Raw genomic sequence first — 57209 nt, forward strand, 5'->3', positions numbered from 1 at the left:
TCCAGCTTTGTCACCAGCGGCTTGCTGAGTTCGGCAGCGGCACGTGCTATCCCTTGTTCAGCGGCAATGCGTTGTGCATCGCTGGTCGGAAACAGTGCGGAGCGATAACGTGAACGCACCACGCCGTCTTTGATGTTTTCCTGCGTGGCATCATGTGTCGCGAAGTGGATGTCGAGCAAATCGTCGTAACTGACGAGATCGGGATCGAACTCGATTTTCACCGCCTCGGCGTGACCGGTGGTGTCGCTGTAAACTTGATCGTAAGTGGGTGACGAGACATGGCCGCCGATATAACCACTTTCCACGCTCAATACACCATGGATGGATTGGAAAATCGCTTCAGTACACCAAAAGCAGCCGCCGGCAAAAATGGCTTGTTCACGCATCAGTCTAAGTTCCGGATAAAAAAAGTGACGTTACCTTACACGGCGGTGAAAAGTAACGCCACTGCATTGGCGCATCCTGAATGCCTGTCAGCGCGCGAAGCCGCACTCAGCCTTCTATTGCTGCGTAATCGCCTGTGCCTTCAGGCCATGGCGTAAGCAAATCGAAGCCGGTCTTGGTCACAGCAAGAGTGTGTTCCCACTGCGCCGACAGCGAGCGATCTTTTGTCACCACCGTCCAGCCATCAGATAAAACACTGGTGCCTGCTTTGCCGGCATTGATCATTGGCTCGATGGTAAAGATCATGCCTGCCTGCAGCTCAATCCCTGTGCCCGGCGTACCGTAGTGCAGAATCTGAGGCTCGTCGTGATAAATCTCACCAACACCGTGACCGCAATATTCACGCACCACTGAAAATCCGGCTTTCTCCGCCACCTGTTGGATCGCGGCGCCGATATCACCCAATGTCGCACCGGGTTTGACGACTTTAATGCCCGCCACCATCGATTCGTAGGTGATATCGACCAGACGTTTAGCGCGCACCGATGGCTCACCCACGTAATACATGCGGCTGGTGTCACCGTACCAGCCATCTTTGATGATGCCGACGTCGATGTTGACGATATCGCCATTCTTGAGCTTCTTCTCACCTGGAATGCCATGGCACACCACGTGATTTACCGAGGTACAGGTGGTGCGTGTATAGCCGTGATAACCAATATTCGCGGGAACAACCTTCAGTTCATTGACAATATAGTCATGGCAAATGGCGTCCAGTTCATCTGTGGTCACGCCGGGTTTGACGTAAGGGGTGATGATTTCCAGCACTTTTGCCGCGGCGTGTCCGGCAGCGCGTGCCAGTTCGATTTCTTCAGCGGAATGTAGTTTGATGGTCATTGCGCGATTCCCTGCGAGGTTAATGTAGGCTGGTCAAGCAGCTGCGCTAAATCTGCGCCGCCGTCACGTTCGACACGCATCAACAGGCGCGTCAGTTCCTGAAGGTTGAGGTCAGGATAAAGCTCAGCCAGCATGCCAATCTTCATCCAGTGTTCTGCCTGCGCATTGATGGAACGGCTTAACGCCGTGCTCGCGATACGCAGATTCTCATGCATCAGATCAGAAATTTTTACGATACCCATTATGCGATCCGTATATGAAACGTAGTCGTTTTGCATATAGATTACGCTGCGTCCGGATAAGATGGAAGGGGAAATGTTGGGAAGTTTGCCGTGACCCTGTACAGCATCTCCACCTCTTAGCCGTTTAAGCCTGCTACAGCGTGACAGGGTGGCGTGATGTGTTGAGGAAAAGATAGACTAAAGAAAAAATACCCTGCGAAGCGGCTTAATAATCGTTGCAGAGTAATATTTCTGGATTTCCCCAGAGCAGGGTGTTGAAAGTTCGGCATTTGAAAGCTCAGCTAAAATAAAATAATCCCTCGATTGAGAGATGAAGCTAATAAGCGAAACGCATCATCAAGAGAAAACCTGGACCGACTTAGCGATATGACAGGAATATATATGCCGTGATGCATCGCTTATTTGATTGTTTTCTGTGCTTGTTGAATTACGGACAACAGACTGAATTTTATGAGGTAATCATTAAATCCTATTAATGTGTGCGCTACTGATAAGATCTCTGGGCAGCCGTAATCCTTGTTATCAATTTACGCTTCGCTTGAATGGGGTGAAGGATCCCTTTACTCAGTTTTCATGTAAGCTTTTTGTAAAGATATTTCAGCATGACAAACCGTGATGGCGGGCATAATATGGTGATATTCACCGGTTAATAATGAGCAAAATAGACGCAAAATGGCGGATATTCTCCTTAATGATAATGAAGTTATTCTTTTGAGTTCAGCATTGCTATCCGTGCCAATGGAATGGGCGAGTGCAAATGAGCATAACTAACGAATTGAAGCCAGGCTGCATCACGCTCCAGGCACTTCGGAATCCGGATATCTGCCGTGACGATGTACTGAGCAAATTCACTGATTTGGTCAGTAAAACGCTGGATGTTCCCAGCAGTTTCATCTCTGTCCTTGACGATGATTTCCAATACATCAAAGCTGCGCACAACTTTAACGTCGGTGAAACGTTGCGTGCCGATTCATTGTGTCAGTACGTGGTCGAGGGGGATCAACCGCTTGTGGTGCCCGATACCCAACTGGACGCCTGTTTTTCCGTCAATCCTTTTGTTATAGGTGAACCTTTTGTTCGCTTTTATGCGGGCGTGCCACTAAAGAGCCAGGAAGGGCTGGTCTTAGGCACGCTGTGCGTGGTGGATAGCAAACCACATACCTTTAGCGCTGAAAAGCTGGCGACGATGACGTTGCTATCACAGCTGGTAATTTCCTTTCTTGAAGCCTGGCATTCTGTCGGTTTTACCGATTTGGTTACAGGATTGCCTAACCGACAGCAACTGATTAGAGACCTGCAAGCCTTGCGTAATGCGGGTGATAACACGCGGTATCGACTGGTGTTGATCGACTGCATCGATATGCCGCGAGCCTATGAGCTGGCGCGTTCGTTGGGCATGGCACCTGTCGAAGGGCTCCTCAAAGATATGGCAACGTTACTGCCGCTACGTCTGCGTCCCGGCAAAAATGAACTGCTCTATACCGTGGCAACCGGGCGGTTTGCGCTATTAACTCAACAAGAAAGTCCATTGTGCGCCGAGTGGGTTGCGCGACGCATGGAAGGCGTACGCGCCGAGATTGGCGAAGGTTTATCGGTCGATTTAGCGACACATACCGGTGAAACCCTCTTTTCGCCGTCAGAAATTTCCGCTCAGGAAGCGCTGCGTCGAGCCGTTAGTGCCTTGCATGAAGCCATTTGTCGCGGGATCCCATGTATGAACTTCAGTGAGGAAAACGATGAGCGGCGTACGGATGACTTTACTCTCGTCAACGACCTGGCCACTGCTGTACGGCACAATCATGGCTTGTATCTGGTGTTCCAGCCGAAAATCTGTCTGAGCAGCGGTTTACCGATTGGGCTCGAAGCGCTGATCCGATGGCGCCATCCCACCCGAGGTGAACTTTCTCCTTCAGTTTTCATCCCGCTCGCGGAACAAACCACGTTGCTGCAAGAGATCACCGAATGGGTCATTGATAAAACCATTGAGCGATTGAAACGGCTCAACGGGCAAGGTATCCAGTTGCCTGTCACGGTGAACGTTAGCGTGCGCGACTTTAGCCAGGAAAGTTTTGCTTACAGGCTCGAGAATAAGATGATCAAGGCACGTCTGCCGACGAATCTGCTCGGCATTGAGTGCCTGGAAACTGAGCGCATCATCGAAAGCGCGGCGGCCATTAAGGGACTGGAAATGTTGAAACTGCGCGGTTTTGGTATTGCGCTGGATGATTTCGGCACCGGTTACAGCAATATCAGTTATCTGCGAAAAATGCCTCTGGATGTGGTCAAACTCGACCGTTCGATTGTCGGCGGACTTGCCACAGATACCGCGTCACGCATCATCACCCGCAGCATTATCGCTATGCTCAAAGAACTGGATTATGTGGTGTTAGCGGAAGGCGTGGAAAATATTGAGACGCTCGAAGCGTTAAAAGAGTTCGGTTGCGATCAGGCGCAGGGGTTCTTTCATTCCCGCCCATTACCTGAAAGCGAACTGGATAATTGGTTACGCTGGAAGTTAGGGTGATGCGTCTGTCCTGACTTCATCGGTTCCTGCCTCACCCATTGCCAGAGCACTGGCGCTGGCGGGATCAAATAGTGACAGACTCTCGATTTGTTCCACCATAATCACTTTACGAAACGCTAAAGCTGTTTTGGGTTTCGACATGAAATCAATCCGGTGCTGATGATACCAACGGCTGTAATTGTGCTCAACGGCGAGATTTAGCGTACGTGAATCGCGATAACCGCTGAGCATCGGTATTAATACAATATTAGCCGTGCTGGCATATTCGAAGGTGGCGGCATGAATCATGCCGATGTAGATGCGTCGGGATTTTAGCGTTATCCAGGCTAACTCACCTTCTTCCATACACTGCAACAAAATCTGTTCAATACCGTTCGAACGTGACAATCGCTGATAGAGGTCGCGGCGGCTGCTGGCGGTTAATCGCGCGCTGCCAGCCCAGTTTGAGCGATACACACAAAACAGCACGGCAAAGGCGAGCATAATCACGACCGGTGCCTGAATACCCAGGAAGCTCCAGGTCATAAAATCCACATGCCAACGAGCATGCACCAGGCGGGTAAGTGCAAAAGTATTATTGATCGCGGAAGCGGCGAGTAATATCAGCCAGACAATCCCGGTGGCAAACACGCCCTGTAAGACAAAAATACAACCATAAAGGGCAATTAAAAAGTAAACATCCCAGCCAAAGGAACGCTTTATTTTTAAGCGACTCGACATGTCCCGGCTGGTGTACCAATAGCCACACACCATCAGCACCATAAATATTGCCGTTCCCATTTAGATATCCTTCAAGGTTTTGACATGATGGGCAAAATCGCGCTGAACTTTGGGACTTAACGGATTAACCGAAGCGTTGCCGTCTTCATCAATAATGATCCTGTCACCCTCCTGAATGGAATCTTTCATATCTTGCTGGCTCATCACTTGTAGCAATGACTCAGGGCTCTTGAAGAGGGCGATAACAAAGTGAAACATGTTATTTTCCAATTAATTTGGGTAGTGAGAGTATGGCACACTATCCGATGTGAATTTGGGTTAGTGACTTGAATAAGAGGCGTGTTTTCGAACTTACGGATTAATCTGTCTAAAAAGCTGAAGTAAGCGAAACCGTAGGTGAACGGAAAAATTTACCAGTTTTAATAATGAATGGCTTAGGGGTTCAGTATTCATTTCCTGTCGTTAAAATTAGACTACAATAAGAAAGACATTAAATATGAGGTTAATTATGAAAGAACATCATACGAATGAACAACGTAATAAAGAAGGGGATGTGCATAAGGGACTTCCCGAAGTCGCCCCCAATGTCGGCAATGCGTATGAAGAGGATGACCATCCAGCAAAAGACAACCCTGAAGATCATGGAGAGATTCCGCGCACGCGCGATGATAGTAAAGATCACAAGCAGGATCCTTATCAGGATAAATAGCCTCGCTGACAATTAATCGCACCCGACATTTAAAAACATCTCTCTAATTATAGAGTGTGTTAATCAATTGAAATTTTTGATTAATTACCCTGTAATTTCGAAATAAACGAAGCATGTAGTTTATAAAGTAAGATTTTCTAGTGGTTAAAATATTTTATAAAATATCCTACGCTTGATTCACAAAATCGCGTATTTTCTACACCGTATCAATCATCACCCCACTAAACTACTTATACCCAATCAGGGTGAATGGAGGTATATATGTCAGAACGTCCAGATCCAGATGATGTTAAGCCGCTGCCTGGCGACGATTTACCCTTACCCGATGAAGAGGGTGATGAGACTGACGATCGTGATCTACCTGATGATCAAAAACCAATGATCTGATTCTCAATTCAGAGCCGCGTAAGCGGCTCTTTTGCGTAATTTGCAAGGGTATTATTGCGGTACAGCATTTCAATCATTGGATGATGCATCATCTTTAATGTATTGCCGTATCGCTTCATGCATGGCTCGGTTACGGTCAACTTCCAGTCCGCGCTCTTCATACTCTTTAGCCATATTAATAATGACTTCATCATATTTCCCTTTGAAGGTGATGTTATTCACCGCGACCTGTTTAATCATCAGTTCACGTAACACCTCAGTTTCGATTTTTAAACGCTGAACCGTTTCTTCAAGTTCCTTTATTCTCTCTTCGGTGGACATTATCACTCCCTATTAAGTTATGTAGATTAAGCAAGCCACATTATTGAAAAGAATATGGCATTGAAAAGCCTATAACTCAAGCCTCACCATTCGCATCATATTAAGCGAGCCGTAAAGCACAGATAGGAGAGCGATAACCTAACATTTGGTTTATATTGACGGCGCAAATTAACGAGCCGCAATGATTGATGCGGATGAATAACGCGGCAGCGCTGGAACCCTCTTATGATGAACATCTTCGCCCTGATACTGGCCATTGCTGTGGTTTTTAGCGGCCTGAGTTGGACATACAGGCTTTGGGCTTTGACGCGCATCACCGTTGAGAAAAACCAGGCAGAATCTTCGCTCATACAGCAGGGTAAAACTCAGCGCCTCCCGAGTTGGCTGGATACGCCCGCATCGCTCTTTCCGTTACTGGTCATCGTGTTACTGGTTCGGGCCTTTGGCTGGGAGCCTTTTCGCATTCCTTCTGGATCCATGATGCCAACTCTACTCACCGGCGACTGGGTGCTGGCAGATAAATATTCATACGGGCTGCGAAATCCATTCAACCAGAAAACGTTGCTTGCCACCGGACACCCTAAACGTGGTGATATTGCGATATTTACGTTTCCTCAGGACGAAACGCAGTTGTTCATTAAAAGAGTGATCGGTTTGCCCGGTGACAAAGTCATCTTCAATCCAGCCTCACAACAGCTCACTGTTTTCTCTTTTTGCCAGGACCATCAATCTTGTGCACCAGCGCTAGCCATTCATTACAGTGCGCTCAAAGCGGGCGAGTTCGTCGAGACTGCCGGAATGCATCCGGGCTTTTATGCCAGACCAATTGGCGAGGAAAAGCCTTCTGAACAGCGTCTACTGATGGGCACTGAAACGCTAGCGGGGGTGACGCATCGCATTTTGCAGAAGCCTGAATTGACTGTTTCATCATCGGCGTTTTTCCATCAACCAGGTCAGCAGACTGGAGAGTGGGTGGTGCCGGCGGATAGCTATTTTATGATGGGGGATAATCGTAACAACAGCTATGACAGCCGCTATTGGGGTTTTGTCCCTGAGCGTAATCTGGTAGGCAAAGCGGTGGCGATTGGATTTAGTATGGAAAAACAGGAAGGGCAGTGGCCGACAGGGCTGAGGCCAGGTCGCATCGGGCGGATCAATTAAGAGAAGATGCCAGTCCCTGGCAGAACAAATCCTAAAGCGCTTTACTCAGACTTTGTTGGAGGACGGCGACTTATCTTGCCTCCTTTCCGACCCGCTTCAACGGCGCGTTCAGGATCGTTTCTGAAGTTGCCTCCACTGGCTTTGCCTCCCGCTTTACCAGCTTCTCTTGCGCGTGCCGGATCGTTAGCAAAATTCCCTGCACCGCCTCTGTAGCTCTGTTGTTTCATAGGAAGACCTCATATCAATGTTCCGTGAGAGATAAGGACTAGCTAGTCACTCCATAATTTTAGTGCGCGATTGCGGCTTCGCCAGCACGGGATAATTAATATTTTGTAGTCTTTATCGCACAAAAAAAGAAATGTTGTCCGATTTAAAATAGCCACTAATCACGATTAAATGGTTTTTTAATTGTTTAAGTAATAAACATGAAAATATTAAATGTTGAAGCCAATTTATGGGCCGCACTTGGCTTAGAAAAGCTATTAATATCTGCAGGTTATCAATTCTTATCCTGCTCATCTTTAAGTGATGCAAAAAAAATATTAATCGATCAATCTATCGAAGTAATGATTATTGAGTTAAAAACCGAAGCGGATGATATTGAATCTTCCTATGCGTTTTTACGCCTGTTGCAGGCACTTTATCCTAGTATCCGCGTGTTGGTACTGACCGACATTAATGATGCTGCGCTGCTTAATTTTCTTGCCCATGAATTTCACTCGGTTTTATTTCTGACAAAAAAATCCTCATTAGCCAGCATTGTTCAAAACGTCAATACACTTGCTGAGAAGAGACCGCATACATCAACACGCAGCCGTGTTCCCTCGCTCTCGCTGCAAGAATTTCACATGCTGAAATGGCTTGCCCGATACAGCAGTCAGCAGGACATAGCCTTGCGTGTCAGACTGAATAACAAAACCATCAGTCACTATAAGCGATCGATTTACGCGAAACTGAATTGTGAGAATAATGTTCAGTTTCATCATCGGCTTACGCAATACGGGTTTAATCGAACCCATGTCGATTAATACCTACACTGACTGTATCCCTCGCTCATAACTCCCTGTTATGCCCGGTTAGTAAAGGGTGTCTTTTGCCTGAGGCTTGAGAATTCCGGCCCGCAGGAGGAAGATATTCCCCTTTGCCAGGGTCGGGAATAGCCATGCTGATCACCTCCGAAAACACGCGCACTTTTAATACGGATACCCGACTCGCCTGCACGCTGGCGGCTGTGGCGGGCGCGCTGAACACAGCTGCATTTGAAACCGTCGGTTTTTTCTCTGCCAACATGACGGGCAACGTCTCGTCACTTTCCGATCATCTGGCGAAAGCAAATCTGCATGTCGGATTGTTCTTCCTGCTCATCGTGCTGCTCTTTATAGCGGGTTCTTCTGTCTCGACCCTGATTATCAACTCCGGACGCAGGCGACAAATTCGCGGGATTTATGCCATCAACATCCTGCTGGAAGGCGTGGCATTATTCGCGCTGGGCGTCATTGAGAGTTGGTTCAGCTTTAGTGAATCGGGCGTATTGCTGGTGCTCAGTTTGAGTTTTTTGATGGGATTACAAAACGCCGTGGTGACCCGGATTTCCAACGCACGCGTGCGCACCACCCATGTCTCCGGTACCGCTACCGACATTGGCATTGAGTTGGCCATGTTGTTTGATGTGCTACGCCGTAAAGAATCCCCGAAAGATGCGCCGCTCTATATCGAGCGTTTAAAACTGCACTTCTTCACGGTGATGGCATTCCTGTTCGGCGGCGTGCTGGGTATTCTGCTGCTGAACGCGCTGAGCTATAAACTGTTAATTTTGATTGGTGTGATGCTATCTGCACTCGCTTTGTCAGCATTACAACGTGCCGGGCATGCGCTGCACTCCTGAACAATAATTGATGCGCTTCACACATTTCAGCGCGATTTTTGAAAACTGCTTGCTACTTTTTGGCAATGCTCAGCAAGATAACCGTCATTAAGGATTGTTACTGTTCGGCAGGCAAAACCTGAGGCGCGCCCTTTCTCGATAGCAGAGGGCGCGCCTCAGGTTTTTTTTTGCGCGAAATTCGAGGCGTTTTGCAGGAGAAAGGAAGATGCAATATCAGGAACTGGCAGATGACATTGTGGCTGGCGTGGGGGGAAAAGATAACATCATCAGCGTGATGCACTGCGCAACGCGCCTGCGCTTCAAGTTAAAAGAGAGCCAAAAAGCGCATACCGCCGAGTTGAAAAATAATCCTGGCGTGATCATGGTGGTGGAGAGCGGGGGACAGTATCAGGTGGTGATAGGCAACCAGGTTGCGGAGGTCTACCGCGCGTTAACGGCACGCTATGCCCTCGACCATGCCGATAACGTGGAGGACACTACGCCACAAAACCTGTTTGCCCGTTTTATCGATCTGGTTTCCGGCATTTTTACACCCTTTATTGGTGTGATGATTGCGACAGGCATCATCAAGGGACTGCTGGCGTTGGCACTGGTGCTCGGTGTGATGGACGCGAGCAGCGGCAGCTACAAAGTGCTGTTTGTTGCCAGTGATGGACTCTTTTACTTCTTGCCGATTCTGCTCGGCTACAGCGCCGGGAAAAAATTTGGCGGTAACCCCTTTGTCAGCATGGCGATTGCCGCAGCGCTGGTGCATCCGTTGATACTTGAAGCGATGCAACAGCAGCAGGCAGGAAAGCCACTGACCTTTGTCGGTATCCCGCTGGAAATACTCAATTACAGCTCCTCGGTGATCCCAATTATCTTTGCTGCGTGGGTCTCAAGCCTGATTGAGCGTTGGGTACATCCGCGTTCACCCGGTGCGGTGCGTAACTTCACTACGCCGCTGGTGTGCTTGCTAATCACCGTGCCGCTCACTTTTCTGGCGATTGGCCCGGCAGCCACCTGGCTCAGCCGCTTGCTGGCGGAAGGCTATCTGTGGATTTACAGCCTCAGCCCCATGGTTGCAGGAGCGGTGATGGGCGCGATCTGGCAAATCTGTGTGATATTCGGTCTGCACTGGGGTCTGGTGCCGATCATGCTCAATAATCTGGCCAACTTCGGTCACGACACCCTACTGCCATTACTGATGCCGGCGGTATTAGGACAGGCGGGCGCGACATTGGGGATCTTCCTGCGCACGCGTGATATCAAACTCAAAGCGATGGCGGGATCGGCATTCACTGCCAGCATTTTTGGTATCACTGAACCCGCAGTGTATGGCGTTACGCTGCCGCGTCGTCGTCCGTTTATCTTCGGCTGTATCGGTGGCGCGCTGGGTGCCGCCATTCTGGGCTTCTGGCACACCACCATTTACTCCTTTGGCTTCCCCAGTATTTTCACGTTTATTCAGGTCGTGCCCAGCACGGGTATTGATGCCAGCGTGCTGGCGTCCTTTGCCGGTGCAGCGGTCGCGCTAGTTTTCGCCTGTGCCATGACCTATGTGTTTGGTTTACGAGAGTCTGCGGCACAACCCGTTGTGGCTGAACCCGTCGCCGATCCCGCGCCTGCGACATTAACGCGCCGTGAAAGCGTGGTGAGCCCGATTGCGGGTGACGTATTGCCGCTGGAGAAAGTCAAAGATGAAACTTTCGCCAGCGGTTTACTCGGCAAGGGCGCGGCTATTCTGCCGCACGTGGGCCGCGTAGTATCGCCGGTCAATGGCGTAGTTTCCTCCATGTTCCGCACCGGACATGCGATTGGCCTGACGTCAGATCAAGGCGCGGAAGTACTGATCCATGTTGGACTCGATACCGTCAAACTCGACGGGCAATATTTCTGTCCTCAGGTACAAAACGATCAGCCAGTGAAAGTGGGCGATGTGCTATTGGAGTTTGATATTGAGGCGATCAAACACGCTGGATTCGACCTCACCACACCGGTGCTGGTGAGCAACAGCGATGAATTTATTGATGTATTAACCCTGAACAACAGCGCAGTGAGTGAAGGCTCGCCGCTGCTGGCCGTGCTGAAATAACCAAGGAGCAAGTAAATGACTACACGTTTCCCGGATGCATTTTTATGGGGTGGCGCCGTTGCCGCCAATCAGGTGGAAGGTGCCTGGCAGGAGGGCGGTAAAGGGCTATCGACCTCGGATCTGCAACCCAAAGGTATTTTTGGCGCGCGCGTTGAACGCAGCGGCAATGATTTTGGCATCAAAGACACGGCGATTGATTTCTATCATCGCTTCCCGGAAGACATCAAGCTGTTCGCAGAGATGGGCTTTACCGTTCTGCGTACCTCGATTGCCTGGACGCGTATTTTCCCGCAGGGCGATGAAGCTCAGCCAAACGAGGAGGGATTGGCCTTTTACGATCGTTTGTTTGATGAGATGGCAAAGTACAACATCACTCCGCTAGTGACGTTGTCACATTACGAAATGCCTTTTGGCTTGATCAAAAAATATGGCGGCTGGGGCAATCGCATCACCATTGATTGTTTTGAACGCTATGCGCGCGCGGTATTCACTCGCTTCCAGCATAAAGTGAAGCTGTGGCTGACGTTCAATGAAATCAACATGTCATTGCATGCGCCCTTTACTGGCGTTGGATTACCGGAAGAGAGCGATCAACAGGCGATTTATCAGGCGATTCATCATCAGCTGGTGGCGAGCGGCCGCGCCGTACAAGCCTGCCATGAGATTGTTAAGGACGGTAAGATCGGCAATATGCTGCTGGGAGCGTTGCTCTATCCGCTCAGCTGCCGTCCGGCCGATGTGTTGGAAACGCTGCAGCAGAATCGCGAGTGGTTATTCTTTGGTGATGTACAGGTGCGCGGTGCCTATCCGGCTTACATGAAACGCTTCTTCGCCGATCGCGGAATCACCGTCAGCATCACGGATGAGGACAAACGCGACCTGCGCAACACTGTGGATTACATCTCCTTCAGTTATTACATGACCGGTTGCGTCACCACCAATGAAGAAGAGAACCAGAAAGCGCAGGGCAATATCTTGTCGATGGTGCCGAATCCGCATCTCGCCAGCTCAGAGTGGGGATGGCAGATAGATCCGGAAGGTCTGCGTATTCTGCTTAACATCTTGTACGACCGTTATCAGAAGCCGCTATTTATTGTGGAAAATGGCCTGGGTGCCAAGGATGTGGTTGAGGCCGATGGCAGCATCAATGACGATTACCGCATCCAGTATCTCAATGATCACTTAGTGCAGGTGCGGGAAGCGATTGAGGATGGTGTGGAAGTGATGGGCTACACCTGCTGGGGACCGATTGACCTGGTCAGCGCCTCTAAAGCCGAGTTCTCGAAGCGTTACGGTTTCATCCACGTTGATCGTGATGATGCGGGCAACGGCACGCTGGAACGCTCGCGTAAAAAGAGCTTCTTCTGGTATCAGGATGTGATCCGTAGCCACGGCGCGGCATTGAAATAAACCCGCTAACGGGCGTGCTGTCGCCCGTTTTTACGCCTCGTCGGCATCTTCCTGCAACGCTAATGTCTCTTTGCGAACTCGCTCAATATGGATGGTGAGAAACATGCGCTCTTCCGCCGAGAGGGCATAGAGATATTTTTGCTGGATGTGGCTGTCGATCTTCACCGCGCATTGATAAGCAATCGGATATTTGTCACGCACCACATCATGCAATGATTCATCTTCGCTGCACACACCGCGTTTTCCCAGCATGCGCTGGGCAAAAAACTTCAAGTGGTTAACGAAGCGGTTATAGCTCAGGCTGTCGGTGCGGTAATCCAGCTGCAACCGATACTTCACGATATGCAAAATCTCCTGCATAAATTGCGTCACGTGAGAGACATCGGCAAAGTTGCTGCCCAGTTGCGCGTTGACTAAGTGCAGGGCGATAAAGCCTGCTTCATCGTCAGGCAACGCCACCCCGAGGCGTTTGTTGATCAGGGCCAGTGCTTCCATGCCAATCGCGAACTCTTTGGGGTAGAGCGTTTTGATCTCCCACTTCAATACATTACGAATCGGAATGCCTTGCTGATGGCGTTCAATCGCGAAATGGCAGTGATCGCACAGCGCAATCGAGAGGCTCTCATGCAGCGGCTGACCCAACTGTTGCCGTGCGCTGGCGATGATTAACTCGCTGGTAGTGATGACGTCCAGCGGGATATCAGAAAGCAACTCGCTCAGCCTCCCTGTCAGGGTGTCACTCTGCAGTGCGAAGACTTTTTCAATCTGCTGCGCATCCAGCGCATCGCCCACACGCTTATGAAAAGCCAGCCCGCGACCCATCACGACCTGTTCTTTGCCGTTCTCGCCCAGTACGACCACGACGTTGTTATTGAGGATCTTCGCGATTTTCATTTTTATCAGCCCTGAAAAAGAAAAAACCTGACCCACCGGGAGGGCGGCGTGTCAGGTTTTGCCTGCGTTTGCGCGCAGTAACAATCTGGCGAGATCATAAGCCGCTCTGTGATTCCGACAAGCATACTGACCGTTAAATGTGAGACACGTCATGTTTTATTGCGTAGTGAAGCGATGGAGGAAAAACAGGGCAATGGCCCCTGAAGCCGCGTCTGCACTGATGTTATGCAACCTCTTAAAAATTGATCAAAAAGAGGAGAATTTGAAATAACAATATTCAATCAATAAATCAGGTCAAGGGCATCTTGTCAGTTCCCTAATAATGACTTTTATTGTCAAAATATCATTCTGTTACTCGCTCGCTAAGTAGATAAGTAGGTGCTAATGTGTTTGGTGTCCCCATCTTTTGCGGAGTGATTCCATGCGCGACAGTAACACCGAACCTTCTGAACCGGCAGCACCGCCACTTAACCCATCGCTGATGGAACATCTGATCAACGCACGCAAGATTTTCATTACCGGCACCGTGGATGAAAAAATGGCCAAAGAGGTGGTTCAGCATCTGCACATCCTCGCCGCCATCAGCAATCGACCGATCACGATCTTTATCAACTCTCCCGGCGGTCATGCTGAATCGGGCGATATGATTTTTGATGCCATACGCTTTATCACTCCCGAAGTGATCATGATTGGTTCTGGTTGTGTGGCCAGCGCAGGTGCGTTGATTTATGTCGCCGCCAACAAAGCAAATCGCTATGCGTTACCCAACACCCGTTTCCTTCTGCATCAGCCTTCCGGCGGCATGCAAGGCCCCGCCAGCAATATGCAGATTTACAGTAATGAAATCGTGCGCATGAAAAATCGCCTCAATCATATTTTCGCGGATGCCACCGGGCAGGCGATTGAGAGGATTGAACAGGATACTCAGCGCGATTTCTGGTTGAGTGCGGAGCAGGCGGTAGAATACGGTTTGGTGTCGAAAGTGATCGTCACCGAGCAAGAGATCGCCGCGCATTATCTTGCCGCTTAAATAAGTCAGTGCTAATGTCATCAACATGATTGAAAATGCGATATTCAAAGCACTGGCGGATCCGACCCGCCGTGCCATATTTGAAAAGCTGTCGGTGGGGCGCATGAATGCCACGGCGTTGCGCGACGGGATGGAGATCAGCCAATCGGCGATGTCTCAACATCTCGCGGTGTTACGGGGTGCGGGGCTGGTGCGTGAAGAGCGGCAAGGGCGCTTTGTGAACTATGAAGTTGACCCGGTGGGCATGACGTTTCTGGTCAACTGGCTAGCCAAATATCGCGCGTTTTGGCCGACACGCATTGATGCCCTGAAAAGTTTGCTGAAGGATATGGACCAATGAGTGAAGCCGAAAAATCCAACGAACTGGTACAAGAGTATCAACTGGATGCGACGCCGGAGAAAGTGTGGCGCGCTATCAGTATTGCGGAGTACCGGGAAGCCTGGCTACCCAACGCTGTATTAGCAGAGGCTGAACCTGTTGACTGCGAACCTGGAAAATCGATCCGTTACCGGTTACGTGATGACGCACCACCTTACCTGAAGAGTGACGTGACGTTTCTAATCGCGCCCGATGACGCGGGTGGCACCCGATTGACTATCGTCCATCGCCTTGCTGATCTGCACTTGCAGGCCGCAAATGATGAAAATGGTCGATTGATGCTGGCGGCATAGCCTCGGGCTAATTTTTTTAGCGCGCCTTATTCCCAAACGTACATTTCTGGCGGCCCGAAGGCCGCCAGCTTTACACGGGTTGATCAGCCTTATTCGCATCACGAGATCCTGCCGCGCCCGCACAAACTAACGCCAGCAGCACCATCACCAGCACCGGCAACATCGCCATGCGCAGACCCGCGTGTTCACCAATAAACCCCAGTCCTGGCGGTCCCACCAGAAAGGCCAGATAACCAAGCGTTGCGGCGATGGTCACGCGAATCGCGCTGTTTTTGCCATCGCCCGCAGCGGAGACGGTCAGTGGGAAGCCAAGCGAAGCGCCAATTCCCCAGAACAACACCGCCGCTGCCGCCAGCCATTGGTTGTTGGAGAAAATCACCATCGCCAGACCCAGGGCGGCTGAGAATGCGCTGGCGCGTAATACCAGTACACGGCCCAGGCGATCCACCACATATCCGCCGAGGAAACGACCCACCGTCATGCCCGCAGTGAAACCCGCGTACACCAGCGTGCTTTGCGTGTGATTGAGATTATGACCATCGATCATCAGTAACGGCAGCCAGTCATTGGCAGAACCTTCTGCCAGCGCCATCGCCAAAATCACCACCCCAAGGATCAGCAGTTGGCGATCGCGCAGCTCTCGTCCGACCTGAGCGAGGAAACCGCCGCTGTGCGCCTGTTCATGTCGTTCGCTGTCGCTGGTGGCGGGTAAATGACGCAGGGCTGCGGAGACAATCAGCAGGTTCGCCAGCACCACGAAGGCAAAGTGCCAGGTGATGCTGACATCAACTGCCGTCATGGCAAGTCCTGACAGCGCGCCAATCAGCGTGCCAAAGCTAAAGAAGCCGTGAATGGTGGTCATGATCGATTTGCCAATCAGACGCTCAAACGCTGCGCCTTCAACGTTTATCACGACATCGATTAACGCTGTCCCTCCGCCCAGTAACACCAGGCTGGCGAAGACACCGTACGCGCTGTGCAGTAGAAGGGCAGCTAACATGACTGCGACGCCACTCAACAGCAGCACAAAGCCATAACGCATGACACGGCTAGTGCCAAAGTAGGTGATGAGTTTTCCTGCCAGCAGAACGCACAGCATTGAGCCACAGGAAAAGCCGAACAGGATCATGCCCATCATTTCCGTGGAAGCATGCAGAATATCGCGCATGTAAGGCGTACGACTCACCCACGAAGCCCAGGTGAAACCGGGTAAAAACATCAGGCCGTAGATCGCCCATTTACCGCGTAGCTGTTGCTGTAAATCCATATTCATCCCCATCCATAAATTAGCGGAAAGGGTAACAGAAAGGCTCCCCGCGTGCGCGACGCGGGGAGAAGCAGTGATTAAAAACTCTGCCAGTCGGCGTCATTAACCACCGCTAAACGCTGTGGCTTGGGGTGCGATGGCGTACGGATGATGGTTTGTGGAACGTCAATGACATCGCTGACATGGAATTTACCGACCAACTGATTCAGGTTACCCGCCTGCTCTTGCAGCGATTGCGAAGCGGCCGCGGCTTGTTCCACTAAGGCGGCGTTCTGCTGGGTAACATCATCCATCTGATTAACCGCTTGTTGAACCTGAACGATGCCCTGGCTCTGCTCCACGGCAGCCGCAGCGATCTCACTCACCAGTTGATTCACCTGGTGAATGGCATCATTCATCACGTCCATATTGCGGCCCACATCACTGGCTTGCGTGGCACCCGATTCGGTTAAACGATGAGATTCCTCAATCAGCACTTTGATCTCGCGCGCTGCGTTGCTTGAGCGCTGAGACAGGCTGCGCACTTCACCGGCAACCACCGCAAAGCCTTTACCGTGTTCACCGGCGCGCGCTGCTTCAACCGCCGCGTTCAAGGCCAGAATGTTGGTCTGGAAGGCGATACCTTCAATGATCGAGACAATCTCAGTCACTTTGCGCGAGCTGCCACGAATCTCGTCCATGGTCGACAGCATGGTGGTGAGCGAGGTTCCATTTTTCTCTGACAGCGCGCGGGCATTGGCTGCCAGCTGGCTCGCCTGCCGGGTGTTGTCCGCCGTTTGGCGCACCGTCTCACTGAGTTCCGTCATGCTGGCAGCCGTTTGCTCCAGCGATGCCGCTTGCTGTTCGGTGCGTGAAGAGAGATCTTCATTGCCCGCTGAAATCTGCACTGAAGCGCTGCTCACGGACTGAGACGCTTTACGCACTGAAGAGAGGGCTTCAGAGACGCGCTGCATCAAAATATTGAAGGAGTGTGCCATATTGCCCACTTCATCTCGCCGGCTTTCATCGGCGCTTAAAGTCAGATCGAGGTTCTCGCTGGCCGCCAGCATGACCTTGCCAACTGCGCCCAAACTGCGGCGAATACGCATCACGGTAAACAGCGAGAACAGACCGAAGATCACCACTGTCGCCGCAACACCTGCAACGGTGGCCCAAAAGACAAAATGGAAGGTGCTTTGATTGGTGGCGCGCAATGCGTCGCCCGCAGTAATGTTGAGTGCCTGTTGAGTTTGATAATCAGCGATCATCTGACGAATGGCGGCACCCACACCACTATCTCCTTCCAGCAAACTCAAGCTCACTTCATTCTGGTGAGCACGTGACGCTGTAAGAAATGCAGGTAACTGCGATGCAACGCGCTGGATGTTATCAAAAGCGATGTTAGTCAGGCGTTTGTCTTCCTCATTCGAAATATCGTTTGCCATGTAGTAATCGGTCAGCGCTTTCAGTCCATTGATTTGCTCATCGATCTGTTTTTCTACGGCAGGCATGTTGCTGTCGTGAATCTGGCTCTGGTGTTTGTACAGCGTAATGGCCAGCTGGTTACTTTGATCGATCAGTTTGCCGATGTCCTTAATCGAAGGAATGGCGTTAGTTTGCACAAATTCAAAACGGTCCTGAAATCCTGACAGTAGCGAGAGCGCAAGAATCGCCTGCAGGATGATGGCGCCAAACAACATGGAAAGGGTCAGCAAGAGACGCTGGGAGATGGTCATCTAATTATCCTTAATCTAAAAGCACCCCTGGTTCAGGAAAATCAGGGAATAGGGCAGATTAATAACCATCGGCAGAATGCGAGATTTAGTTAATTATTTTTTATTGCACGGTGATGGAGATCAAATCATACGTAGCGAAGGCGCAACATTTTTAGCCATTCTCACGATTTTAAATAGATCCAGTGAAATATGTTGTGCGACAGATTCAGAAATCCTAACAAGCCGATATTGTCGCGAGGTCGTAATCGTTATTATAATAATCATTACGGGTAAAGGTTAAGGGCTAAGGAATGGCGATTTATGTACATAAACGTTTTGATCGGAATTTCAAAAAGGCCAGTCTTCATGATGCTGACCTTTGCCATGCTGCTGCGGAAGTCAAAAGGGGCGAGTTTGAAGCTGACCTGGGGGGAGGCGTGATTAAAAAGCGTATAGCACTGAGTAAGGGGAAAAGTGGTGGTGCCCGGTCGGTGATTTTCTTCAAAAGAGGAAACACACTATTTTTTTATGACGGCTGGACTAAAGGCGAGTTGCATAAGAAAAATGCCAAAGAGATCGAGGATGACGTGTTGGCAACGTATAAAATCCTTGCGAAAGGCTACTTACAAGCGAGTGCGGCAGACCTGCTACAGCTTAAAAATCGTGGGACATTCAGAGAGGTAAACTGCGATGAAAACTACACCAGCAACATTGGATGAGATGATTGAAGATGCGGAAGAGTTGCGAGGATTAGGCCTACTTTCTGATGAAGATGTCTCTCAGATTGCCACGCGAATCTCTGCAAGTGAGTATCGCAAGCGTGTTGCAGCTGTACATGATATGACCGGTCTGGAAATTAAACTCATGCGTAAACAGTATGGCCTGAGTCAGGCATTACTGGCTTATACCTTAGGTATGACAGTGGATAGCGTTTCAAAGTGGGAGCGAGGAGAAATCAAGCCGAGTGGCCCGGCACTGCGTATCTTAAATACACTGGCTGCTAAAGGCCCTGATGCATTTGTTGTTTAAAGGGGAAACTGGACTCCAGTTTCCCCTTTAAAATTATGGCCTTCTAAACAGCGCCATGCTGCGGCCTTCCAGTTCGAAATCCTTCTCTTTGGTAATCACCAGCCCTTTTTTAGCCGTATCGGAGGTGGTGAGTTCCAGTACCCAACCGCCTTCGCCAAATTGTGGGATGCGGAAGGGCACGTTGCCTTCAAACGGATTGAACAACATCAACACATCGTGCCAGATGCCTTCTTCGGTTTGCAGGTCCGGACGGCCAATGTAGACGCCAAGCGTGCTGCCCTCATCCCATTGGTCTGCCTGCTGGAAGCCGCCGCCAGCGTTAAACCATTTTATGTCCATACCGTCGCGCCAGTTTTCACGGCGCAGCAACGGCTGTTTCGCCCTTAACGCCAGCAAATGGCGAGTGAATTCGCGTAAGGCATCCGCGGACTCCGGCAAGTTTTCCCAATGCAGCCAGGAGATTTCACTGTCCTGACAATATCCGTTGTTGTTGCCCATTTGGCTGCGGCCAAACTCGTCGCCCGCCAGCAGCATCGGCGTGCCGTGTGAGAACAGCAGCGTCGCGAGGAAGTTACGCTTTTGCCGCTCACGCACCGCGTTGATGCCTTCGTCATCGGTCGGGCCTTCCGCGCCGTAATTGTACGAACGATTATCGTTATGACCGTCATTGTTATCTTCACCGTTCGCGTCGTTATGTTTCTCGTTGTAAGACACCAAATCGTTGAGCGTGAAGCCATCGTGTGCGGTAAGGAAGTTGATGCTGGCCCAGGGACGACGGCCGCGTTGATCGTAGAGATCGCCTGAACCGAGCAGGCGCGCGGCAAAGTCGGTTGAGACGTTGTCGCCTTTCCAGTATTCACGCACCGTGTCGCGATATTTATCATTCCATTCTGCCCAGCCTGGTGGGAAGCCCCCAACCTGATAGCCGCCGGGGCCAATATCCCAGGGTTCGCCAATCAGTTTCAATTTCGACAGTACCGGGTCCTGCGTCATGGCATCAAAAAAGCCGCCACGCTGATCGAAACCTTCCGGTTCGCGCCCGAGAATGGTGCCCAAATCAAAGCGAAAACCGTCGATATGCATCGATTCCGCCCAGTAGCGCAGAGAATCCATCACCATCTGCAACACGCGTGGATGGGAGGTGTTCACGGTGTTGCCAGTACCGGTATCGTTGATGTAGTAGCGATGCTGATCCGGCAAGGTGCGGTAATAGGAGAAGTTATCGATGCCTTTAAACGACAGCGTCGGTCCTAATTCGTTACCTTCCGCCGTGTGGTTGTAAACCACGTCGAGGATCACTTCGATACCGGCGTCGTGGAAGGCGCGGACCATGTCACGAAAGCCCTGAATGCCACGCGGGCCAAAGTAGCGCGAGGCCGGGGCAAAAAACGCCAGTGAGTTATAGCCCCAGAAGTTTTTCAGCCCTTTATCAAGCAAATGCTGATCGTCCGGGAACCAGTGCACCGGTAGCAACTCAACCGACGTGACACCGAGGCTTTTAATGTACTCGACGGTGGCTTTGTTGCTCATGCCATCGTAAGTGCCGCGCATTTCAGGGGGCACTGCCGGGTTCAACTGGCTGAAGCCCTTAACGTGTGTCTCATAGATAACGGTCTGTGACCACGGGATAACGGGACGCTTACGGTCCTGCCAGTCAAATTCGTTGGGATCGATCACCCGGCATTTTGGCGTAAAGGGCGCGCTGTCACGTTCATCGAAAGTCAGGTCTTTATCTTCATGCAGCAGGTCGTAGGCAAAATGCGCATCGTTCCACTGGATATCGCCGCGCAGCTCACGAGCATAGGGGTCGAGCAGCAGTTTGTTGGCGTTGAATCGATGGCCGTTTTCTGGTTCAAACGGGCCATGCACCCGGTAGCCGTAAAGTGCACCGGGCTGCAGACCTGGAATGTAGCCATGCCAGACTTCATGGGTATTTTCCGGCAGATCAAAACGCGCGATTTCGTGCTGACCGCTCTCGTCGTACAGACACAATTCCACACGCTCGGCGAACGCTGAAAACAGGGCAAAATTGACGCCCTCGCCATCATAATTTGCGCCAAGCGTTTGACCCGAACCCGCGATAATTTCTAAAGGCTTTGCGTTAGACATTCATTCCTCTCCATCCCATGAACAGAAATACAGGCTTGTTATTAACTGGCAATCAGCACCAGTGGCGCGTAAGGCGGTAAGTTATCCAATGAAAGTTGCTCGTTAAGCGCTAAGGTTGCACCACTTAACAGATTGCGATAGTGCCGGTGGGCCAGCGACTCAGGTAAGGGAATGGACGTTTCAGCCCAGGAAGTGCCCTCCAGCATTAAACGAGGCGCCACAACGATGAGGCTGTTTTCACTGTCCTGTCGCGCATAGGCAATCAGGTGCTCTGGATGCGCGCCTGTGGCGTACAATGGTTGATAATCGCCGAAACGGAATAGCTGCGGCTTATCCAGGCGCAGGTGTAATAAGCATGCGATGACCTGCTGTTTGAGTTTGCCGCTGCGCCAGTCAGAGGGCTGAGTGAAATCAGGACGGCTGCGATCAACTAGTTGCGCCTCCAGCACGGCGTAATCGGGCTCACGGCGGTTATCGGGATCGACGAGGCTGAAATCCAGCGCTTCGCTGCCCTGATAAATATCCGGGACGCCTGGTGCGGTGAGCTTAATCACGGTCTGTGACAGGCTATTAACCAGGCCGGCATCAACGAAAGGTTGAATGGCTGTGACGAAGTCCGTCAGGAAAGCTGAATTTTCTGCAGATAGCAGATGTTTTGCATATTCCAGCACCGCCTGTTCGTAAGTTTCATCGCCATCCGCCCAGTCAGTGCGCAGCTTGGCTTCACGCAGCGCTTTCTCCACAAACGGTAAAAAACGTGCCTCAAGGGTACGCAACCCGTCGTGGTCATCTGGTCGTAAGGTCGTGGGCCACGCACCGGCCAGCGCCTGATACAGCATCCATTCTACCGCCGGTTCGGGGGCCGGGCCTTCGTTCAGGGTGAGCACTTTGGATTGATTCAGCTCCCGCCAGCGCGTGACGTTCTCTGCCCAGCGTGCGGGCGCTTCACTCAACGTATATAGCCGGGCACGGGCATCTTCCCCGCGTTTGGTATCGTGGGTTGATGTCGTTGAGAGGGCGTCGGGTTGTTTGTGCAGCCGGGTTTGCATCTGCTGGTGGAAGTGTTCCACAGAGAAGGGGTGCGGCAGCGGTTCCGCGCCGACTTCGTTGATGGCAAGGATGGCGTGATTTCGGAAGAACAGGGTGTCTTCCACCGATTTCGCCATCAACGGGCCGGTGAGTTGCTGGAAACGGGTACGAAATTCAGCGGCATCCGGTTCACTTTGTTCCGAGACCGCACCGAGTAATATGGCCTGCAGGAAGCTGAGTGCAGCGGGAAACGCACTGAACTTCACCGCTTCCAGTACCTGTTGCAGCAGCGCTTCACCCGCCAAAGGCATGCCCGCCGGGCGACCATAGGTGCGGTAAACCGGGAAGGCGATCAGCATCTCGCGCAGGGCGACATGCAACTCAGCTTCGCCAAAATTTCGCTGTTCTAAATGTGCCACCCCGGTCAATATCGCCAGCAGGCGTGAAAATTCACCAGCGAAGTTACGATCAACCATCAATTCACGGGCGGCGCGCAGACCAGCACTGACATCATTCCGCTCTTCGGTGACGGCTTCATAGGCCAGATGCAACGCATCAATCTGGGTATCGTCGATCAACGCATGTGAAAGCGCAGCGATAAACTCATAGCCAGTGGTGCCGGAAATGGGCCATTCAACCGGAATCTGCTCTTCTTCTGCCAGAATCTTCTCTACCGTGATGTAGCAATCCGCACCTGCGGCTTGACGCAAGCGCTGAAGATAACCCTGCGGATCGGCCAGACCATCAACGTGATCGACACGCAAACCACTCACAGCACCGCTGTGAACCAGTTCCAGAATCAGTGCGTGTGAGGCGTTGAACACGGCTTCATCCTCGACCCGCACGCCGACTAGCCCAGTGATTTCAAAGAAGCGTCGGTAAGAGAGATCTTTTCGTGCGTCACGCCAGTTGATCAGCTGCCAGGGCTGCTGCTGATGCAATTCGGCAATCGCTGCGCGATCGTTGATGGCCAGCACCTCATCGGCGCGTCCTTGCCAACTGGCAGGCGTCAGCGGATAGAAGCTGTCGTAGTAAGCCAGCGCCGGATGGCCAGTTTGCGGATGGGGCTTAATGCTCAATTCGTCGTTTTGCAGCACGCGTTCAAAATCATCGCCGAGGAACGGCAATGTGAGGGGACGCGACCAGTCGATATCGAAATAGCGTGCATACTGACTGTTTTCTCCATACTCAATCACATCACGCCACCAGGCATTTTCCAGTGACGCCGCCATATGGTTTGGCACGATATCCAGAATTAAGCCGAGGCCGGCCTGCTGTAATGCCGCCGACAGTCGGTTAAAACCGTCACGTCCGCCCAGCGCAGGATCGATTTCATTGGCATCAGTGACATCGTAGCCGTGCGTGGAATCGGTGGTGGCAGTGAAGATAGGTGAGGCGTAAAGATGGCTGATACCGAGCCGCTGCAAATAAGGTAACAAGGTGATGGCGCGGTCAAAAGTCATGCCGTTGCGGAACTGAATACGGTAGGTTGCTGAAGGAATTGTCATGCTTTTTCTCCCTGTGCCAGACGCACCACAATGGCATGTTGCGGCAACACATCATTCTCCTGCGGCCAGGCAAAGAGGGTTTTGCCTGCCATAGTGGGTAAGGGCTGCGCCTGCTTGCTGATATTCAGTGCCAGCGAGAGTTCACCCTGCGGGAACTGCCAGCTCACCGCGATAAAACCTTTGGCCGTTTTCAGCACTTTGCCACTGTGACCGCCCGCCGTGGCGAGCAGCGGCACAATGTGGCGCTGACGCAAGGCCAACAATTGCTGAGTGAACGCCAGCCAGGCTTTGCCTTTCTCACTTTCCAGCTTGCTCCAGTCGAGTTTCGAGCGGGTGAAAGTTTCTGCCGCGTTGGGATCGGGCACGCTGTCGTCATGCCCTGCATGGCCGGTAAACTCTCGGGCGCGTCCATCACGTACCGCTTTAGCCAAATCACCATGAAAATCGGTGAAGAACAGGAACGGGTTGGTTTCGCCATACTCCTCGCCCATAAACAGCAGCGGGATATGCGGTGACAGTAACAGCGTGGCCAGCAGCACTTTGGTGCGATCGGCGCCTGCCAGCGTAATCAAGCGGTCACCTTGCGCACGGTTGCCGACCTGATCGTGATTCTGGATGAAATCAACAAAGGCAACCGGAGGCTGTGCCGCACTGGGCACGCCGCGCCGTTGACCGCTCTGCGGCGAGATTTCCCCCTGATAGGCAAAACCTTCCGTCAGAATGCGTGCAATCAGCTTTTCAGGTATGTCAGCGAAATCCTGGTAGTAGGCATGGGTTTCACCGGTGGCAAACACATGAATGGCATTGTGGAAATCGTCATTCCATTCGCCGGTAAACAGCGGCGCATGGCCCTGTTTGTCACGCGGGTGCAGGAAGGTGACATTGCGTGAATCTTCCGTGGTGAGGTGGATAGGGCGGTCCGTTATCTCACGACGAATACGTTCAGCAATCTCAATCAACGCATGTTTGCTGGAGGTATCTTCGATTTGATCGATGGCATCAAAGCGCAGGCCATCGAGGTGATATTCCTGCAACCAGTAGAGTGGCGCTTCCACGATGTAACGACGTGCGGCATCAACATCATATGCGATGCCCGCGCCCCAGGGTGTCATGCGCTCTTTGTGGAAGAAATCAGGGGCCAGCAGCGGCAGATAGTTACCTTCCGGACCAAAGTGATTGAGCACAATATCGAGCACCACCGACAGGCCGTGTCCATGTGCAGCATCCACGAAGGCTTTGAAATCATCCGGCGAGCCGTAAGCGGAGTGCGGTGCGTACAGCAATACGCCGTCATAGCCCCAACCGCGATTGCCCCCAAACTGCGACACCGGCAACACCTCAATCATGGTAATGCCGAGTGCCTGCAAATAGGGCAAGCGGGTAATGGCGGCCTCGAAAGTGCCTTCGGGTGTGAAAGTCCCGATATGCAGTTCGTACACCACGGTTTCTTGCCAGGCGTGTCCGCGCCAATCCGTGTGCTGCCATGCATAATGACGAGGATCGACGACCACGGAAGGGCCATTGACCCCGGATTGTTGCGCGCGAGCGGCGGGATCGGGCACCACCGTGCCATCCGGCAGTACAAAGTTGTAAGTCGCACCAGGTTGTATGCCGCCCAGTTGCCGTTGATACCAGCCATCGTCCGAGGCTGACATAAGATGATCGCCATCGGCGAGACGCAAGGTAATCTGTTGCTGACCCGGTGCCCACAAGCGGAATAGCACGCTGCCATCCGCCTGAATCTCAGCTCCCCAGGATTTCTTAAATGATCTGAATTCCATTCAATTGCCTCGTTTAACCCTCGCAAGGGCAATGGACGACATCAAGCGGTACACGTTCCGTTTAAAGATGCTGACTGAGTACGATATACAGTGGGACGACAAGAAAGACTGAGAACAGATCATAGTCGATATTTTGCGCTTTTCTGGCGCGAACAGATGGGTTTAGGAAATTATCGACGCCTTACGCTTCGCTAATCAGGGAGGTGAATAGAAGAAAGGCGACCTGATGGTCGCCCCGAAGATTATGCTGGTTTGTGTTGCTGGACCTTGCGGCCGCGTTGCTTACGTAATTTATCAATCAGCTTATGCGCCTCCGCTTTGGTGGCGACTGCAGGTGAAGAGCCTTTCAGCGGTTTACGCGCGGTTTCACTCAACGTTAGCACCGTAATCAAACCGACAATTCCGGCGCCCATCATGTAATAAGCGGGCATCATCGCATTGTGCGTGGTGTCCACCAGCCATGCAGTGATTAACGGCGTAGTGCCGCCGAACAGTGACACGGAGAGGTTAAAGCCTATCGCTAATGCGCTGTAGCGAATATCGGTGACAAACAGGGCCGGTAATGTGGCGGGCATGGTGCCGCTAAAGCAGGTATGCAATAAACCTAATACCGCCAGACCGGCAAATACCAACATCATATTGCCAGAACCAATCAGCATATAGCTGGGAATAGCCAGCAATATTAAGCCCAGAGCCCCTAAGCCAATGACCGGCTTACGGCCCATACGGTCGGTTAAATGTCCCCACATCAACGTCAATGGCATCATAATAAACATAATGACCATGACTAACATGAGCCCGGATAATTCACTCATGCCCAATACGCCGGTTAAATAGCTGGGCATATAAGCAGTCAACATATAATTGGATACGTTAAATAACAGCACCAGGCCAATACATTTCAACAGCGGTTTACTCTGTACACGCAGCATCTGCAGCAAGGTCAGTTGAGGCTTATTGTGCTCAAGCTCTTCGCGCTTGTCCATGTGCTCTTTAAATGCCGGCGTCTCTTCCAGTTTCAGGCGAATATAGAGACCAAATAATCCCAGAGGTGCGGCCAGGAAAAAGGGAATACGCCAGCCCCAATCCATCATGGCTTGATGCGGTAATAGTGCGATCATGCCGGTGACCAGACTGGCACCGAGCAGATAACCCGCCAGTGTGCCGAATTCCAGGAAGCTACCCATAAAGCCACGGCGCTTATCGGTGGAGTATTCCGCGATAAAGGTCGCTGCGCCACCGTATTCGCCGCCGGTGGAGAAACCCTGCACCAGACGTGCCACCAGCAACAGGATCGGGGCGGCAATGCCAATACTGGCATAACTGGGAATCAGGCCGATGCAGAAGGTGCCAATCAACATCATGATCATGGTGAAGGCGAGCACTTTCTGCCGCCCAAAGCGATCACCTAACGGCCCAAATACCATTCCCCCGATTGGGCGAACTAAAAACGCAGCGGCAAAGGTGCCGAAGGAGGCGATTAACTGCGCAGTGTTACTGGCACCAGGAAAAAAGACCTGGCCGATAATCACGGCGAGATAGCTATATACGCCAAAATCAAACCATTCCATGGTGTTGCCTAACGCAGCAGCACTCACAGCGCGTTTTAATAATTTGTTATCGATGACCGTAATATCATCAACGGTTAAGTCAGATTGTTTAGAAATCGTTCCGGTGCTCATAAATCTCCATGAGTAAAATTAGAGCGATCTTATAGCTTTCGCAGCCAAAAAATTCACCTATGGAAATGAAAGCTATAAGAGGCTGAAAGGCGGATACCTTAGGTAATCTCTTTAAGATGTGCAAGTTTGTGACATATATCCTTGCATTAAAGCGTAGCGATGAAGGTATATTTTGTCAAAGTGCTTGAGGGGTGAAATAATAGATTGTGTCGTGATGAGGGAGACCGGTTTTATTCTGCATCATATTATGCGGTGACAGTTTGTCAGAGAGTTAATTATGCTGGGAGAATGTGCGCCACAAGGGTTTCAGCGGCGCAAAGCAGGCGAGGGAGAATCATTTGAACAGCGCACTGACGATAGAGCTAAATACCGAACCCGTCACGAAAGCATGATGCGTTACATTATCTTGATTTTGTATATCCGCTAACCGTTTTAACGCCGCTTCCGGAGTTGCCGCTTCAACTTCTTCATCTAACTTTTTATAGCTTTGTGAAATGAGCAAGACGGCGCTCTCGACATCTGTTCTTTCAAAAGTGGCAATGACCTGATCTTTTTTATAGAAAATGTAATCTGGCATGGTCAAATTCCCGTGTAAACATGCAAGTGCAGCGCTTGATACCTGATGCCCACTACTTTAGCAAACCCTGGCTGATTGAGCTAAGGAGGTGAATGCAATTGCGGTTGCGATCAATAATTCTCTGTCCGTTTCCAGCGAGCAAGGATGGGCTCGATAACGTTTACTGCTGATGAACCCATGTTATTAGCAGGAGGCAGTATGCATTACATTATTAGCGGATTGAATAGCAGCGATTTTGCACATTTATACGGAAAGGATGATGAGTACCTGGCACAGTACAACGCACGCCGAGTGTTAGCCAGCCAAGCCTCGGCTTTGCCAGACCGCATTGGCTTGAAGGATGTTCCACCAGGAGCTTATGCAATCTTGCTTAATCACACCTATCAACCCGCGAAATCACCATACCAGGGGAAACACGCAATTTTCATTCATGAAGGTTGTATGCAGTCCGGCATCTTCTACAACGAGATCCCGGAATACCTCGCTAAGCGTCAACTCTCACTGCGAGCCTTTAATCTTGAGCACTGCATTATTGCGGCAGAGCTGGCGACGGGTGATGAAGTGGAGCAAACAGTTTTAGATCTGCTACAGCGCCCTGAAACTGTGTATATCCACGCCCATAGTGCGCGATTTGGCTGCTATTTGGCGGCGATTAATAGGCATTAGGGCTAACTCACGTTTGTAAGATATTTTGAGGGTGGCGAGGTGGCGAGTATGTGTCGCTTGCATGGTGAGTCTCGCAACAGATGGTTGATTTAAACAGATGTCAGGCGGCTTTATGTGGGCACTGTTAGCAGTATCGGTAATATTGCTATTCGGCGCACTGGCGGTGGCTCAGGTTCGCGATCCTTACAAAAACGCTTCGTGAATGACACCAGATTACCGCGCCATCACGGCGCGGCAATCTAACTTATGTATCGGTATGGCTCTGATATCCCACCGGGTTACCGTTGTCGTCAAACACCTCATAAATCACGCTCTCACCCACCTGAACCGGTCGCGTTAATGGGAGGGTGAACGAACCAAACGGCGCCACCAGCACATCATCCACTTTAAGCTTATTGGCAATCTGTAATCTTAAGCTCATATACCACGCCGTTGGATTCTTTAGTGTTAGCTGGCGTTCGTGCACGATAAAACGCAGCTTCTGCACATCTTCAGGCTGAGGCACGCCCAGCGCCGCCGGTCGGATAAAAACCTTAAGCCGCAATCGCAACGGCAACATGACTTTTTGTTCGGCGCTGCCTGTTTGCCTGCTCAGCGCGGGAATCTGATAAATATTCAGCCAGTAAAGGCTCTCACGATCCTCCGGCAGCGACTGGCGTGAAGTGAGCACCAGACGAATTGCACGCTGCTCATCAGGTGCGAGTTTCATCATCGGCGGCATGGTAAAAATGGGTGCACTGCTCAATTCCGGGGACTGCATCAAATCACCGTCATCGCTCCAGATCTGTACCACGGAGGGGGTATCCGCACCGTTCTTTATATTTAGCGCCTGGCTGCTCTCACCGGCATTAAAAATGATGCGTGTTCTATCCACATTCACCACGGCCATGGCGTGAGCAGCGAATAACAGGCTGCTCAATGCCAATGTGTTACTGAAAACTGACCACCACTTGCAACTGCGCATTGACTGTCCCTGCTGTTACTGTTTGTCCACTTATGGCTTCGAGCGAAGCCAAAAAATCACCGCTGTAAATATTGCTGCTACCGGAAGAGACCAGCGAGGTGAGATCCGTATAGGCATACCAGCCGCGCGCATTCCCGGTGCCGGTGCTGGCGAGGTTAGGCAATAAGTTAATGGCAGAACCACTGGCGTTATAAATTTTGATGCCCACACCCGAGGCCACGCCGCTGCTGCCATATTGATTATCCAGCAGCCAGGTCAATCCGCCGCCGCTGGTGGTCAAACCTAACTGTGTCGCTTGTGACACTGCATTGGGCTGATTCACCAGCAAGCCCATCGCGACATTGGCGGCAGTGCTGGTGGATGTGCTGGTGCTGGACCGCGCGCCCGATTCGCACTGCAGCGAGATCGAAAACGGTACCTGACTGCTACCGCCTGCTTTGAGCGCGTTCACGCTGATGGTTGGCAGCAGCACCACAGATGGGTAGTTCTGGACTTCACACAACGCGCCCCGCACATAGGTCACGTTGCGATACGTACTCCAGGCGGCGGGCCAGTTGCCGTAAAACCCGTACCAATAGCTGGCGCTGTCCTGACCTACCGCCAGACTGTTGGTGTCCAGACCTGGGCCTTTAAAAGCAATATAGCCGCGCGGCTGCGTCCAAAGATCGCTGTAGCGGTTATCGCCATTGGCGTAATAGCTGGTTGAACTGATTTTGAACATTTCGTACAACACGTTGCTAAACGCGCTGGCCGGAATATAAAGGTAGGTGCCGTCAGAGTACCAACTGTCGGCGGTAAACTGGCGTGACTTCCAGTAGCGGCTGTAATACTCACCGGTGGTCAGATTGGTCATGCGCACTGCCACGTTTTTCGCCACATCGTAATAAGCGCCGCTAACCTCGCTGCTGGCATACATGCCAGCATAGGCGCTGTCACCGTTGGTGGCGTACATCTCAAACAAACTGCCCGCATCCGCTACTGCACAGCGGTAGAGAATCTGATTCGGGCTGTAAGCGGTGTTGCTGGCGGAGGTGAGAAACGAACCGACTGAACTGGCCAGCAACGATCCTGCGGGCTGAAAGGATGTACCGCTGTTGATGCTGATCACCGATGGCAAACCCAGGTTGCCTGAACAGGTATCACAGGCACCCGTCCAGGACGATGCGGTATAGCCGGCTGCCAGAGCGGCGGCTGAAAGCGATGAGGTGCTGGTGACTTTGATGCAGTTTGCCCATAACGTCAGCGGCAGCATCAGCAGCACTACGAGGAGATATTTAATTTTCACGAGTTATAGCGTCCTGCAAATACCATTGAGGAGGATAAGCGCCTGTTGCGTCTTTCCGGTGATTTGATAATTGACGGCGCAGCGTTGGGTTTTGCCATCCCAGCTGATTTGCAAACTGCCGGAGTCATGCGGAACGCGTGCGTAAAGCTGGCTTCCCTGACCGACAACGCCAATCACGGTGTTGGAGGCATCACGCACTTCGGCGCCCATCGGCGGTGCCATCCCCTCTGTGGTATTCAGTGAAATCAATACCGCGGTGCCGCGTAAGGTGGCAAAACTCACCTGACTCACGGCACCGGCATAAGGAACCACACGCTGGCTTCCGCCGTTTAACTCAGCATCGGCGCGCATGTGCAACGTATCGAGGCTGACCGTGTTTTCACGATAAGGGGTGAGCGAGGGCAGCAGCGCATATCCGTTGTAGTCAATGACGGCTCCTTGTCCGTTTTGCACCGCTGCACCTTGGGCGCCCTCGGCATGGATCAACGCGAACGTATCGCTGGTGTAAGGCCCCGCAGTGAGACCGCCACGATGCAGCAGTAAAGTGCCAGACGTGCCTAAACCGACCTGGCGATAGTGATCTCCCTGGCCGTAGTTGGCGCGGACTGCGCCAAAACGGGTGTTTTGCTGCAGGTTGCCCCCAAAGGAGCTCGCTTCTCCTTTGACGCCATTGCGGTAATGCTCAGTTCCTCCGTAGAGCGAATAGGAGAAATCGCGCTGTTCGCCTGCCGAACCTGTTAGTGTCGCCATCGAAGACTGGCTCTGTTTTGACTGGTTGTAGTTGTAGGCCACAGATGAAAGACCCGCACCCCAGTTAAGCGGTACTGAAATATTCACTGAAAGGGTATTTTCGCTGTATCGCTGCTGGCGGCTGCTGTCGAGGTTATCGTTGACGCTCAGGTTAAATTGCTGGGTATTCCACCAGGTGCGTTGACGCGCCACATTGATACCGTAACTGATATTGCGCCAGCTGTTGCTATAGCCGAACTGCAACTGGGTGATGCGTGACTGGTTGTTGTAATAATCGGCGGTGCTGGCGCTTAAACTGACCAGGCCATACGCATCCATTGACTGGCTGAGTGTCGCCGATAAGCGATTACGCTGGTTGAGCGAGTCTGAGTAGTAGTTGATGTCCGCTTGATGCTGGCGTCGAACCCCTAAAACATCCTGAAGGTCGCGAAATCCACGAGTCGAATATCGATAAGCGGCCAGGACCAGGTTGGTGCCGGTCTGAAAGGTCTTGCTATAACTCAACTCGGCACGCCAGCCGGAGGTGCGCTGGTCATTTTCGGCCTTAGCCTGGGAAAATGTGGTGTTCAGACCCATCGCACCGATTCCGGTTGCCCAGACACCTCCCAGAAGCCACGCCTGGTAATCTTCCGCCAGCCGTGAACCGACGGTTGCCGTCAAACTATTACTGACGCCGCGCTGCATCACGCCCTCAAAAAAAGCGTTATTCACAGCGTAATATTGGCGCACACGGCCCAGCGCCAGCGAGTAATGCCAATTGCCCGGACGAACCGAATCAGGAACCGAGGAGTAGGGCACCGTGAAGGTAGCGATTTTACCGTTGGCTTCAATCACCTCTACTTCAAAATCTCCCTGACTGCGGGTGTTGTTCAGATCATCAATGATAAACGGGCCAGGCGGCACCACGGTTTCATAGATGACCTTGTTCAACTGTTTCACAATCACACGGGCATTAGATAAGGCGATGCCTCGAATTTCAGGGGCATAACCGCGTCTGCCTTGCGGCCACATACGTTCGTCAGTGGCGAGTTTTACGCCATTAAACGGCAGGCTGCCAAATAGCGAGCTGTCTGTGTAGCTATCGCCAAGGGAAAGCTGGCTATTGATCGACGTCAGTGGCCGTTGCACCCAGGTTCGTACCTTGTTGTAGCGATAGCTGCTACCACCCACACTGCTGCTGAGATAGCGAAGATTGCCCTGATGACGCAGCTGCCAGTTGGCGACATTGGTGCCTGCGGTGATCCCGCTCCACAGATATTGATAGCGGTAGGCGGCCGCGCTGTTTTCCGTCCAGGTGTAATTGGTGTTGTGGCGCAGGAATAACGCGGTCATCCCGCCATCCCACTGTTCGGGCGGAATATAACCACGCGGCGTGCGCTTAAGCGCTGACAGGGGCAGCGTGATATTCAGGCGTAACGCGGCGGCATCAAAAGCCCAGCTCCCTTGTGGCGTCCAGTCAACAAGCGGGGCGCACTCGCGATCGATTGGCTGTGCTGGAACCTTTTTTAACGGCAACATTTTCACCAGCGAAAAGGGCAAGCATGGCTCGGCCTCTTTTCCTTGTGCCGGGGGCAAAAATTCCAGCTTCACGCTGGATGACACGAGGCCATTATTGACATAAACATCGACCAGATAATGCCCCGCGGGCAACTCGCTTTGGTTGAATTGCGCGATGTTCTGACCGAAGGCTGAGCCTTTAAACAGCGACGGATCGAAATAATATTCTTCACTGTGCACGGCTGTTGAGAAATAGAATGAAACGGTCAGAAAGAATAAGGGGAATTTCAATTCATTGGGAGTTGATGGGGTAATTTTCACTTATTCTGGCTCCCTGATCGTTAATCGCGTCGAGTTTGACGCTGCCTACACCCTGTAAGCGTTGTTTGGTATGATTGAACCAGCAGGTATGCACGGAGAACGGGGCAACCATTACAGGTTCACACGCATAATTTTTTCCCGCGATACGCAGGGAAATAGCGACGAATGAAGCATGCCAGGGCTGCGCATTATCGATCTGTAATCCGCTGCCTTTTTGGGGATCGATTAGAGTGCGGACTTTAATACCCGATAAAATATTGCCCGGTTTGCCTATTGCCGCCGGGCGATAAAACAATTTCACCCGATTGCGCAGCATGACCGTCATGGCATTCTTATCGGCGGCAGCCTGTGATGCGGGCGGAATTTGCAGCATGTTAAACCAGTAAACGGACTCTCGATCCTGAGGCAGTTTGTCTGGCTGGCTGACGACAATACGCGCGACCTGCCCTGATTTCGGCTGAATACGAAATACCGGCGGCGTAGTGATAAAGGGCACGCGATTAATCTGCTGTGGTTTGGCATCCATACCACCCTCATCAAACCAGGTCTGAATAACATAGGGAATGCTATCGTCGTTTTTAAATTGAATATTGATGGAGCTGACCGGTGCCGGGTAAATGATCCGACTGCCCAGCAGCGTGACGCTTGCTGCTGCCGAGGCTGACATCACGCTGATAAATAACGCGCCCAGGGCATTGCGTAAATACATACAGACAATCTCATGGCATGCAGCGCACGCCCGGATATCCGAACGTACGCTGATTAATTATTACTGGTAAGTCACAGCGTATTGTAATGAAGCAGCCACGGTTCCGGCAGCGGCGACACCATTGGCATAATATTGTGCTTTATAAGTGGCCGAGGATTCGGTCTCATCGGCGGCAAGCGTCAGGTCGCCATCACCGGTATAGCCGCCTGTCAGGTTAATCACCGCGTCTTTACTGTCCACCAGTTGGACCTCAACATTTTTTGCGGTGCCGGTATTCGCCAGGTTGCCATTGGCCGTCACGTTGTTGCCGACAAACACCGTTGAAATTTTTGTTGAAGAAGCTGAGTTGCCGGTACAACCGGTCAAACCTACGGTAAAGGCGGTTTGACCGGCGACATCACCGCTGGCAGCCAGATCGGATTTACTCACAGTTGGCATCAGCACCACCGGTGAGGCAGCATTGCCATTCACCGAGATGGAACAGGTTTCATCAGCCACTTCACCCTGGAAATTAATGGTGTTATCGGACGCTGCAACGGCAGAGGCCGAGAAAAGGGCACCGGTGATAACCAGTGAAAGCAGTGTTTTATGTGTTTGCGTCATTTCGTGTAATCCTTTTACTTAGTGACCCGAGATCAGCTGATTAAGGCTGGTACCGGTCTTTCGTCGAATCGAATCTTTAATGTTGTAAATTTTTTTCATCTCATGGTTCATTGCTATCGAAATGGCAGAAAGTGAATTCCCTTTTAAGGCTAAATCCAGAAAGGTTACTTCCTCATTCGACAGTGCATTAACTCTCCTTGTTGCGCCTCCTTTTAAACCATAATAGGTACTGTTAATCACCTTCTTGATATCCTCTAACCGGTCTTCACAATAAATAACGGAGTGGATTCCCTCACTCTTTATCCAGTGTGCAGCCAGAGCGGCCAGCGGTCGATCGGAGACCAAAACGATGGTCAGCCCGGTGGATTTCAGATAATCAATCCAGTTTTTATTGGTGAGATAACGTAAGTTTTCTCGCGAAAAATCAACGAATATACATCCCCGGCAAAACACACTTTCATAGCGACCAGCGACTAATGAAAGTACACCTTTAATCAGGAAATGATTGTTCCCCGGCCAAATCGCAATTTTTTGTATTGGACAGCGATTAAGAATATCGTTGTTTCGGTTCGTCAGCTGGCAGCCATATTTGCAACTGGCACAGCGTAAGTCCTCTCGTGTGGTATTTTTCATAACAAACTCATCCGCTCCTGTAAGAGCTGCGGATATCCTGGCAGGATAATTGTTTTTATTCAACGAGTTAAGAAAATTAGTCATTTCTTACCCTCAGAAAAGTCTTAGGTTGTACGGGATGGTGATTTTTAAAATTCCATTGTCTTTTCTCAACTTGGCATGATCGTCATCGTTTCATACCCCTATAGAGTTAAGAACTTTCTAAATCCCCCAGGATTAATGGTGAAAATCGGCTTTTGGGATCAAAATTTAGATAGCATTAATTGCTAAATAATTGAATGTTCGTCAGTGTTGAGCCTGATTATCTTTGGTGTGAAAAGTGAGATTCCAGGATTTTTAATTTTTATTTGATGTAATGAAAACTGCCTCTGGTCTGTGGGTTGTGATGCGGCGAGGTAATTGAGTAATGAAGTTCACCTTACGGAAGGGGATATTTATCTCTCTTAGGATTATTCTTACACCTAATGCAGGGTGGATTTGATCTTAAAATGTCCGCGCGGAGAAGATTTTTACATATCATTAGCAATCTTGTGACCGCTTTGATTAGTACAATTAATCAAAGCGGATGAGGGTTCAGCTTACTGGCTATGATTTATCTACGAAATATTTTATTTGGCTAAATCAATTGTTAATGTCTGGTGTTTATTTAATTGATAAAAAAAGACTGTGCATTTAGGAAGACCAGGCGACAAATATTGTCTGGTTGAGGTTACGTTGTGAATTAACGCTGAATTATGAGTCGGGCCAGCGACATTCGTCACTCATGGTTTGCGCCAAAGCGGCAGCAGCGTGCGAGAGCTGGTGCTGTTTCAATCGCAAAATGCCCACTCGCCGCTCAATCTGTGGTGAGACCAGCGGCACGCATACCGCGCCGAGTTCTCGCATCTGCTGAATACAAAGAGCAGGCACCGCGCTGGCTCCCAAACCGCTGGCGACCATTTTGCCCACGGTGACCAATTGATGACTTTCGTAAGCGACGTCGAGTCTTCTTCCTGCCTGTGCCAGTGACTGCTCAAGCAGCAGACGCACCGCCGAAGGACGCTGCAAGGTAATGAAATCCAGATGCAGCAGTTCTCGCCAGCTCAGCTGTGGCTTCTCCGCTAACGGGCTATCAGCGGGCACCACGGCAACAAAGCGGTCGCTACCCAGCGGGGTGAAGTGCAGCGCATCGGCCAGTTCGGGTTCAAAGGCGACACCCATCTCCACGCGTCCCTCCTGCACCATCTCCAGCACCGTTTCATTGATCACGTCATGCACCGCGATATTGACGCCGGGATAGCGCTGGCGAAAAGCCTTCAGCACCGCAGGCAGCAGGTTGCCAGCAAAAGAGGGCATGGCGGCAATCGACACTTTCCCCAGTTGCAGCGTAAAACGCAGATGCATCGCCTCTTCGGCATTTTCCCAATCCGCCAGCAGCCGTCGTGCCATGGGAAAAAAGATCTCACCTTCCGGCGTCAGTGATACGTGGCGGGTGGTGCGCATAAACAACGGTCCGCCCAACGCTTCTTCTAATCCGCTGATCGCCAGGCTCAGCGCCGGTTGCGAAATCGCCAGACGTTCGCTGGCCTGGGCAAAACTCAAAGTGTGAGCGACCGCTAAGAACGCGCGTAACTGCTTGATAGTCATTTTCATTTTGCTTTTGTTAACTTTATGTAAAACAACGATTAACAGAATATTAATAAGAAAAGTAAATGAAAGGCCAATAAAAACAAAATTAACAAATCATTTTTGTGACGCGAGGATGGCTTTATTCGGTGAGCTGAGGAGATATACAGCAATGGCAGGATTAGACAAACGCGTCACCAGTTATCAGCAGGCGCTGGCTGGATTGCAAGACGACATGACGCTGCTGGCGGGGGGATTTGGCCTGTGCGGCATTCCAGAAAATCTCATCGCCGAAATTCGTCAGCAGGGCATTAAGGGGCTGACCGTGGTCTCGAATAACTGCGGCGTGGATGGCTTTGGCCTCGGGCTGCTGCTGGAGAATCGGCAGATCAAAACCATGATCGCCTCTTACGTCGGTGAGAACGCGCTGTTCGAGCAGCAGATGCTCAGCGGTGAGCTGGAAGTGATTCTCACGCCGCAGGGGACGCTGGCGGAAAAAGTGCGCGCAGGCGGCGCGGGTATACCCGCATTTTATACGGCCACCGGCTATGGCACGCCCGTGGCAGAAGGTAAAGAAGTCAGAGAATTCGATGGGCGCCACTACATTCTGGAACAAGCGATCCGCGGTGACTTCGCCATCGTCAAAGGCTGGAAAGCGGACTGGTACGGCAATGTGATCTATCGCCACACTGCGCAGAATTTTAACCCACTGATGGCGATGGCTGCCCGTGTCACCGTTGTTGAAGTTGAAGAGATTGTGGCGCCAGGTGAACTGGATCCAGCAGCTATTCATACGCCGGGCATTTATGTCGATCGCCTGATACAGGGCAACTTCGAGAAACGCATTGAGAAACGCACCCTGAGTGAAGGAGGCGCACATGCTCACGCGTGAACAGATGGCGCAGCGCGTGGCGCAGGAGCTACGCGATGGCGATTACGTCAATCTTGGCATTGGCATGCCGACGCTGGTGGCCAACTACGTACCTGAGGGCATGGATGTGATGATGCAGTCGGAAAACGGTTTGTTGGGCATGGGGGCGTTTCCCACCGAAGCCGAACTGGATGCCGACATGATCAATGCCGGCAAACAGACGGTGACCGCAAGAAAGGGTGCGGCAATCTTCGATTCGGCACAGTCTTTCGCCATGATCCGCGGCGGCCATGTTGATCTTACCGTGCTGGGCGCGCTGGAAGTGGACGTTAGCGGCAACATCGCATCGTGGATGATCCCCGGAAAAATGGTCAAGGGGATGGGCGGCGCGATGGATTTGGTGGCGGGTGCGGAAAACATCATCGTGATGATGACGCACGCATCAAAGCATGGCGAATCAAAACTGCTGTCCGAATGCACTTTGCCGCTTACCGGCGTCGGCTGTATTCGTAAAGTGATTACTGAACTCGGCTGGCTGGAGATTGAAGAGGGCGCTTTTGTGCTGCGTGAGTATGCGCCGGGCGTCACGCTGGATGAGATCCGTGCAAAGACGGCCGGGCAATTACGCATCGCCGATGATGTCCGTGAAATGCATTTTTCAAAGGAGGCATCATGAACGAATGTGTGATTGTGGCAGCCACCCGCACGCCCATCGGCCGTTTTCACGGTGCGCTGGCGTCTCTTACTGCTGCAGAACTGGGCCAGCAGGTGATTGCCACACTGCTGAAACAAACCGCGCTCGATCCCGCGCTAATCGATGAGGTCATTATGGGGCAGGTACTCACCGCCGGATGCGGGCAAAACCCTGCACGCCAGGCGGCCGTGGCGGCGGGCGTGCCTTACAGCGTGCCAGCCAGCACGCTGAACATGGTGTGTGGCTCAGGGCTGAAAGCGGTGATTCAGGCCGCACAAGCCATTCAAAGCGGTGCCGCCGAGATCATTATCGCGGGCGGTCAGGAGAGTATGAGCCAATCCCCTTATTTGCTGCCGGATGCGCGTAGCGGCTGTCGTTTGGGGCACAGTCAACTGATGGACAGCGTGATCCACGATGGTCTGTGGGATGCGTTTAACGACTACCACATGGGGATCACTGCCGAGAATCTGGCCGACGAATACCACATTAGCCGTGCCGATCAGGATGCCTTTGCCTTGCAATCCCAACAGAAAGCGGTGACGGCACAGCAGCAGGGCGCCTTCCGTGCAGAAATCACGCCCGTCACGGTGGCGCAGGCTAAAGGCGAGACATTGGTGATCGGTGAAGATGAACAGCCACGCGCGGACAGTTCAGCAGAGCGGCTGGCGCGTTTGCATCCCGCCTTTAAAAAGGACGGCAGCGTGACCGCAGGTAATGCTTCCAGCCTGAATGATGGCGCGGCCGCCGTGCTGTTGATGTCAGCATCACGCGCCGCTGCTCTAGGGCTGCCGGTGCTGGCGCGATTGACCGGAAGCGGCATGGCCGGTGTGGATCCTGCGGTGATGGGTATCGGCCCGGTGGCTGCCACCAATAAAGCCCTGAAACAGGCTGGTTGGGAGCTGGATCAAGTGGACTTAATCGAAGCTAACGAAGCCTTTGCCGCGCAGGCTCTGGCGGTAGGCAAAGCGCTTAACTGGCAGCCGGAACGGATCAATGTCAACGGCGGTGCCATTGCGCTGGGTCATCCGATTGGTGCCTCCGGCTGCCGCATTCTGGTGACGCTCATTCATGCCTTGCAGCAGCGTGAGCGAAAGCGCGGTCTGGCAACGCTGTGTGTTGGCGGCGGTATGGGCGTCGCCCTGGCGGTTGAACGCCCGGATTGAGGCGGACCGATTCAAATTTTTGGCAATGTCTTTACCTTCAACCCTACAAAATAATAAGGAAGCAACATGAGTGTCGTTATTGCCCTCGCTGCGCTTGGGTTGCTGATGTTAGCCGCCTATCGCGGCTATAGCGTAATTTTGTTCGCCCCGATTGCCGCGCTGTTAGCGGTGCTGTTAACCGAACCGGCTGCGGTCGCGCCGGTGTTCAGCGGTCTGTTTATGGAAAAGATGGTGGGCTTTGTGAAGCTCTACTTCCCGGTGTTTCTGCTGGGTGCCATCTTTGGCAAGTTGATTGAGCTATCCGGCTTCTCACGCTCGATTGTCACGGCGGCCATTGCGCTGCTGGGGCGTCGCCATGCCATCCCGGTGATTGTACTGGTGTGCGCACTGCTGACGTACGGCGGTGTGTCGCTATTTGTAGTGGCCTTTGCTGTTTATCCGTTTGCCGCAGAACTGTTTCGTCAGAGCAATATCCCTAAGCGCTTGATTCCGGCAACGGTGGCTCTGGGTGCGTTCTCCTTCACCATGGATGCACTGCCCGGCACGCCACAAATCCAGAACATCATTCCCGGCAGTTTCTTCGGCACTAACGCCTGGGCTGCGCCATGGTTGGGGTTGATCGGTTCACTCTTCATTATTGTGGTGGGCTTACTGTGGCTGGATCGGCAACGCCGTCGGGCACAGGCCAACCAGGAACCCTATGGCACTAACCTGAAGAATGAGCCAGAAACAGCAGAAGATGTTCGCTTGCCGCATCCGCTGATCGCCATTCTGCCGCTGATTCTGGTCGGGGTGCTCAATCTCTGCTTCACCTGGTGGATCCCGTCATGGTACGGCGCGCAGAGCAGCGTCACGCTACCGGGAAATCCCACGCCGATTCTCACCGATATTAAGAAAACCACCGCGATTTGGGCAGTACAGGCGGCGCTGCTCAGCGGCATTCTGGTGGTGCTGATTTTTGGCTGGCGCAACATTCGCGGTCGTCTGGCAGAAGGCAGTCGTACGGCGGTCGCCGGTGCGTTACTGGCGGCGATGAATACCGCCTCCGAGTACGGTTTTGGTGCGGTAATCGCTGCGTTGCCGGGTTTTGTCGTGCTGTCTGGCGTGCTGCAGGCGATTCCCAACCCGCTGCTCAATGAAGCGATCAGTATTACCGTGCTGGCGGGGATCACCGGTTCGGCATCGGGCGGGATGAGTATTGCGCTGGCAGCGATGGCAGAACACTTCGTGCAGGCGGCGCAGGCCACGGGGATTCCGATGGAAGTGCTGCACCGCGTGGCGGCGATGGCCAGCGGCGGGATGGACACACTGCCTCACAATGGCGCGGTGATCACCTTGCTGGCGATCACCGGGTTAACGCATAAAGAAGCGTATGGTGGCATCTTCGCCATCACCATTATCAAAAGTCTGGCCGTGCTGTTTGTGATTGGGGTGTTTTACCTCACCGGCATTGTCTGAAGGAGGATGAATCGATGCAATTAACGGGAAAAGTGGCACTGGTGACCGGGTCTACCAGCGGTATCGGATTAGGTATCGCGGAGCAACTGGCACTGGCAGGCGCCACGGTAATACTCAACGGTTTTGGCGAAGTGGAACACGCAAAAGCGGTTATCGCTGCCACCGGGGCAACAGTGGACTATCACGCGGCAGACATGTCCGATTCGCAACAAATTGCCGCGATGATTGAGTGGGCGGAAGCGCACTATGGTGCGGTAGATATTCTGGTAAATAATGCCGGTATTCAGTACACCGCGCCGGTGGAATCTTTCCCGGTAGAGAAGTGGGATGCGATTATTGCCATCAATCTCTCTTCGGTGTTTCACACCAGTCGCGCCGTTTTACCCGGCATGCAGGCACGTCACTGGGGGCGCATCATTAATATCGGCTCCGTGCATGGGCTGGTGGCATCGAAAGAGAAAGCCGCCTATGTCGCTGCGAAGCATGGGGTGGTAGGGCTGACAAAAGTGATTGCGCTGGAGAACGCGCAATCACCGATCACCTGCAACGCCATCTGTCCGGGCTGGGTGCTAACGCCGCTGGTGCAGCAGCAGATCGATAAACGCATTGCAGCCGGCGAGGATGCCGAAACCGCGCGCCTGGCGTTATTGTCAGAAAAACAACCTGCTCAGGCTTTTGTTACACCTGAGCAGTTGGGAGCATTGGTGCTGTTTCTGTGCAGTGAGGGCGGTGCGCAGGTGCGCGGCGCGGCCTGGAACATGGATGGCGGCTGGCTGGCGCAGTAATGCATCACGGCTTTATCCACGCGGCAATACACTCTTTCATCACGCGCAGGCGCTCATCCAGCGCCGCTTTGGCACTGAGATCCTGCTGATAGATAATCGACAGCGTTGACTGATTGATCAGATAGAAAAAGCCCAGCGCGGAGATATTGATGTTGAGTTGCATCACATCGATATCCTCGCGCACGTTTCCTTCGGCGCGTCCTCGTTGCAGCAATTGCTGGGTGATACTGCTCCAGCTCTGATTAATCTGCACGGTGATGTCAGAATCTTTGAGATGCCGCGCCTTGAGCTGATTTTCACTGTTGAGCAGGCGAATGAACTCGGGGTTTTTCAGGTAATAGTGCCAGGTAAACTCCACCAGCTGCAAAATTGCCTGATCGGCGGGGAGGTGATCGAGCTTTAAGGCTGCTTCCTGCTCGCGAATGTCACGATAGGCTTCTTCCAGCACGCGGGTAAACAGAATGTCTTTGTTAGTGAAGTAGTAGTAAATCAGTTGCTTATTGGCATGAGCGCGTTCGGCGATGCTATCAACACGTGCACCGTCGAATCCTTTCTCAGCGAACTCTGCGCACGCGGCCATCAGTATCCGCACCTGCTTATCCGTGACATCCTCAATGTTACTCGCAACACGATCAACCAAAGCAGAATCCCCACATATCACTGTTTTACTGAGCATTATAGTGCCTCTTTTTGCGCATAAAACAAGGGCAAAAGATTTTCAACTAACTAGTTGGTTATGTGAATTCGATCAAAGTCAGGTCTCTTTCTGCCCATTATAGTGACGTCATCAACCAGTTAGTTGATTGATTATGAATCAGCGAACGGCGGAGCGTTGAAATAGATGTTGAACGTGTTACTTCCATCACAAACGACTTTGAGGTGAATACATGGCGCAGATTCCAGTGGGCATCATCATGCACGGCGTGACCGGGCGAATGGGTAAAAATCAACATCTCATCCGTTCGATTGTGCAGATTCGGCAGCAGGGCGGTGTGGCGCTGGCCAATGGCGACCGATTGATGCCCGATCCGATTCTGATTGGCCGCAACGCGGAAAAAATGGCTGCGCTGGCGCGGGAATTTGGTATCGAACGTTGGGGAACCAACATTGATGAAGCACTGAATAATCCGCATGACATCATCTTTTTTGATGCAGCCACCACCCAGGCACGTCCGGCTTTGCTGAAGAAAGCCATCAGCAAGGGGAAACACGTTTATTCGGAAAAGCCGGTAGCGATGGGGCTGGATGATGCGCTGGATCTATACCATTTCGCACAAGAAAAAGGCGTGTGTCACGGCGTGGTGCAGGACAAGTTGTGGCTGCCGGGTTTGCAAAAGCTGCGTTTGCTAAATGAATCCGGCTTCTTTGGTCGCGTGTTATCGGTGCGCGGTGAATTTGGCTACTGGGTATTTGAAGGCGATCGCCAACCGGCCCAACGTCCATCCTGGAACTACCGCAGCGAAGATGGCGGCGGCATTATCCTCGACATGATTTGCCACTGGCGCTACGTCATCGACAACCTGTTCGGTGAAATCAAAAGCCTGAGCTGCATCGGCGCAACCCACATTCCACAGCGCTGGGATGAACAGCAGCAACCTTATGACGCCACGGCGGATGACGCGGTGTACGCCACCTTCGAACTGCACAACGGCGCGATTGTTCAGATCAACAGTTCATGGTGCGTGCGCGTGCGCCGCGATGATCTGGTGACATTCCAGGTGGATGGTGTCAACGGTTCAGCGGTGGCTGGCCTTAGCGATTGCTTTACGCAGGCTAGCGTCAATACGCCAAAGCCGGTCTGGAATCCGGATATCCGTCAAACCCATAACTTCTTCGATGACTGGGCCAGCGTGCCGGATACCCAGGTCTACGACAATGCATTCAAAGTGCAGTGGGAGCTGTTTTTACGCCACGTATGGGGCGAAGGGGAATATCGCTGGGATCTGTTGGAAGGAGCCAAAGGTCTGCAACTGGTCGATCTGGCATTGAAAAGCTGGAAAGAGCGTCGCTGGGTTGATGTGCCATCGCTGGAACGCTAAGGAGCCGAACATGAGTCGTCCCCATTCCGAACAGCTTTCGCTCAACACGGCGACCGTGCGCCAGCAGTGGGATTTACGCCAAATCATTGAAGGTTGTGCGCGCCATGAGATTCGCGGCATCTCGCCGTGGCGCGATCAGGTAGCAAACATCGGTTTAGCAGAAGCGGTGCGGCTGATTCGTCATCACGATCTGCGGGTGAGTGGCTACTGCCGGGGCGGCATGTTTCCCGGCGTTGATCAGCAAGCACGCCAGGCGACCCTGGCCGACAACCAGCGAGCGGTGGATGAAGCGCTGGAATTGGGCGCAGAGTGCCTTGTGCTGGTGGTCGGCGGTTTGCCGCCAGGTTCGAAAGATCTGCCGGGGGCGCGACAGCAAGTGCGTGATGGACTCAGCGCTCTGCTGGAGTACGCCCGCGCGGGCGGCATGCCGCTGGCGATTGAACCGCTGCATCCCATGTACGCGGCGGATCGTGCCTGCATCAACACGCTGAAACAGGCTAACGACCTCTGCGATGAGCTGGGCGACGACGGACTGGGGATTGCCGTCGATGTCTATCACACCTGGTGGGATGCTGAGTTTTATCAGGAAATCGCCCGTGCGGGTCTGAAACGGCTGCTGGCGTTTCATATCTGCGACTGGCTCACGCCTACGCGGGACCTGCTGGAGGATCGCGGCATGATGGGCGATGGCGTTATCGATATCCGCGCCATGCGGGAAGCGGTAGAAGCCCAGGGTTATCGCGGATTACATGAAGTGGAAATTTTCTCCCGCCTGAACTGGTGGACTCAGGATCCAGATGAGGTGCTTAAGACCTGCAAGGCTCGCCATCTGGCGCACGGTTAACCGTATCTGACAGAGCTGAAAAGCTGTTTTCGTCGGTCACAGACATTGTCGAGGAAAAGATGAATACAGATACCCGCAAAATGATTCTGGTCACCGTGCTGTGCGGCCTTGGCTACATGATGTACTCGGTGGATCGCATGACGGTGTCATCAGCCATCGGGCTGATCGCTGGAGAGTTTGGTCTCGGTAAAGCGGAGAGTGGCATTCTGCTCTCCTCCTTCTTTTTTGGCTTCATCGTCTTTCTGTTCATTTCCGGCATTATCGCCGACAAGTTAAGCGGCAAACCGGTATTGATTCTCGGCCTGATGATGTTTTCACTGGCGACACTGTTAACGGGTGTCGCCGGCAGCATGACCAGCCTGATTTTTTACCGCGTGATGACGGGCATCGGTGAGGGCATCTTCTGGCCTGCCGCCTCGCTCGAAGTGGCCAACGTGACCAGCGAAAAACAGCGCACCACCGTGATGTCACTCTATTGGATGGGGTATCCGATTGGCGGATTCCTCGGTACATGGATGGGCGCCATGCTCGGTCCGATCTTTGGCTGGCGCGTGGTGTTCTACGTGGCGGGCGCGATGGGCATGCTGGTGGCGCTGTTGTATCTGGTGCTGGTGAAAAATGATCGTAAACCTGCCGAGTTGATTGCACGCCAGGCAGCGGAAAAAGTGCCATTAAAAATCTTGTTCCGCCATGCGCCGGTGTTGCTGATGGCTGCGTTCTATTTCGTGCTGCTGGCAGGCTGGTGGATTGTGCTGCTGTGGGCACCGAGCTATTTGATGCAGGTAAAAAATCTGTCGATTGGCACTGCAGGCACCATCGCCAGTCTGCTCGGCATTACTGGAGCGCTGGGCGGTTTTGTGTTGGGGCGCTACTGCGATAAGGGCGATTTCAAACGTCGTCGCACCATTCTGATGACCATTACTTTTATCAGCGGGCTGGTGATGGCCGCCATGGCATTCAATCTTTCGGTGCCGTTGGTGATTGTGCTGGTGCTGATCCTCGGTTTCCTTGGCTATCCGATTACACCCATTGTTCTCTCGCTCACTGCTGAACTGGTGCCGCCTTCTCTGCGCGGTTCCGCCATCGGCTTTGTGATGAATATGGGAATGGCGGCGGGCGGCATCTCGCCAATTGTGGCGGGTTACTACGCGCAGCATTACACCCTGCAACCGGTCTGGCTGGTGGCCGCCTGCGTCATTATCTGCAGCAGCCTGGTGTTGCTGGGGGTGCGTCGCCTGCCTATCGGAAGCCACAACAGTTCGCAGAATGTGATGCCGTCCGGGCATCTGGCAAAACACTGAAATAAGGAACAGAACCATGTCTGTGAGCAATAAAGTGCGTTTACTGGATCGCAACGGTCAGCCCTACAGCTACATCATGCAGGGTGAGCGCCACTGGAGCGTACCGGCGAAACCGCTATTTAACCGTGACGTGTATGCCGCTGCGCATGTGGTTGCCGACCCGCAGCGCATGCAAAATCCACATAGCGATATGGCGATTGACTGGGACAGCACGCTGGAATATCGCGATCATTTAATGTCGCTGGGATTGGGCATCGCGGAAGCCATGGATACCGCGCAACGCGGCATGGGGCTGGATTGGCCAACCGCGCTGGAGCTTATAAAACGCAGCGTTGAGCAAGCGAAAGCGTATCCGGGGGCACGGGTCGCCAGCGGGGCTGGCACCGATCATCTGACGGACTTTTCCCAACTGACCTTGCAGGATGTGATTGCCGCGTATGAGCAGCAAATCTCAGCAATCGAAGCCTGTGGCGGCCGTATTATCTTAATGGCTAGTCGCGCGCTCGCCGCCATTGCTAAAGGGCCAGAGGATTACATCACCGTTTACAGCACGCTTCTGCGCCAGGTGCGTGAGCCGGTTATTTTGCACTGGCTGGGGGACATGTTTGATCCCGCACTACGCGGTTACTGGGGCGGCGCGACGATTCACAGTGCGATGGAGGTTTGCCTTGCGGTGATTCGCGTAAATCAGGAAAAAGTGGAGGGGATAAAAATCTCCTTGCTGGATAAAGATCGTGAAATTGAGATGCGGCGCCTGCTGCCGGCTTCCGTTAAAATGTATACCGGCGATGACTTTAACTATCCCGAACTGATCGCCGGGGATGAGCAAGGTTTCTCGCACGCGCTTCTGGGTATCCTCGACGGCATTGCACCGGCCGCCACCAGCGCACTGCATGCATTGGCGCAGGGCGATCGCGCCAGCTTTGAACGCATACTGGCACCGACAGTGCCGCTGGCACGCCATTTGTTCTCGGCACCCACGCAGTATTACAAGGCGGGCATCGTGTTCCTGGCCTGGTTGAATGGCCATCAGAAGCATTTCACCTTGCTTGGCGGCATGCAGAGTGCGCGCAGTCTGACGCACTACTCTGAAGCGTTCAGACTGGCGGATGAGGCTGGTTTGCTGAATAACGCGGATGTGGCTGCTGAACGCATGTGGCTACTGGCGAAAATGCACGGTATTTAGCCTTTCGACCTAACGCGATTAGAGGCTATTTAAGCCGTCCGGATTTCTGACGGAAAAGAAGACTCACTCGGTTAGAGCGAAAAAAAGCCCGCCATTGGCGGGCTTGATAGCAGCGGCTATCGAATAATCTCGTAGGTGACGCGCGTGTAGGTACTGCAACCACGATTGTGGCAGTCCATTATTGCAGGAATATTTTGTTACTGAACATACCGTTTCCTGATGGCTGTATAGCCGTGGGCTTCAAGCGCTGACTCATACGTATTGAATATTGAGCGCACCCTGTGCTGATGTCGTGATCTGCGCCTGAACCCGCCACGTTGTGTGTATGCGTTCGGGTGTGAGGACGGCTTTGGGCTTACCCGTTGAAACCACACGACCCTGATCGAGTACCACAAGGTGTTGGCAATATTTTGCCGCCAGATTCAGATCGTGAAGAGCAATCACCACCGTCACGGGCAGCGAAGAGATAAGACGCATCAATTCAAGCTGGAATTGGATGTCGAGGTGATTGACGGGTTCATCCAGCAGTAAAACATCCGGTTTTTGCGCCAGTGCGCGGGCGATTTGGCAACGTTGGCGCTCACCGCCGGATAATCGTTGCCAGCAGCGGTCGACCAAATTTTCCAGTTGCATTAACGCCACCGCCTCGTCAACGGCGCTGGCATCCTCTGCCGTCCAGAACTGGAATGCGCCACGATGAGGCGTGCGCCCGAGACGAATAATGTCAATCACCGTGAGTTCATCATCGGCTTCGGCGTGTTGCGGGACAAAGGCCAGTTTGCGCGCCAGCTGATTGCGCGAAAGTTGGTTCAGCCTCAGTTCGCCGAGCGTTATCTTCGCGCCCGAATCAGGCATTAGCCCAGCCAGCGCACGCAGTAGCGTTGATTTTCCTGAACCGTTGGGCCCAAGCAAACCTACGGTTGCAGACTGAGCTGCGTCGAAGGAGACCGTGGTGAGTATGCGGCGCGCTTGAAGTTGGACGCTGAGGTCACTGACCGATATCGTCATCGTTTAGTTGCCCTTTCGTTGATAGAGAAGGAAGGCAAAAGCAGGGGCGCCCACCAATGCAGTCACCACGCCGATGGGTAAAACCTGATGTGCGATCAACGTTCTCGATATCAAGTCGGCAAGGATCATGAAATGGCAGCCCGACAGGAATGTCACGGGAAGGGTGATAAGGTGTCGCTGTCCAACCAGCATGCGGGTCACGTGCGGGATGACCAATCCGACAAATCCCACCGCCCCAATTGAGCTGACAATCACCGCCGTGATGAATGCCGTAATCAACAGCAACACCACCCGCACTTTCACAACCGGAGTACCTAACGTTACCGAGACATCGACACCAAATGAAAACGTGTCCAGCGTGCGTGCATAGCACATGATCACCCCAAATCCGCTGACGATGACGATGGCGCACAGAACGGCATCTGGCCAGCGAACGCCGCTTAAACTGCCTAAGAGCCAAAACATCACACCGCGCGATTGCTCCGCATTGGCTGATGTGCTGACGATGTAAGACGTGAGCGCATTGAACAGCTGTGTTCCGGCAATACCGGCCAAAATGATGCGCCCGGTGTTTTCCCCCATCCCTCTTGAGAGCAAAATAATCAAGCCAAACGCCAGGCAAGCGCCGGCAAAGGCACCACTGCCAACCGTCAACACGCCGCTGCCAATACCCAGCAGCATCACCATTACGGCCCCGGTGGAAGCACCCGCAGAGATACCCAACAGATAGGGTTCCGCCAGCGGGTTTCTTAACAACGATTGCAACACCAGGCCGCAAAGGGCTAAGCCACCTCCGCTGCATGCCGCCATGAAGGCCCGACTCATCCGATATTGCCAGACGATGCCAGCCTCAACGGGAGGGAGATCATAATGCATCAAGCCCACCCCGTTGGTGATCGCCTGGAAGGTGGCGCTCAATGAGATGGGCATATCGCCAATGCTGGATGAGAAGATCATCATTACGGGCAAGCTGATAAAGCCCGCGAGAAAAATAAAGCCGATCTTAAATGGGTAAGCCCGATTCATACTATTTAAACGCGGCAATCTGCTGACCGATCAGCTCAACAGCATCGACATTGCGCAGGGATGGATTGAGTGACATCGCTGGCACGATCACGATATGACCCTGTTTGACCGCACTCATTTCGCGTGTAACGGGATCGCTGGTGAGAAAAGCCTGTTTTATGGCGACATCATCGGCTGGATACAGCCTTCTATCCATGCTGGCGATGACGATGATATCGGGCTGAGATTGTGCGATATGTTCCCAACTCACGGCGGGCCATTCATCGGAGGAATCAATGATATTTTTGAGGCCTAGAGTCTGAGTGATCCAGCCTGGCGCACCATCACTGCCTGCGATCCACGGATCGCCTTTAAGGCGTGTGCTTGAGAACCAATATACCACCTTAAGGGGTTTGCTGGTGTGAAGCGCCGCCTGTTGTTGTGCCTGAGCGATTCGTGCAGATAACTTCTCCTTTAAGGCATCGCCACGCTCCGTCACATCGAAGATGTTGGCAAGCGCGGTGATTTCATCATAAATCACGTCAATCGAGTAAGGTTTCACGCGCGCACCGTCGCCGTTTGAAGTGGCGGTCACCGATTTGCCCTGACAATCAGCAGGTGAAATCCAGGTTTTGATGCCAGGTTGTTCAAATTGATCGCGAGTAGCGACTTCACCCTGAGGCCCAACATGCCAACTGTACTGCGCCAAAACCAAATCAGGTTTTTGCGCGACGACGGCTTCAAAGCCCGGTGAGTTGTCCGCGAGGCGTTTAAGGCCACTGCCAGCCTGTGCTAATTCAGGGGGGAGAGGGCCGAACCAGACGGCGGTTCCCGCGATTTTACTCCCCAGACCAAGTGCCAGAAGGAGTTCTGTTTCATGCTGACCAATGGTCACCACGCGTGCAGGTGGTCGTGAAAAGGTTTCCGTTTTACCGCAGTTTTCAATGTCGAGTGGAAAGGCGGAAGCCAGTGCGGCTGAACTGCTGAATATCATTATGAGTGCCAAAAGGCGGGTCGAAAAAGTGCGCATGATTTACCGATTACGTAGTAATGTTATAACGTAACATAATGGCAAGTCTGATGTATTCATGTCAATTGATTCTGATACCCATTGTGAGTGTTAAGTGTTGAGGCTATTGAAGCGAAGTCCGTGGCCCGGACTTCACTCTGATCTTAACCCGGACCATCACTTCCTGCCGCCAGCAGAGGCACCACCACATCACTGATCGGTGTCGCGATGCCTTGTGCTTTGCCGCGTCGCTGCACAACGCCATTACGGATGTCCCACTCAAGCGGGCGATTGGCCTGACGATCCGCCAGGATCGAGGTGCCTAAATCTGCCGGGGCGCGATGGAAGCCAGCCATAATTTCCTGCGGCACGTTGTCGCTAAGATTGGCGCCTTCCGCACGCGCCACAGTCATACACTCCCGCAGATAGGCCAGACCCAGCTCGGTGATATCTTCGCGCTGAAATATCCCGGCGCGGCGATTGGCGAGCACCATTAAACCGGCGACGGCGTTTTGCAACAGTTTGCGCCAGGCAATGGTGAGGAAATCTGCCTCCAGTTCGACCGCACAGCGCGAGTCTTGCAGTGCTTGCACAATACGCTGTGCTGGCGCGACGTCGGGCACAGTCAGGCGCGGCTTCGCGCGTAACCACACCGAGGCATCAGGCTCGCGCTGAGCCGGGAACCACACCACAGAAGGCAGTACCGTTGCGCCATTGACTAATGGAGACAGCTGTTCAACTTGCTCCACACCATTTTGCAGCGCGCATACCACCGTATTCTCATCGCATAACACCGCCAGCCAGGGGGCAATTTCCGCAACCTGAGTGGTTTTGACCGCCACAAACACCAAATCATAGGGTGCACCAATGTCTGCGGGATTGCTCAGCACCGGGCCAGGCACCACAATCTCACCGTCTTCGTGGCGCAGCAGCAATTGAGTATGTGCTGTACGTCCGCACAGTGTTGGCGTGCGATTCATTTCATGTAGCGCGGCAGCCACAGTGGTACCGATGGCGCCGGGTCCGACAAGGGTGATGGTTGGAAACTCAGACATGCAGCTATTCTCCTGTTTATCCAGTGCTGCCCACAGGGTCAGCGAAAACTCTCTATTACAGCCTGGCATTGTGACTGAATGATGTGCGTTCCATCGGCCAGATAGAAAAATAATAGCGCGGGATAATCACTCAACGCCTGCCATAAAAGGGCGAATTACAGCAGGGCTATCTGTTTCTGTTGCAGCAGTTGCTGCATCTCAGCATCAGGTTCTCCATCAACAATCAGTGTGCTGGCCAGTGACAGACCGCCAATGGCGAACGCCGATGCTGAGTTGAGTTTCTCTTTAGAGACCATCACCACCGTTTCCGCCGCACGCGCCGCCAGTGCACGTTTCACACCGGCTTCTTCGTAATTACCCGTGGTTAACCCTGCGGTTTTGTGTACTCCGGTGACGCCCATAAAGAACAGGTCTGCATTGATGTGTGCAATGGCTTCGATCACCGCTGATCCCACGGCAACCACCGAGTGACGATACAGTTGGCCGCCAATCAGAATCACCTCAACCAGAGGAAAATCAACCAGGGCGACGGCAATACTCGGACTGTGGGTCACCACGGTAAAAGCCAGTTCTTTGGGCAGCAGTTGCACCATTTCCGCTGTGGTTGTACCGCCATCAATGATCACCACCTGACCCGGTTGAATCAGTTGCACTGCTTTTTGCGCGATCAGACGCTTAGAACTGATTTGCACGTTTTTGCGTGTTTCGAAAGGGGCAATAGCAGCAGAAACCGGCAGCGCACCCCCGTGGACACGTTGCAATAATCCCTCACTCGCCAACTCCCTTAAGTCACGGCGAATCGAGTCTTCAGAGACGCTAAAGCGCTGGCTGAGTTCACTGGACATCACTTGCTGTTCATCGGCAAGAATCGTCAATATCTGCTGTTTACGTTGACTGGAAAGCATAATTTTCTCATTCGTGTTTTTGCTTGTATGTGCACGATTATGCATGATAACGTCTGTTTTGTCAGCCATCGGGAGACCAAACATGCAGCATAAAGTGCGCAATATTCGTGAGCAGTTGTTATCCGACAACTGGTACACCTTAAAAAAATACACCTTCGATTTACAGCGTGCCGACGGCAGTTGGCAACAGCAAAGCCGCGAAGCTTACGACCGTGGCAATGGTGCGGTGATCCTACTTTATAACCGCCATAAACAGACAGTCGTCCTGACACGGCAATTCCGCTTTCCCATCTTTATCCATGGGCATGATGGCTTTTTGATCGAGGCCGCAGCCGGTTTGCTGGATAACGCCTCGCCTGAAACGCGCATTATTGCCGAGGCAGAAGAAGAAACTGGTTACACTGTCACAAATGTTGAGAAGGTGATGGAGGCTTATATGAGCCCGGGTTCGGTGACGGAGAAGTTATTTTTCTTTATCGCGGAATATCACGATGGCGACCGAAAGCATGCTGGCGGCGGTCTTGAGGAAGAGGGGGAAGATATCGAAGTACTGGAGTGGCCTTTCGCACGCGCCATGGACGCGATCCGAAACGGTGAAATCGAAGATGCCAAAACCATCATGTTGCTGCAACACCTGGCATTAAACATTCAATTTGAGGAGAAAGTGCCATGATGATTCTGATCGCAGGTCCGGTTCGCAGTGGCACTCACGGTGATCAGCAACTGATTGAGCAAAATATGCAGAAACTTGATCACATGGCGTTGCAGGTTTATCAAAGGGCCATACCCCGGTGATAGGTGAATGGCTGGCGTTACCGCTCGCCAATGCGGCGGGTTCGCAGCGGATCGGGGATGAAATCAGTGAAGCCTTCCTCTATCCCGTTGCGCATCGTCTTATTCAGAGCTGTGATGCCATTTTACGCATGCCTGGCGCTTCAACGGGAGCGGATCAGGATGTGCAAGTTGGCAAGGATTTGGGGTTGAGTATTTTTTACGATATCGAGCAGGTCCCCTTGGTTCAGGCCCAGGCAGGATACATATAGACTGATAGGGCAAGCTCTGTTTTGCCGATTTGAACACCAAGGGCGGAGGATAGTGTTATGGAGGAAGTGATGACGGATAGAGCCTACTATTTCAGCGATCGGCTGGAGATGGATACGGAAGTGGTGCGGTGTGAAGCGCAGGAAGATGGCCGGTTTCGTGTGCAACTGGCGGCGACCCTGTTCCATCCGCAAGGCGGCGGGCAACCCGCTGACCAGGGTACGATAGGTGAGGCGACGGTGTTACAGCTCATCCAGCAAGAGGGTGAGTTAATCCATATCACTGACCGCGAAGTGGCGCTGGGCTGCGTGCATATCCAAATTGATGCGGCACTGCGTAAGCTGCACACGCGTTACCATTCTGCGGGGCATTTGATTGCTTACGCCGGAGAGAAGTTTGGCTGGTTAGGTTACAAAGGCGATCATCGGCCCGGCAATGGACGTATCGTTTTTAAACCACAGGGCGAACCACAAGCCGTTGATGACTTGGTCATCGCTGAAGGTGTCGATGCGCTGGTGGCGCAGGATTTAGCGCGCGTGCTGCGGGATGACGCCGGACGCAGAATGGTCAGTTGGGGCGATCTGACACCTTACGCCTGCGGTGGCACGCATGTGCAACGCACCGGAGACGTTGGCGATATCGTCATTACCCGAGTGAAAGAGAAGAAGGGCGAACTTTCGGTGCAGTATGAAGTGCGGGATTGATGAGCAGGCGGATTAACGCCTGCACTGCGCTACTTAAATTCATCTATTTTTAATTGTGCGAAAGCCTGATCAACATCGCTATACGCTTGTGAGGTGGTATAACTGCCAGACAGCTGCCAATAAAAAACCGGAGCGCCAGGTTCTTCGCTGCTTTCCGCTACTCGATAGCGAGAGAATTTTATTTGCGCGGCTTCAGTCAGATCATCATTGTCCTGATTTGACGAGAATTTCATCGCGCGGATCAGGTAATAAACGCCCTGGATATTGTGCAGTTCAAAACCAATGATTTTGTCAGAGGAACCCGCAAGACGAAAATCCGACCAGGTAAAACCATCATCATCCGGAACCGGTAAAATAAACCAGTTACCGTTTTTATTGATGAAGGCAGATAGCGTCTGACTGGGATGCGAGGTGTTATTGTCAAAGGTCGCAGAGACCAGCAAATCCGGGACGCCATCCTGATTAAGGTCGATATTATTCGCCCCTGCCAGCAACCCGACCCGCGTAGCACCCTGCGCACCGAAAACGGTACATAATGACAGAACGATAAACGCGAAAGTTTTTAATTTCACTGCACGCTTTCCTTACTGGTTAAGACAATATCAGGGATTAACACCTGAATATTGAAAGACAGCATGGTATTGCTGCCTGATGGCCATCATGGCGTATTTTAAAAATTTTGCTCTCCAATCGCGCTGAATTATGGGTGTTTTTTCTGTGATGTGAAAGGGTGAACGGAATAATTAAAAGAAAAGAGATTAACCGACGAAGCGCGTCATCCATTACGCACTTCGTTAGAGGAAAACAGACTTAATGTGAACGTCTTTCCTTAACCCTCAACTCATACCTGCGCCATGCCGCCATCCACGAAGAGTTCGGTGGCATTAACAAAGCTGGAGGCATCGGATGCAATAAACGCCACCACCTGACCAATCTCACCGGGTTCACCCAATCGGCCCAATGGCACCTGGGCAGCTAATGCATCGAACAATCCCTGACGCTGATCTTCGGGCACTAAATCGCCCAAACCCGGCGTGCGCACCGGACCAGGGCTCACCACGTTGACACGAATTCCGCGATCTTTCACATCCAGTGCCCATGAGCGGGCAAAGTTGCGCACGGCGGCTTTACTGGCGCTATAAACACTGAATCCTGCGGTGCCCTGAACCGAAGTGGTGGACGAGGTCAAAATCACCGAGGCTTTGTCGCTTAACAGCGGCAGCGCTTTTTGCACGGTAAACAGTACGCCACGCACGTTGGTGCCAAAGATCCGGTCGAAGTGTTCTTCAGTAATCGCACCGAGTGGCAACATATCGCCGCCGCCAGCATTGGCGAACAGAATATCAAGACGGCCCGCCTGGCGTGCTATCTGCGCATACACCGCATCCAGATCGCTCAGCACAGAAGCATCAGCGCGGATGCCGGTTGCCTGCGCACCGATAAGCGTCACGGCGGTATCCAGTTCAGGCTGTCGACGACCGGTGATAAACACCCGTGCGCCCTGAGCTGCCAACGCCTGAGCAGACGCTAAGCCAATTCCGCTGGTGCCGCCAGTGACTAAGGCAATTTTACCGTTTAATGAAGTGTTCATGTTTGCTCTCCCAAATGGATTTAAGTGTGTGATGACTGCGTTGCAGTGCATGGGAGGCAATGTAACCGTGCATGGTTTAGTGATAAATGGTGTAAAATCAAAATCACTATTCCTGTGTATGGATAATTAGCATGGACCAACTGTTGGCAATACGAGCATTCGCGCGCGTGGTGGAGGCGGGAAATTTTACTCGCGCTGCCGATTCACTGGATATGCCGAATGCCACGTTGAGCAAACTGGTGCAGGAGTTAGAAGGGCATCTGGGTGTACGCCTGCTTCAGCGCACCACACGGCGCGTCACCGTCACGCCTGAAGGACGAGATTATTATGATAAAGCACTGCGTATCGTGCGTGACCTGGAAGATATTGATGGCGCATTTAACGCGGTAAACGGTACACCGCGCGGGTATCTGCGCATTGATATTGGCGGCTCAACGGCGCGTGAGGTTCTCATCCCACTGCTACCTGATTTCGTTGCGCGATTTCCTGAGATTCGCCTCGATCTCGGTGTATCAGACCGGGCTGTGGATCTGATTAGCGACAATGTCGATTGCGTGATTCGTGGCGGTCCACTGGGTGATTCATCGCTGGTGGCGCGTCATCTTGGTGATGCTGAGATGATCACCTGCGCGGCACCCGCATATCTCAAAACTTACGGCGTGCCAGCCTATCCGCAAGAGCTTAAAAATGGCCATCGCTGGATTAGCTATTTATCCCCGCAAAGCGGGCGCGCCTTCCCGCTGCGCTTTGTGCAGGGTAATGAGAAACAGGAAATGAAAATCGAGCATCGCATTGGGATTAATGAAAGCAATGCTCATCTGGCAGCTGCGGTGGCAGGATTAGGCATCATTCAGACATTTCGATACGCAGCAGCCAAAGATTTAGCGTCAGGCGCACTGGTGGAAATACTGAAGGATTGGCGGCCCGCCAGCTATCCGTTTCACGTGGTATATCCGCAAAACCGCCATCTGACCCAGCGTTTACGGGTGTTTATCGAATGGTTGCGTGAGGTATTTCCTGCGCGACTCAATGGATGACAAGCCAGAGGCGATCTGTTAACTTTTTGTTTCTGAACTCCCTATTTTGACTACAGGCCTGCGTAAATGACACTTTCAGCCGCACTTTCCACGTCATACGAACATGGCCTGTATGCGATCTGCTGTCCGCCACCGCCTCCTGCACGCGTTGTGGTTCGCTAAGAACCGGAAGTCTTCACGCTTAAATTTCCAACGTTTGTTTTAGGAGCATTTTCATGCGTTCTTCGTCTTTGACGTCGCAAGCGGCGACGTCGGGCTTCGTGCTGCTGTGGGGCAGTGCGGCCATCTTCTCTCGCCTGGGTTTGGACAATGCCTCACCCATCGCGCTATTGATCGTGCGCTTCGGTGTGGCGCTGGTTGCATTATTGCTGGTGGGCCTATTTCGGCGTCGCTGGTTACCCGATGCGGACAGCCGAAAAACGGTGATGTTTACCGGTCTGATTTTGATTGGTGCCTATTCGGTGTGTTACTTCCAGGCGATGGCCGAGGGGGTG

Annotated in this window: 57 protein-coding genes and 1 pseudogene (2 of these 58 only partly in view); 28 read left to right on the forward strand and 30 right to left on the reverse strand. The window is 52.5% G+C overall.

Features of this window, described 5'->3' with window-relative positions; all coding sequences use genetic code 11:
* From msrA to FD737_RS08160, 3 genes are all read right to left on the reverse strand, one after another.
* Positions 1–389, reverse strand: the 5' portion of a protein-coding gene (gene msrA / locus FD737_RS08150; protein WP_082678132.1) for a peptide-methionine (S)-S-oxide reductase MsrA. The gene continues 148 nt to the left of window position 1, outside the view; only the first 389 of its 537 coding nucleotides appear in the window; the start codon lies at positions 387–389; its stop codon lies off the left edge, out of view.
* Between the two features lie 103 nt (positions 390–492).
* Positions 493–1281, reverse strand: coding sequence for a type I methionyl aminopeptidase (gene map / locus FD737_RS08155; protein WP_160833218.1), 789 nt, complete (start codon positions 1279–1281; stop codon positions 493–495).
* The gene (locus FD737_RS08160) at positions 1278–1523 is read right to left on the reverse strand and encodes a ParD-like family protein (RefSeq protein ID WP_034822655.1); all 246 of its coding nucleotides are present in this window, start codon (positions 1521–1523) and stop codon (positions 1278–1280) included. The genes map and FD737_RS08160 overlap by 4 nt, the downstream gene beginning before the upstream one ends.
* Before the next feature lie 757 nt (positions 1524–2280).
* Between FD737_RS08160 and FD737_RS08165 the strand changes: the two genes are divergently transcribed.
* A complete protein-coding gene (locus tag FD737_RS08165; RefSeq protein ID WP_160833219.1) occupies positions 2281–4047 on the forward strand; it encodes a sensor domain-containing phosphodiesterase in 1767 nt (588 codons plus the stop codon).
* On the opposite strand, the gene FD737_RS08170 is transcribed toward FD737_RS08165, so the two are convergent.
* Positions 4039–4827: a hypothetical protein gene (locus tag FD737_RS08170; RefSeq protein WP_160833220.1), complete on the reverse strand. Its 789-nt coding sequence runs from the start codon at positions 4825–4827 to the stop codon at positions 4039–4041. The genes FD737_RS08165 and FD737_RS08170 overlap by 9 nt on opposite strands.
* Entirely contained in the window at positions 4828–5025 is a 198-nt protein-coding gene (locus FD737_RS08175) for a hypothetical protein (RefSeq protein WP_160833221.1), read from the reverse strand. It lies immediately after the preceding gene.
* Positions 5026–5275: 250 nt separating this feature from the next.
* Between FD737_RS08175 and FD737_RS08180 the strand changes: the two genes are divergently transcribed.
* Complete coding sequence (locus FD737_RS08180; RefSeq protein ID WP_097117753.1) at positions 5276–5476, forward strand: hypothetical protein; 201 nt, start codon at positions 5276–5278, stop codon at positions 5474–5476.
* Between the two features lie 261 nt (positions 5477–5737).
* Positions 5738–5863: a hypothetical protein gene (locus FD737_RS24035; RefSeq protein ID WP_255253253.1), complete on the forward strand. Its 126-nt coding sequence runs from the start codon at positions 5738–5740 to the stop codon at positions 5861–5863.
* A 69-nt stretch (positions 5864–5932) separates the two neighbouring features.
* On the opposite strand, the gene FD737_RS08185 is transcribed toward FD737_RS24035, so the two are convergent.
* Positions 5933–6184 carry a hypothetical protein gene (locus FD737_RS08185; protein WP_034822671.1) on the reverse strand — a complete coding sequence of 84 codons (252 nt, stop codon included), beginning with the start codon at positions 6182–6184 and terminating at the stop codon, positions 5933–5935.
* A gap of 225 nt (positions 6185–6409) precedes the next feature.
* On the opposite strand from FD737_RS08185, the gene lepB reads away from it, so the two are divergent.
* Complete coding sequence (lepB, locus tag FD737_RS08190) at positions 6410–7345, forward strand: signal peptidase I (RefSeq protein WP_160833222.1); 936 nt, start codon at positions 6410–6412, stop codon at positions 7343–7345.
* A 41-nt stretch (positions 7346–7386) separates the two neighbouring features.
* Here lepB and FD737_RS08195 read toward each other — a convergent pair whose 3' ends face one another.
* Positions 7387–7572 (reverse strand): general stress protein, encoded by a 186-nt coding sequence (locus tag FD737_RS08195; RefSeq protein WP_072016973.1) that lies wholly within the window; start codon positions 7570–7572, stop codon positions 7387–7389.
* A 198-nt stretch (positions 7573–7770) separates the two neighbouring features.
* On the opposite strand from FD737_RS08195, the gene FD737_RS08200 reads away from it, so the two are divergent.
* The 4 genes from FD737_RS08200 (at position 7771) to FD737_RS08215 (ending at position 12714) form a co-directional block, all read left to right on the forward strand.
* On the forward strand, positions 7771–8373 hold the full coding sequence (locus tag FD737_RS08200; protein WP_097117755.1) for a LuxR C-terminal-related transcriptional regulator: 603 nt from the start codon (positions 7771–7773) through the stop codon (positions 8371–8373).
* Between the two features lie 134 nt (positions 8374–8507).
* The gene (locus FD737_RS08205; RefSeq protein WP_058961215.1) at positions 8508–9230 is read left to right on the forward strand and encodes a YoaK family protein; all 723 of its coding nucleotides are present in this window, start codon (positions 8508–8510) and stop codon (positions 9228–9230) included.
* A 205-nt stretch (positions 9231–9435) separates the two neighbouring features.
* Positions 9436–11304 carry a PTS beta-glucoside transporter subunit IIABC gene (gene bglF / locus FD737_RS08210; protein ID WP_160833223.1) on the forward strand — a complete coding sequence of 623 codons (1869 nt, stop codon included), beginning with the start codon at positions 9436–9438 and terminating at the stop codon, positions 11302–11304.
* A gap of 15 nt (positions 11305–11319) precedes the next feature.
* On the forward strand, positions 11320–12714 hold the full coding sequence (locus tag FD737_RS08215) for a glycoside hydrolase family 1 protein (protein WP_160833224.1): 1395 nt from the start codon (positions 11320–11322) through the stop codon (positions 12712–12714).
* A 30-nt stretch (positions 12715–12744) separates the two neighbouring features.
* Here the strand turns inward: FD737_RS08215 and licT are convergent, their stop codons facing one another.
* Complete coding sequence (gene licT, locus FD737_RS08220; protein ID WP_160833225.1) at positions 12745–13608, reverse strand: BglG family transcription antiterminator LicT; 864 nt, start codon at positions 13606–13608, stop codon at positions 12745–12747.
* Positions 13609–14029: 421 nt separating this feature from the next.
* On the opposite strand from licT, the gene FD737_RS08225 reads away from it, so the two are divergent.
* From FD737_RS08225 to FD737_RS08235, 3 genes are read left to right on the forward strand one after another with little or no spacing between them, the layout of a single operon-like run.
* Positions 14030–14638, forward strand: coding sequence for an ATP-dependent Clp protease proteolytic subunit (locus tag FD737_RS08225; protein ID WP_160833226.1), 609 nt, complete (start codon positions 14030–14032; stop codon positions 14636–14638).
* 25 nt (positions 14639–14663) lie between these two features.
* Entirely contained in the window at positions 14664–14978 is a 315-nt protein-coding gene (locus FD737_RS08230; RefSeq protein ID WP_034822684.1) for a helix-turn-helix transcriptional regulator, read from the forward strand.
* The gene (locus FD737_RS08235; protein ID WP_097117760.1) at positions 14975–15310 is read left to right on the forward strand and encodes an SRPBCC domain-containing protein; all 336 of its coding nucleotides are present in this window, start codon (positions 14975–14977) and stop codon (positions 15308–15310) included. Before FD737_RS08230 ends, FD737_RS08235 begins: the two co-directional genes overlap by 4 nt.
* A gap of 70 nt (positions 15311–15380) precedes the next feature.
* Here the strand turns inward: FD737_RS08235 and FD737_RS08240 are convergent, their stop codons facing one another.
* Both FD737_RS08240 and FD737_RS08245 read right to left on the reverse strand, forming a co-directional pair.
* Positions 15381–16583, reverse strand: coding sequence for an MFS transporter (locus FD737_RS08240; RefSeq protein WP_237448761.1), 1203 nt, complete (start codon positions 16581–16583; stop codon positions 15381–15383).
* 71 nt (positions 16584–16654) lie between these two features.
* Complete coding sequence (locus tag FD737_RS08245) at positions 16655–18292, reverse strand: methyl-accepting chemotaxis protein (protein ID WP_160833227.1); 1638 nt, start codon at positions 18290–18292, stop codon at positions 16655–16657.
* Positions 18293–18582: 290 nt separating this feature from the next.
* Between FD737_RS08245 and FD737_RS08250 the strand changes: the two genes are divergently transcribed.
* Entirely contained in the window at positions 18583–18990 is a 408-nt protein-coding gene (locus tag FD737_RS08250) for a type II toxin-antitoxin system RelE/ParE family toxin (RefSeq protein ID WP_097117762.1), read from the forward strand.
* On the forward strand, positions 18962–19300 hold the full coding sequence (locus tag FD737_RS08255) for a DNA-binding transcriptional regulator (protein ID WP_034822694.1): 339 nt from the start codon (positions 18962–18964) through the stop codon (positions 19298–19300). Before FD737_RS08250 ends, FD737_RS08255 begins: the two co-directional genes overlap by 29 nt.
* Before the next feature lie 33 nt (positions 19301–19333).
* Here FD737_RS08255 and glgX read toward each other — a convergent pair whose 3' ends face one another.
* The 5 genes from glgX to FD737_RS08280 form a co-directional block, all read right to left on the reverse strand.
* Positions 19334–21409 carry a glycogen debranching protein GlgX gene (gene glgX / locus FD737_RS08260; RefSeq protein ID WP_160833228.1) on the reverse strand — a complete coding sequence of 692 codons (2076 nt, stop codon included), beginning with the start codon at positions 21407–21409 and terminating at the stop codon, positions 19334–19336.
* Between the two features lie 41 nt (positions 21410–21450).
* Positions 21451–23946: a malto-oligosyltrehalose synthase gene (gene treY / locus FD737_RS08265; protein WP_160833229.1), complete on the reverse strand. Its 2496-nt coding sequence runs from the start codon at positions 23944–23946 to the stop codon at positions 21451–21453.
* The gene (treZ, locus tag FD737_RS08270) at positions 23943–25727 is read right to left on the reverse strand and encodes a malto-oligosyltrehalose trehalohydrolase (protein WP_160833230.1); all 1785 of its coding nucleotides are present in this window, start codon (positions 25725–25727) and stop codon (positions 23943–23945) included. The genes treY and treZ overlap by 4 nt, the downstream gene beginning before the upstream one ends.
* 242 nt (positions 25728–25969) lie before the next feature.
* Positions 25970–27409, reverse strand: coding sequence for a glycine betaine/L-proline transporter ProP (proP, locus tag FD737_RS08275; RefSeq protein WP_160833231.1), 1440 nt, complete (start codon positions 27407–27409; stop codon positions 25970–25972).
* 334 nt (positions 27410–27743) lie between these two features.
* Positions 27744–27986, reverse strand: a complete 243-nt coding sequence (locus FD737_RS08280) for a hypothetical protein (protein ID WP_160833232.1) — start codon at positions 27984–27986, stop codon at positions 27744–27746.
* A gap of 198 nt (positions 27987–28184) precedes the next feature.
* Here FD737_RS08280 and FD737_RS08285 point away from each other — a divergent pair, with 198 nt between their 5' ends.
* Positions 28185–28652 (forward strand): DUF1203 domain-containing protein, encoded by a 468-nt coding sequence (locus FD737_RS08285; RefSeq protein WP_160833233.1) that lies wholly within the window; start codon positions 28185–28187, stop codon positions 28650–28652.
* 244 nt (positions 28653–28896) lie between these two features.
* Here FD737_RS08285 and FD737_RS08290 read toward each other — a convergent pair whose 3' ends face one another.
* The 7 genes from FD737_RS08290 to FD737_RS08320 form a co-directional block, all read right to left on the reverse strand.
* Entirely contained in the window at positions 28897–29616 is a 720-nt protein-coding gene (locus FD737_RS08290) for a fimbrial assembly chaperone (protein WP_160833234.1), read from the reverse strand.
* Entirely contained in the window at positions 29582–30868 is a 1287-nt protein-coding gene (gene stbD / locus FD737_RS08295; RefSeq protein ID WP_202404502.1) for a fimbrial usher protein StbD, read from the reverse strand. Before stbD ends, FD737_RS08290 begins: the two co-directional genes overlap by 35 nt.
* 36 nt (positions 30869–30904) lie before the next feature.
* On the reverse strand, positions 30905–33469 hold the full coding sequence (locus FD737_RS08300) for a fimbrial outer membrane usher protein (RefSeq protein ID WP_370523034.1): 2565 nt from the start codon (positions 33467–33469) through the stop codon (positions 30905–30907).
* Entirely contained in the window at positions 33441–34178 is a 738-nt protein-coding gene (locus tag FD737_RS08305) for a fimbria/pilus periplasmic chaperone (protein ID WP_160833236.1), read from the reverse strand. The genes FD737_RS08300 and FD737_RS08305 overlap by 29 nt, the downstream gene beginning before the upstream one ends.
* Positions 34179–34238: 60 nt before the next feature.
* A complete protein-coding gene (locus FD737_RS08310) occupies positions 34239–34781 on the reverse strand; it encodes a fimbrial protein (RefSeq protein WP_097117773.1) in 543 nt (180 codons plus the stop codon).
* An 18-nt stretch (positions 34782–34799) separates the two neighbouring features.
* On the reverse strand, positions 34800–35498 hold the full coding sequence (locus FD737_RS23865; RefSeq protein WP_237448762.1) for a LuxR family transcriptional regulator: 699 nt from the start codon (positions 35496–35498) through the stop codon (positions 34800–34802).
* A gap of 648 nt (positions 35499–36146) precedes the next feature.
* Complete coding sequence (locus FD737_RS08320; RefSeq protein WP_097117774.1) at positions 36147–37046, reverse strand: LysR family transcriptional regulator; 900 nt, start codon at positions 37044–37046, stop codon at positions 36147–36149.
* 145 nt (positions 37047–37191) lie between these two features.
* On the opposite strand from FD737_RS08320, the gene FD737_RS08325 reads away from it, so the two are divergent.
* The 5 genes from FD737_RS08325 to FD737_RS08345 all read left to right on the forward strand — a co-directional run bounded on the left by FD737_RS08325 (position 37192) and on the right by FD737_RS08345 (position 41990).
* A complete protein-coding gene (locus FD737_RS08325; RefSeq protein WP_034822730.1) occupies positions 37192–37911 on the forward strand; it encodes a CoA transferase subunit A in 720 nt (239 codons plus the stop codon).
* The gene (locus FD737_RS08330) at positions 37898–38566 is read left to right on the forward strand and encodes a CoA transferase subunit B (RefSeq protein ID WP_097117776.1); all 669 of its coding nucleotides are present in this window, start codon (positions 37898–37900) and stop codon (positions 38564–38566) included. Before FD737_RS08325 ends, FD737_RS08330 begins: the two co-directional genes overlap by 14 nt.
* Positions 38563–39747 (forward strand): acetyl-CoA C-acetyltransferase, encoded by a 1185-nt coding sequence (locus tag FD737_RS08335; RefSeq protein ID WP_160833237.1) that lies wholly within the window; start codon positions 38563–38565, stop codon positions 39745–39747. The genes FD737_RS08330 and FD737_RS08335 overlap by 4 nt, the downstream gene beginning before the upstream one ends.
* A gap of 66 nt (positions 39748–39813) precedes the next feature.
* Positions 39814–41205: a GntP family permease gene (locus tag FD737_RS08340; RefSeq protein ID WP_097117778.1), complete on the forward strand. Its 1392-nt coding sequence runs from the start codon at positions 39814–39816 to the stop codon at positions 41203–41205.
* A 14-nt stretch (positions 41206–41219) separates the two neighbouring features.
* Positions 41220–41990, forward strand: coding sequence for a 3-hydroxybutyrate dehydrogenase (locus tag FD737_RS08345; protein ID WP_160833238.1), 771 nt, complete (start codon positions 41220–41222; stop codon positions 41988–41990).
* 4 nt (positions 41991–41994) lie between these two features.
* Here the strand turns inward: FD737_RS08345 and FD737_RS08350 are convergent, their stop codons facing one another.
* Entirely contained in the window at positions 41995–42630 is a 636-nt protein-coding gene (locus FD737_RS08350) for a TetR/AcrR family transcriptional regulator (protein WP_237448763.1), read from the reverse strand.
* 247 nt (positions 42631–42877) lie between these two features.
* Between FD737_RS08350 and FD737_RS08355 the strand changes: the two genes are divergently transcribed.
* Genes FD737_RS08355 through FD737_RS08370 form a run of 4 tightly spaced genes read left to right on the forward strand, consistent with a single transcriptional unit; the run spans position 42878 to position 47360 of the window.
* Positions 42878–44029: a Gfo/Idh/MocA family protein gene (locus FD737_RS08355; protein ID WP_034827454.1), complete on the forward strand. Its 1152-nt coding sequence runs from the start codon at positions 42878–42880 to the stop codon at positions 44027–44029.
* Between the two features lie 10 nt (positions 44030–44039).
* On the forward strand, positions 44040–44873 hold the full coding sequence (locus FD737_RS08360; RefSeq protein WP_160833240.1) for a sugar phosphate isomerase/epimerase: 834 nt from the start codon (positions 44040–44042) through the stop codon (positions 44871–44873).
* Between the two features lie 59 nt (positions 44874–44932).
* A complete protein-coding gene (locus FD737_RS08365) occupies positions 44933–46174 on the forward strand; it encodes an MFS transporter (protein WP_160833241.1) in 1242 nt (413 codons plus the stop codon).
* Between the two features lie 16 nt (positions 46175–46190).
* The gene (locus FD737_RS08370) at positions 46191–47360 is read left to right on the forward strand and encodes a dihydrodipicolinate synthase family protein (protein WP_160833242.1); all 1170 of its coding nucleotides are present in this window, start codon (positions 46191–46193) and stop codon (positions 47358–47360) included.
* A 252-nt stretch (positions 47361–47612) separates the two neighbouring features.
* Here the strand turns inward: FD737_RS08370 and FD737_RS08375 are convergent, their stop codons facing one another.
* The 5 genes from FD737_RS08375 to FD737_RS08395 all read right to left on the reverse strand — a co-directional run bounded on the left by FD737_RS08375 (position 47613) and on the right by FD737_RS08395 (position 52342).
* Positions 47613–48368: an ABC transporter ATP-binding protein gene (locus tag FD737_RS08375; RefSeq protein ID WP_160833243.1), complete on the reverse strand. Its 756-nt coding sequence runs from the start codon at positions 48366–48368 to the stop codon at positions 47613–47615.
* Positions 48369–48371: 3 nt separating this feature from the next.
* Positions 48372–49394: an iron ABC transporter permease gene (locus tag FD737_RS08380; protein WP_160833244.1), complete on the reverse strand. Its 1023-nt coding sequence runs from the start codon at positions 49392–49394 to the stop codon at positions 48372–48374.
* Position 49395: 1 nt separating this feature from the next.
* Positions 49396–50367: an ABC transporter substrate-binding protein gene (locus FD737_RS08385; protein ID WP_237448764.1), complete on the reverse strand. Its 972-nt coding sequence runs from the start codon at positions 50365–50367 to the stop codon at positions 49396–49398.
* A gap of 179 nt (positions 50368–50546) precedes the next feature.
* Positions 50547–51437 carry an oxidoreductase gene (locus tag FD737_RS08390; protein ID WP_160833246.1) on the reverse strand — a complete coding sequence of 297 codons (891 nt, stop codon included), beginning with the start codon at positions 51435–51437 and terminating at the stop codon, positions 50547–50549.
* 155 nt (positions 51438–51592) lie between these two features.
* The gene (locus FD737_RS08395; protein WP_160833247.1) at positions 51593–52342 is read right to left on the reverse strand and encodes a DeoR/GlpR family DNA-binding transcription regulator; all 750 of its coding nucleotides are present in this window, start codon (positions 52340–52342) and stop codon (positions 51593–51595) included.
* Between the two features lie 82 nt (positions 52343–52424).
* On the opposite strand from FD737_RS08395, the gene FD737_RS08400 reads away from it, so the two are divergent.
* The 3 genes and pseudogenes from FD737_RS08400 (at position 52425) to FD737_RS08410 (ending at position 54087) form a co-directional block, all read left to right on the forward strand.
* Complete coding sequence (locus FD737_RS08400; protein WP_097117789.1) at positions 52425–53015, forward strand: NUDIX domain-containing protein; 591 nt, start codon at positions 52425–52427, stop codon at positions 53013–53015.
* Positions 53012–53385 (forward strand): annotated as a pseudogene (locus FD737_RS08405) (NUDIX hydrolase). Before FD737_RS08400 ends, FD737_RS08405 begins: the two are co-directional and overlap by 4 nt.
* 69 nt (positions 53386–53454) lie before the next feature.
* Positions 53455–54087, forward strand: a complete 633-nt coding sequence (locus FD737_RS08410) for an alanyl-tRNA editing protein (protein ID WP_160833248.1) — start codon at positions 53455–53457, stop codon at positions 54085–54087.
* 29 nt (positions 54088–54116) lie between these two features.
* Here the strand turns inward: FD737_RS08410 and FD737_RS08415 are convergent, their stop codons facing one another.
* The gene (locus FD737_RS08415; protein WP_160833249.1) at positions 54117–54659 is read right to left on the reverse strand and encodes a CpmJ protein; all 543 of its coding nucleotides are present in this window, start codon (positions 54657–54659) and stop codon (positions 54117–54119) included.
* A gap of 269 nt (positions 54660–54928) precedes the next feature.
* On the reverse strand, positions 54929–55678 hold the full coding sequence (locus FD737_RS08420) for an SDR family oxidoreductase (RefSeq protein WP_160833250.1): 750 nt from the start codon (positions 55676–55678) through the stop codon (positions 54929–54931).
* A gap of 131 nt (positions 55679–55809) precedes the next feature.
* Here FD737_RS08420 and FD737_RS08425 point away from each other — a divergent pair, with 131 nt between their 5' ends.
* Both FD737_RS08425 and FD737_RS08430 read left to right on the forward strand, forming a co-directional pair.
* Positions 55810–56715 (forward strand): LysR family transcriptional regulator, encoded by a 906-nt coding sequence (locus FD737_RS08425; protein WP_160833251.1) that lies wholly within the window; start codon positions 55810–55812, stop codon positions 56713–56715.
* 209 nt (positions 56716–56924) lie between these two features.
* Positions 56925–57209, forward strand: partial view of a DMT family transporter gene (locus FD737_RS08430; RefSeq protein WP_160833295.1) — the start only. 588 nt of this gene lie beyond the right edge of the window; only the first 285 of its 873 coding nucleotides appear in the window; it begins with the start codon at positions 56925–56927; its stop codon lies beyond the right edge, outside the window.

The sequence above is a fragment of the Pantoea sp. Seng genome (assembly GCF_009829935.1).
Taxonomy (GTDB): domain Bacteria; phylum Pseudomonadota; class Gammaproteobacteria; order Enterobacterales; family Enterobacteriaceae; genus Pantoea; species Pantoea communis.

Excerpts from the sequence above, each read along its gene's own strand:
- map (WP_160833218.1), bottom strand. The coding sequence starts at position 1,281 with ATGACCATCAAACTACATTCCGCTGAAGAAATCGAACTGGCACGCGCT.
- FD737_RS08160 (WP_034822655.1), bottom strand. The coding sequence starts at position 1,523 with ATGGGTATCGTAAAAATTTCTGATCTGATGCATGAGAATCTGCGTATC.
- FD737_RS08165 (WP_160833219.1), top strand. The coding sequence starts at position 2,281 with ATGAGCATAACTAACGAATTGAAGCCAGGCTGCATCACGCTCCAGGCA.
- FD737_RS08170 (WP_160833220.1), bottom strand. The coding sequence starts at position 4,827 with ATGGGAACGGCAATATTTATGGTGCTGATGGTGTGTGGCTATTGGTAC.
- FD737_RS08175 (WP_160833221.1), bottom strand. The coding sequence starts at position 5,025 with ATGTTTCACTTTGTTATCGCCCTCTTCAAGAGCCCTGAGTCATTGCTA.
- FD737_RS08180 (WP_097117753.1), top strand. The coding sequence starts at position 5,276 with ATGAAAGAACATCATACGAATGAACAACGTAATAAAGAAGGGGATGTG.
- FD737_RS24035 (WP_255253253.1), top strand. The coding sequence starts at position 5,738 with ATGTCAGAACGTCCAGATCCAGATGATGTTAAGCCGCTGCCTGGCGAC.
- FD737_RS08185 (WP_034822671.1), bottom strand. The coding sequence starts at position 6,184 with ATGTCCACCGAAGAGAGAATAAAGGAACTTGAAGAAACGGTTCAGCGT.
- lepB (WP_160833222.1), top strand. The coding sequence starts at position 6,410 with ATGATGAACATCTTCGCCCTGATACTGGCCATTGCTGTGGTTTTTAGC.
- FD737_RS08195 (WP_072016973.1), bottom strand. The coding sequence starts at position 7,572 with ATGAAACAACAGAGCTACAGAGGCGGTGCAGGGAATTTTGCTAACGAT.
- FD737_RS08200 (WP_097117755.1), top strand. The coding sequence starts at position 7,771 with ATGAAAATATTAAATGTTGAAGCCAATTTATGGGCCGCACTTGGCTTA.
- FD737_RS08205 (WP_058961215.1), top strand. The coding sequence starts at position 8,508 with ATGCTGATCACCTCCGAAAACACGCGCACTTTTAATACGGATACCCGA.
- bglF (WP_160833223.1), top strand. The coding sequence starts at position 9,436 with ATGCAATATCAGGAACTGGCAGATGACATTGTGGCTGGCGTGGGGGGA.
- FD737_RS08215 (WP_160833224.1), top strand. The coding sequence starts at position 11,320 with ATGACTACACGTTTCCCGGATGCATTTTTATGGGGTGGCGCCGTTGCC.
- licT (WP_160833225.1), bottom strand. The coding sequence starts at position 13,608 with ATGAAAATCGCGAAGATCCTCAATAACAACGTCGTGGTCGTACTGGGC.
- FD737_RS08225 (WP_160833226.1), top strand. The coding sequence starts at position 14,030 with ATGCGCGACAGTAACACCGAACCTTCTGAACCGGCAGCACCGCCACTT.
- FD737_RS08230 (WP_034822684.1), top strand. The coding sequence starts at position 14,664 with ATGATTGAAAATGCGATATTCAAAGCACTGGCGGATCCGACCCGCCGT.
- FD737_RS08235 (WP_097117760.1), top strand. The coding sequence starts at position 14,975 with ATGAGTGAAGCCGAAAAATCCAACGAACTGGTACAAGAGTATCAACTG.
- FD737_RS08240 (WP_237448761.1), bottom strand. The coding sequence starts at position 16,583 with ATGAATATGGATTTACAGCAACAGCTACGCGGTAAATGGGCGATCTAC.
- FD737_RS08245 (WP_160833227.1), bottom strand. The coding sequence starts at position 18,292 with ATGACCATCTCCCAGCGTCTCTTGCTGACCCTTTCCATGTTGTTTGGC.
- FD737_RS08250 (WP_097117762.1), top strand. The coding sequence starts at position 18,583 with ATGGCGATTTATGTACATAAACGTTTTGATCGGAATTTCAAAAAGGCC.
- FD737_RS08255 (WP_034822694.1), top strand. The coding sequence starts at position 18,962 with ATGAAAACTACACCAGCAACATTGGATGAGATGATTGAAGATGCGGAA.
- glgX (WP_160833228.1), bottom strand. The coding sequence starts at position 21,409 with ATGTCTAACGCAAAGCCTTTAGAAATTATCGCGGGTTCGGGTCAAACG.
- treY (WP_160833229.1), bottom strand. The coding sequence starts at position 23,946 with ATGACAATTCCTTCAGCAACCTACCGTATTCAGTTCCGCAACGGCATG.
- treZ (WP_160833230.1), bottom strand. The coding sequence starts at position 25,727 with ATGGAATTCAGATCATTTAAGAAATCCTGGGGAGCTGAGATTCAGGCG.
- proP (WP_160833231.1), bottom strand. The coding sequence starts at position 27,409 with ATGAGCACCGGAACGATTTCTAAACAATCTGACTTAACCGTTGATGAT.
- FD737_RS08280 (WP_160833232.1), bottom strand. The coding sequence starts at position 27,986 with ATGCCAGATTACATTTTCTATAAAAAAGATCAGGTCATTGCCACTTTT.
- FD737_RS08285 (WP_160833233.1), top strand. The coding sequence starts at position 28,185 with ATGCATTACATTATTAGCGGATTGAATAGCAGCGATTTTGCACATTTA.
- FD737_RS08290 (WP_160833234.1), bottom strand. The coding sequence starts at position 29,616 with ATGCGCAGTTGCAAGTGGTGGTCAGTTTTCAGTAACACATTGGCATTG.
- stbD (WP_202404502.1), bottom strand. The coding sequence starts at position 30,868 with ATGCTGCCGCTGACGTTATGGGCAAACTGCATCAAAGTCACCAGCACC.
- FD737_RS08305 (WP_160833236.1), bottom strand. The coding sequence starts at position 34,178 with ATGTATTTACGCAATGCCCTGGGCGCGTTATTTATCAGCGTGATGTCA.
- FD737_RS08310 (WP_097117773.1), bottom strand. The coding sequence starts at position 34,781 with ATGACGCAAACACATAAAACACTGCTTTCACTGGTTATCACCGGTGCC.
- FD737_RS23865 (WP_237448762.1), bottom strand. The coding sequence starts at position 35,498 with ATGACTAATTTTCTTAACTCGTTGAATAAAAACAATTATCCTGCCAGG.
- FD737_RS08320 (WP_097117774.1), bottom strand. The coding sequence starts at position 37,046 with ATGAAAATGACTATCAAGCAGTTACGCGCGTTCTTAGCGGTCGCTCAC.
- FD737_RS08325 (WP_034822730.1), top strand. The coding sequence starts at position 37,192 with ATGGCAGGATTAGACAAACGCGTCACCAGTTATCAGCAGGCGCTGGCT.
- FD737_RS08330 (WP_097117776.1), top strand. The coding sequence starts at position 37,898 with ATGCTCACGCGTGAACAGATGGCGCAGCGCGTGGCGCAGGAGCTACGC.
- FD737_RS08335 (WP_160833237.1), top strand. The coding sequence starts at position 38,563 with ATGAACGAATGTGTGATTGTGGCAGCCACCCGCACGCCCATCGGCCGT.
- FD737_RS08340 (WP_097117778.1), top strand. The coding sequence starts at position 39,814 with ATGAGTGTCGTTATTGCCCTCGCTGCGCTTGGGTTGCTGATGTTAGCC.
- FD737_RS08345 (WP_160833238.1), top strand. The coding sequence starts at position 41,220 with ATGCAATTAACGGGAAAAGTGGCACTGGTGACCGGGTCTACCAGCGGT.
- FD737_RS08355 (WP_034827454.1), top strand. The coding sequence starts at position 42,878 with ATGGCGCAGATTCCAGTGGGCATCATCATGCACGGCGTGACCGGGCGA.
- FD737_RS08360 (WP_160833240.1), top strand. The coding sequence starts at position 44,040 with ATGAGTCGTCCCCATTCCGAACAGCTTTCGCTCAACACGGCGACCGTG.
- FD737_RS08365 (WP_160833241.1), top strand. The coding sequence starts at position 44,933 with ATGAATACAGATACCCGCAAAATGATTCTGGTCACCGTGCTGTGCGGC.
- FD737_RS08370 (WP_160833242.1), top strand. The coding sequence starts at position 46,191 with ATGTCTGTGAGCAATAAAGTGCGTTTACTGGATCGCAACGGTCAGCCC.
- FD737_RS08375 (WP_160833243.1), bottom strand. The coding sequence starts at position 48,368 with ATGACGATATCGGTCAGTGACCTCAGCGTCCAACTTCAAGCGCGCCGC.
- FD737_RS08380 (WP_160833244.1), bottom strand. The coding sequence starts at position 49,394 with ATGAATCGGGCTTACCCATTTAAGATCGGCTTTATTTTTCTCGCGGGC.
- FD737_RS08385 (WP_237448764.1), bottom strand. The coding sequence starts at position 50,367 with ATGATATTCAGCAGTTCAGCCGCACTGGCTTCCGCCTTTCCACTCGAC.
- FD737_RS08390 (WP_160833246.1), bottom strand. The coding sequence starts at position 51,437 with ATGTCTGAGTTTCCAACCATCACCCTTGTCGGACCCGGCGCCATCGGT.
- FD737_RS08395 (WP_160833247.1), bottom strand. The coding sequence starts at position 52,342 with ATGCTTTCCAGTCAACGTAAACAGCAGATATTGACGATTCTTGCCGAT.
- FD737_RS08400 (WP_097117789.1), top strand. The coding sequence starts at position 52,425 with ATGCAGCATAAAGTGCGCAATATTCGTGAGCAGTTGTTATCCGACAAC.
- FD737_RS08410 (WP_160833248.1), top strand. The coding sequence starts at position 53,455 with ATGACGGATAGAGCCTACTATTTCAGCGATCGGCTGGAGATGGATACG.
- FD737_RS08420 (WP_160833250.1), bottom strand. The coding sequence starts at position 55,678 with ATGAACACTTCATTAAACGGTAAAATTGCCTTAGTCACTGGCGGCACC.
- FD737_RS08425 (WP_160833251.1), top strand. The coding sequence starts at position 55,810 with ATGGACCAACTGTTGGCAATACGAGCATTCGCGCGCGTGGTGGAGGCG.